The following is a 57,671-nucleotide window of genomic DNA, read 5'->3' as shown; positions in this document are numbered from 1 at the left end:
GGGAATTGGCTAAGGTGCCGAGGGAGGGGAAGAGGAAGGAAAAGATCACCCTCTCCCGTCAAGGGAGAAGGAGAAACGCACTTCAGCTTTCTAGCAATCAACAAAAGATTGTAGAGGAAATACAAAAATATCCAGGCTTTCAAACGCACCTCCTCCACGGGGTTACCGGCTCGGGCAAGACGGAGATTTATCTGGAACTGATCCGCCAAACCTTGGAGCAAGGCAGGCAGGCGCTTTGTCTGGTTCCAGAAATTGGACTGACTCCTCAATTATTGGAAAGATTTCAAAAAATATTTGGCGATGAAGTTCAGGCCTATCATTCGAATTTAAGCAACAGGCAGCGTTTGGAAATCTGGCAAAGGGCCAAAGACAGGCAATTCTCGGTGCTGTTGGGAACTCGTTCCTCTTTGTTTGTGCCTTTCCCCAACTTAGGTCTGATTGTGGTGGATGAAGAACAGGACAGTTCTTACAAGCAGGAAGAACGTGTGCGCTACCATGCGAGAGATCTGGCCATTGTACGGGCTAAGTTTGAGAATATTTGCGTGATTTTGGGATCTGCAACGCCCTCGGTGGAAACCTATTATAAGGCCAATAGCAAAAAATATATTTATCATGAACTCTTGGAACGCTTTGGGGAGGCGAAGTTGCCAGAGCTGGAGTTTGTGGATTTGAAAGCCTCGAATTCGCCCGAAGTGACGCTGAAATTTTTTCATCCCGACAAAGCCAAAGAAAAAAATAAGTACAGTAAAAACAAACTGCTCTCCCCCCAGCTTTTAAAAGCCATTGCAGAGCGATTAAAGCATAAAGAACAAAGTCTCATTTTTTTGAATCGTCGCGGCTTCGCCCATTTCCTGCTTTGCCAGGATTGTGCCTACAGCCCGCGTTGTCCCAACTGTGACATCACACTCACCTTTCATCAAAAACGAAAAAAACTCATTTGTCATTACTGCGATTTTATTCAGGCAGCGCCCGATCATTGTCCCCAATGCAAAGGCCTGTCTTGGCTGCCTATGGGCAGTGGAACAGAAAAAATAGAAGAGGAACTGAACAAATTATTTCCCGAGGCAAAAATCAGCCGCATGGATAGAGACAGCACGAGCAAAAAAGGAAGTTTGGAAAAAATATTAAAGGATCTGGCCGAAGGGAAAATTGATATTCTGGTGGGCACCCAGATGATTGCCAAAGGCCACGACTACCCTCAGGTAACTTTGGTGGGAATTCTACTCGCCGACGCCAGCCTGCATCATCCCGATTTCAGGGCCTCCGAGATCACTTTTCAAACACTCAGCCAGGTTTCAGGTCGGGCGGGTCGTGGAACTAAAGCCGGAAAAGTTCTGCTCCAATGTTTTGAAAGCGAGCATTACAGCCTGCAATATGCGGCAAAACATCAGACCCAGGAATTTTACGCGCAGGAATTGGAACAGCGAAAGGAGTTGTCTTATCCTCCTTTTTCACGATTATTGGTTTTGCGTTTTCAGGGCAATGTGCAGAAAAAGGTGGAACAAAGTGCTACACGTTTTGCGGCCTATCTGAACCAACAAAAAGAAAGTCAACATTGGAACTGGAGCATTCTAGGCCCGGCCCCCTGTTTATTGGAACGACTTAAAAACCAGTACCGCTGGCAGATTTTAATCAAGAATTGTGGGGCGCCAAGTTTTCAGAATGAATTTTTGAATCAGCAGGGCTTTTTTAAAAAAGAAATTTTAGAGGCAGGTGTACGCCTGATTTTAGATGTAGACCCTTTGCATGTGATGGGATGAAGCATACGTAGTGTTGACAAGTAATTACTAGCCCTTTAGTTTGAAATCTCAAATGGATACCACATTAAAAATCATTAGTGTTTCTCAATTTCGAACAAATATTTATAAATATTTAGATGAAGTAATAAGAGGGAAAATTATTTTTATTAAACATCGTGGAAAACTTATTAAAGTCATCGCTTCTCATAAAATATCTTCAAATAAAAACAAAAAAATCTCTCCCTAAAAAAACTCTTAAGTTATGCTACTCCCCATCCTCAAATATCCCGACAAAAAACTCCGTGAGAGATGTCTTCCTGTTCTTGATTTTGGCAGCATCTTCCAAAGGCAGATCGACGACATGTTTGAAACCATGTATGCCGCGCCTGGCGTAGGACTCGCCGCCATTCAGGTGGGAATATTCCAGCGCTTTCTGGTGATGGATGTCGGCATTCAAGAAGGCGAAGTCATTGTTCGTCAGCCGAAGGTAATCGTAAATCCCGAGCTTATTTCTTCCGAAGGAGAAATCGAATGGGAAGAAGGCTGCCTGTCTTGCCCTGAACTCGTGGTACCTACTGTACGTTTTAAAAAAGTGGAAGTAAAAGCACTAGATCGTTTCGGAAAACCCCAACATTTTTTTGCAGAAGATTTGATGAGCGTGTGCATTCAGCACGAAATGGATCACATGAATGGCATTCTGATTTTTGATAAACTGAGTCGATTGAAACAGGATTTGTATAAGCAGAAACTGAAAAAAATGGCGAAAGAGGCCTTGGAAACTGAGGCTAAAAAAACGGTGGTTCGCTAGATGGCTGCTAAACCTTCCTTGCTTTTCATGGGTTCTCCCGAACTCGCCGTCACACACCTTAATGCCTTGCTGCAAGCGGGTTTCCCCATTGTGGGTGTCGTCACCCAACCCGACAAGCCTGCCGGACGGGGGCAGAAGCTCACTCCACCACCAGTCAAGGTTTATGCCCAGGAAAAGGGCCTTCTGATTTTTCAGCCTGAAAGGCCCAAAAGCCCGGAATTTGTGGATGAGATAAAAAAACTGAATCCTGATTTTATGATTGTAGTCGCCTATGGGCGCATCCTTTCCGAGGCATTGATTCGCCTTCCAAAACTGGCCTGTCTCAATGTACATTTTTCCCTTCTCCCCAAATATCGGGGGGCCTCCTGCGTACTTTCGGCCATCCGAAATGGCGAAACCGAAACAGGGGTTACCGTCATGCAGGTAGTCGAAAAACTGGACGCGGGCCCCATCTACCTGCAAGAAAAAGTGGAGATCGCTGCGAATGAAACGACAGGTGAACTTCAGCAAAGGCTGGCTCAAAAAGGGGCCTTGCTTTTGCTTCAGAGCCTGGATGGCATTGCAACAGGAAAGCTCCAAGTCAGAGAGCAAGACGAATCCCAGGCAAGCTTTGCACCGCTTATTGCCAAAGAAGAAGGGAAAATTGATTGGACTAAAAGTGCCCAGGAAATCCACAATCACATTCGGGCGATGAATCCCTGGCCGGTGGCTTTTACAGCGTTTGAAGGGAAGAAAATCAAAATTTATGAATCTATTAATTTTTCTAACGCCCCCCAGCCCCCTCTTACTCTAAGAGGGGGAGAAGTAGGAAAAATTCTCAAGGTTTCAGCCCAAGGACTAGAAGTCGCTTGCGGAAGTGGATCAATTCTTTTAACGAGTGTGCAGCCCGAATCCAAAAAAAGAATGTCTGCACAAGATTTTTTTGACGGTTATCAATCGTGGATTTCAGCAGGAAAGGTCTTCTCATGAAACTCATTGCAGCCTCTATCTTGTCAGCCGATTTCTCGCGATTGAAAGATGAAATACAAGCCGTCGAGTCCGCTGGCGCAGACTGGTTGCACATGGATATCATGGACGGCCACTTTGTCCCCAATATCACTTTTGGGCCGCCGGTTCTGGAAAAACTCAAGAAGATTTCCACCAAACCTTTTGATGTACATCTGATGATTCAAAATGCCGATTGTTATTTGGAATCTTTTGTGAAGGCAGGGGCGGACCTGATTTCTGTGCAGGTGGAGGCCTGCCCGCATTTGCACCGGACCCTTGGTCAGATTAAAAAATTGGGCGCCAAAGCCGCAGCCGTGCTCAATCCACACACGCCTCTTTCCTGCCTGGAATATGTCTTGGCCGATTTGGACATGGTACTGCTCATGAGCGTCAACCCTGGTTTTGGCGGTCAAAGTTTTATTCCTTCGGCCTTGGAAAAAGCAAAAAAGTTGAAGGCGTGGCGTGAAGAAAAAAAACTTAATTTTCTCATCGAAATGGATGGAGGAATTAAAACTCAAAATATTGCGGAAATTTCCAAAGCAGGAGTCGATGTATTTGTGGTGGGAAGTGGTATTTTTGAAACGGCAAATTATTCTGCAACGATTTCTGAATTAAAGAAAAAAATATAAGCTCCCCACTTTGCTCAAAATAAAACCTGCAGATTTACAAAAATATGCCGTTCCTTCCCAGTGAGTGAAGAAATTTAAGGAAGGAAGAATTTATGGTCTTAGGAACTATCAATACAAAACATATCCTTCTGCATCCCCTTAGTCTTATTCGACAGTTTGGATTCAAGAGCTTTGTGCGCTTCTTCTTCAAGGCCTTGAGTCCTACTCAATATCAATTTTTGCCCCTAGTGTTTTACCACCCTATCCCCTCAAAAGTTTACCCCAAGGAATCCCTCCGTAGAGACGGATAGCCCCCCCCATCTCACCAAGCCCAAAAGATCTGCGGGGTAAACTTTTTATGACAATCTACTTCAATTCCGCCGGGGCGTCGCGGGGTTTAAACTACAAGGAGATCCTGCAAATTCGTGATCCACGAACCTTGCGTAATGTCCTGACAACCGAGGTCTTACTTCAGGATATAGCCCCCATTTTGAATACTCCAGGACTAGCTCCTCTCCCCAATGTTCAAGAAAATCTGCAGGCAAATGTTCAGGATAATATCCAGAACAATGCCCAGCCTAGCTCACAGCCTAGTTTACAACTTAGCCCCCAGGTTACTCCTCAAACGGGGATTCAAAGCAATGCTCAAACATCGAATCTTAGCCCTCTGTTTATCCCAGAATTTTATTCCAGCTTACTGACGAAAAGTGATCCCCTTCAAAATATTCTACAAATGCTGGAAAAGATCTTGCCTCAAGCCTTTCAAAAAGAAAGCGCCTCTTTACTGCTTAAAATCAATCAACAGCATCCCGACTTACTCCTTCCGAGCATCGATTTTTTGCAACAAGTTCCCGAGCAGGAAAAAATAAAGATTTACCCAAAGGCTTTACAAATATTACAAAAAATCTACGAGCAAGTTCAAAACCAATTGCTAAACAAGAGTCCTCCTGAAGGCCTGGGAATCAAGCAGGAGTTCGTTCAAGACTTGCGACAAATAAAATACCTGGCAGAGCTTTTGCAAAAAGATCCGGTGTTCAACAATCTAAAAACAGCACCTCTTTCTCTTGAAAACTTTTTAGACTTTGTCCTTTTATCCAAACAGGAACAGCAACAACACAGCACCGAAGAACTATTTGCCCTATCTGTTTTTCTAAAGGCAGGCTTCAAGTTGGAAGAATACATCCTTGCGGCCGAGCATGAAAACCCAGTCAAAATTGCACTGGTTTTAATTGAAGCCCAAAAGGAAGAAAACGCTAACCCCCAGCTGACACAGTTTGTTCAGAGTAAAGCATTTTTAAATTTGGTGAATGAGCTTAAAGGTAATCTTTTGGAAAAAGATATATTCCTGCAAAAGCTAGAAACCTTCATTCAAAAATTAAAACCCGAGTTACCTGAAATAATCCCGCGAAATACCCCCCCAAACATCACTCAGAACAGGGTTCAAAACAGCATTCCGGGCAACTCCAAAGTGAGAGTTTTACAGGAGGGATTTATTGAAAGTAGCAGTACTCAAGATGAAAAAATCCCTCTCCAGGCCCTGAGTACGGAGGATGGGCTCATTCCTCCTGCACAATGGAATATACAAACTTCTGCGAATCAGATAGCTCTTCAGGGTTCTTTTTTAGTACTTCGTCAATTCCCGCCGGGATTAAATCCTCTGAAGTTGGAAGTAAAAAATAGTCGCCGCAAGGAGAGATCAGACTTCAGTATCTTTGCTTTATTGACTCAATCTTTTTTGGGGGAAATGGATTCTGAACAAGAAAAAGAATCCACGACTAAAAATTCATTTTTGATTAATCATTACCAGCTTAATCCTTTGGAAAAAGAACCCAATAGTCTCTTGCTGGGAGCACTTGCCTTCTCTTTGAATGCGCCAGTTTTTTTAACCGAAGGATTTAGCGGAAAAAAAATTCCCGCCCCAGAATATTTCGAATTTTATTTTCTCATGGACTGGATTCATCCCGACAAGCGTTACTCCCGAAAAGACTTTCTCACTCTTGCGGAATCCCAGGAATCGAAAAAACTGAGGGAGAGTCTTACTCAATTGAACCAGGAAGGACTTTCTGCTTTTGAAGATTATCAGATTGCTTTGAAGAATTTCTTAAAAAAAATTAAAGAAAATATCCCAGAGGCCAAGGCCAGTTTAAAGGAAGCAGAAGTCTTTTTGACCCAGGAAGTAAAAAAATATTTGGAAAACAAGAACCCAGGCCCGGGAAAAAATCAACTTCTGGAAGCCATGCCCAAAGGGAATTTAATGGCGAGTGTTTTAAGAAAAACAGCTTCACTTTGTGAAGAAGGACAACAATTTGGTGAGGCGCTCATTCATTTTGCGGAGGCTAGCAAAAACAATTTTTCTGGGGTCAACAAAGAAGACAACCCTGTGGCAAAACTGGAGACCCTCCTCCATCAACTCCGGGTACGCTTTATTGAGAGGCAAAATTATGCCTCGGAAACCTGGATAAAGAAAATGGGAATGGCACAGCATTTTATTGAACGGTATCAAACACTCTGACCCAGCAGCACGTCTCGAGTCAGAGGGAGGAATTCTTCAAATTTAATTCCTATTTCATAGGTGGGGACCATAAAAGTCCCCAATTTGCGCATCCACACCGCTTCTCCTAATGCATTAAAATCTTCGCAGTAAACCTTAATTTTTCCATCGGGAGAAATCCGCTTGCGAGAAGATAAACGTAAGCCCGCAGGAGAAAAATCCACGACATTCGCTATACAGATACCCCTCTTTTCCTGCTGAAAGCGGACCTTTTTTTCTAAAGAAGAGCGTCTCGTTTTTCGTTCGCGAAAGGCTTCAATAGGAATCAAGCTCTGACAAAGCGCACAATGAATGGAAGCGGGTAGTACTTGTTTTGATTTTTCAAAACCCAAAATATGAATGGTTCCACAGACCGAGCAATTGATCTTGTTAAAATTTTCAAAAAAAACAGGCTTTTTTTGTAAAGTAATGTTTGTATTTTGCGAATCTGCATCAGAGAATGACAGGTACGCAAGTTTTGCCTTTTGAAAAGCAACAGGTTTAAAAGGAAGATTTTGGTTGGTCGCCATGACGAGAGATTTTAAAGGAAACTTTTTTATTTTCCTAGCTTAATATGCCATTATGAGCTCCCTCTATCAAAAAAACTTAAACTGCCTCAAAACCAAACATCCTCAGCTTGCTGAACTAGTTTCCAATTTAAATGAAATCCCCGCCTTAAAATTTAGGCCAAGTACCAGAGAATTAATCTGCCATTTTGCGGATGGATCCGAGCAGCCCTATTATCCTTCCCCCAATGCGGAGCAATATTCAAAAGAATTTGCCCAAACATTAAGCCTAAAAAATCCACGGATCTTAATCTTTTTTGGGGTAGGACTGGGCCATCATCTGCTGGAATACGCCAAAAAATCTCATCCTCTCAATCAGGTCATTTTAGTGATTGAAGCTATGCCCCATCTCTTTAAAAAAGCCCTGGAAGTGAATGATTTCACCCCCATGTTTGAAGTGCCTCAAGTGCATTGGTTTTTGGGCAATGATGTTGTTCAACTCGAACAATTTTTTAATCGTTTCTTTGAGGAAGGACCCTGGCTGCGCTTTGCAAATGCAGTGGAGTTTGTAGAATTTTCTCCCAGCCTGCATTGGAATGGTGATTTTTATAGCCAGGCCAAAGAAAGCTTTGCCAAGGCCACCGCCCATCATTTTAATCGTGTTTTTGCAGATCCTTACGATGCCTATCGCGGCACGGTGCACGTTTTGAAAAATTTAAAAGAGGTCTTGGCGATGCCGGCCCTGGCTCAAGCCCAAGATCAATTTAAAGGGAAAGATGGTATCCTCATTTCTTCAGGACCCTCGCTGGCCAAAAGTCTAAGCTACCTCAAGGAAGCCCAGCAATACGCCGTTGTGGTTGCTTGCCCTTCGGCCCTTCCCCTGTTGATTGAACACGGTATTCATCCCCATTTATGGCTGAATATTGAACGCGATGAAACCCAGGGAGATTTTTTTTGCAATCTCTCTGAAAAGCCACCCCATGTCTTTGTGGGGCCGCCCCATGTCCATCCCAAATGTTTTTCGGGAAACAAGGGTCTAAACAGTTATATTTTGGGGACCTCTCTTCAAAGTCGCTGGCTGCCCCTGGAGAAACCCATATTGGGCCTGGGGCATTCTTCGGCTAATGCGGCCTTTAAGATTTTGGAACTTTTGGGTTGTGGTCGCATTTTCTTGGTAGGTCAGGATTTGTGTTACGACAAAAACCTGGAAAGCCATGCCCCGGGGGTTTGGAAGGAATCCCAAACCGTAATGGCGAATTTAAGAAAAGAAGGGAATAAAGTTTTAGAGATAGAAGGAAATAACGGAAAGCCTGTTCGTAGCAACCTGTTCTGGTTTACCTTTCTCAAAACTTTCTCAGAACAACTGGTTCCTGCTTACGCAGGAAAGGTATTCAATGTCATTCCTCCCGAATACGGGGCCAAAATTCCTGGCTGCCCAAGAATAGACCCGGAGGCTTGGCTGCAACAGCTCTCTCCTGAAAAACTGGAGACTCTCTCCCTGCTGAAAGAAAAATTGACCCTTCCTTCGACAGCCGAACAGGAGATCAAAAGAAAAGTGATTCAACAAAAAATGTATACACTCAAACGGGCGCTCCAACGCCTGATTGGCGACAATCAAGCCTTCGCCATGAAATGCAGGGCCCTACAATTTTCAGCCTGGGTAGCCGCGCAAAATTGGGAAGAAGGCAAAATAAAATATGCCCAATTTTTAAAAGAAGCAGACGAATTCTCCTCGCGCTATACCGAGGATAAAAACTACGCAGAAGATCTGGACGCCTATCAGAATTTCTTTCATCCCATCATTCAGGGAACGCTTATCCAAGGCCAGATTCAATACTTCTCAAGCACAGAAGATACAGAAGGCAACTTCAATGAAATTGCCCGAAAAATAGAGATCCTTTTTCAGATGGCAAAAGAGGAGGCCTTTTGGGCCTCGGTGGTTTTGGATTTGGTGAATAAATTTTGAATTGCTTCTCCAGAAACTTCGGGTGACAATTCACTAAAGCAAACAGAATAAATGGAGAAGCAATCATGATTCAATACTGCAAGCGCTGCGTCATGCCTAACACCAAGCCCGATTTGTTTATCGATGATCAGGGGATTTGTAATGCCTGCCGAAACTATGAGAAACGCCAGGTTGTAGATTGGGATTCCCGTAAAAAGGAGCTCCATCAAGTTTTGGAGCGTTATCGTAACAAAAAGGGAAGCAACTGGGACTGTATTGTTCCGGGCAGTGGAGGGAAAGATAGTAGCTACCAAGCCTTAAAAATAAAGCAATTGGGGATGAATCCTCTCATCATAACTTCAACCACCTGTGATCTATCAGACTTGGGTCGAAAAAATATTGAAAACCTGAAACAACAGGGCTTTGATTATCTGGAGTTGAGTGCGAACCCTGTCACGCGTCGCAAGCTCAATCGTATCGGCCTTACTCAAGTAGGGGATATTTCCTGGCCTGAACATGTGGCCATTTTTACCAGCCCCGTACGCCTGGCGGTTCAGCTTAAAATCCCTTTATTGATTTGGGGTGAGAACTCTCAAAATGAATATGGAGGACCTGCGACAGCCGCCGAAAACAATGTGCTCAATCGCCGCTGGTTAGAGGAATTTGGAGGCTTGCTGGGCCTGCGGGTTTCCGACATGATTGGCCTGGAGGGTATTCAGGCAAAAGATCTCATCCCTTATACTTATCCGAGCGATGAAGAGCTGCAATCCGTGGGGGTCACTGGGCTTTTCTTGGGTTATTTCATCCCCTGGGATGGGTACAGCAACGTCCTCTATTCACAAGCCTTTGGATTGCAGACCTCTCCTACAGTCATCGAAGGTTCTGCGGTCAATTACGAAAACATGGACAACCATCAGATGGGGATCCACGATTATTTCAAATACCTCAAATTTGCCTTTGGACGTGCCTCCGATCTGGTTTCGCTGCATATCCGCCGCGGTCGACTCACCCGCGAAGATGGGATGGAGATGATTCGTAAACTGGATGGGAAATTCCCTTGGACTTATTTGGGTAAACCGATTGAAAAAATATTAGAGCCTTTAGAAATCAGTATCGAAGAATTCATCAAGATCTGTGATCGCTTTACCAACAAAAAACTTTTTGTGACGGACGCGAAGGGAAATTTGGTGAAGGATAAAAAGGGAAACCTCCAAAAAATTAATGAGGATAATATTTAAGAATGTCTATCCGCAAGGTCACGCTTATTGATTACGGTATGGGAAATCTCGGATCACTCCGCAGATCGCTGGAGGAGTGCGAGGCGGAAGTGACAACCCTCGAAGATCCTCGTGAATTAAAGACGGCTCCCAAAATCATTCTACCCGGGGTGGGGGCTTTTGGGGACGGAATGAAAAATTTGCGTGAGCGAGGATGGCTGGAAGCCATTGATTCCGCCGTGCGCGATTACAAAGTTCCCATGCTGGGGATTTGTTTGGGCATGCAGATGATGGCCTCCAAAGGTTTTGAAGGAGAAGAATGTTCCGGTTTGAATCTGATTCCCGGAGAAGTAAAACGGCTGCTTCCGCGAGCAACTGAGCGAATTCCTCACGTGGGTTGGAATGAAATGCAGCAAGCGGTTGCTCATCCACTTTTTGAAAAAATTCCCAATCATTCTGATTTTTATTTTGTGCACAGTTATCATTTTATTCCTGAAAATTCTGCCCACGTTTTAGCAAAGACACCCTATTGCGGTGAGTTTGTCTCTTGTGTCGGACATGAAAATGTACTGGGGGTACAGTTTCATCCCGAAAAGAGTTCTAAGGCAGGATTTCAATTGCTAAGAAATTTTCTAGCATTATGCTAAAAACTCGAATCATTCCCACCCTACTCTGGAAAGACGTCGGCCTCGTCAAAGGCATAGGTTTTGATAGTTGGCGCCGTGTGGGAACTGTAACACCTGCAATTAAAGTGTACAATACCCGGGATGTGGATGAACTTATTCTAGTGGATATTTCTGCTTACAAAGAAAACCGGGAACCCGATTATCAAGCCATCGAAGAGTTTTCCTCCGAATGTTTTGTCCCTTTTTGCGTGGGGGGCGGAATTCAAACCCTGGATCATATCCGCAAACTTTTGCTCGCGGGGGCCGACAAAGTTTGCATCAATTCTGCGGCTTACGAAAACCCAAAATTAATTCAGGAAGCCGCCAGGCGATTTGGCTCTCAGTGTATTGTGGTGAGCATTGATGCCAAAAAAGAAACAGATGGAAATTATCACTGCTACTCCCATTCTGCGTCAAAAGAAACGGGAAAAGAAGTACTGGCTTGGGCAAAAGAAGTGGAAGCCTGGGGGGCAGGAGAAATTTTACTCACTTCCATAGAACGCGATGGAGGCATGCAAGGTTATGATCTGGAATTGATTCGCAAAGTCTCTGCGGCTGTAAAAATTCCGGTGATCGCTTCCGGCGGGGCAGGAAATTATCAACACATGTTGGAAGCTTTAACCCAGGGCAAGGCTACTGCTGTAGCGGCGGCGGCCGTTTTTCACTATACGGAACAAACCCCGGCCGAAGCCAAGAAATATTTGGCGGGGCAGGGAATCGCTGTAAGAAATTCAGCGGTGAGGGGATAAATGAAATTTGTTATTCGTACAGATGCTTCCCGCAAAATTGGCTCCGGTCATGTGATGCGCTGCCTGACCCTGGCGCAAGAACTGAAAGAAAAGGGGGCCGAGGTTTGCTTTATCTGTCGTTTACATCCAGGCAATTTGAATGCCTTCATTTGCAAGCAAGGCTTTGTTTGTCTGGATCTTCCCAGTCCAGAGAAACATCCCCAAAGAATTAGCCATCCAAAAAATGAATATGAAGCCTGGTTGGAAGTGCCGCAAGAAGTAGATGCGAAGGAAACAATGGATTTGCTTGCGGAGGCTGGAGAAACGCTGATTGTTGACCATTATGGTCTGGATCAAAACTGGGAGAAAAGGCTTGCTCCTCATTTTCAAAGCATTGTCGTCATCGATGATCTTGCCAATCGTGCTCATCTTTGCGACCTCCTTCTCGATCAAAATCTTCAGCCTGCACTTCATCAAAAATATCCCTCACTCACTCCTCCTACCTGTAAATTATTACTGGGCCCCTCTTATGCCTTGCTTCGTGAAGAATTTAGTGCAGCGAGAAAAGATCTTAAAATTCGAGAAGGCAAAATTTCCAAGCTGTGTATTTTTTTTGGCGGGGTGGATACCAGCAACGAAAGTTTAAAAGCGATTAAGGCCTGCCTGAAGGTTTCCGCACCCTTGGAGTTGCAGGTCATTTTAGGCGCTGCAAATCCCCATCAGAAAATCTTGTCTGAATTCTGCACCCCCTATTCGCAAATCAAATTGTATCGTGAGGTAGAAAGGGTTTCTCAAATTCTGAAGCTCAGCGATTTGGCGATAGGCGCAGGGGGTGTCAGCACCTGGGAACGTGCAGCGCTGGGAGTGCCCACTCTAGCCTGGAGCATCTCCAATAACCAGGAGGCTCTGCTGCAATCGATGGCAGAGGAAGGCCGTTTGATTTATTTGGGCAAAAAAGAAGAAATCACAGAAGAAACAATAAGAGAAAAAATTGAATCTTTATTGGCTCATCCCGAGCAAGTACAAAGTTTATCCAAAAAAAGTTTGGAACTCGTGGATGCAAAGGGAGCTCCGCGTGTTGCTACATTTCTTCTTAACCTTCACTCCGAAAAAAAAATAACCCTGCGCCCTGCTACTTTTGAAGATTGCCAAAATATTTTTGAATGGAGAAATCATCCGGAGACACGCCAATCTTCATACAATTCCAAAAAAATTTCCTGGAAAGCACATAAAGTCTGGTTTGAAAAGAGTTTGTCGAATACTCATCGAAAAATCCTCATTGCAGAAAGAGAAGCCAAAAGTGTCGGGGTATTGCGTTATGATTATTCAGGTTCGGGTGAGGAAGCGCTCACTTCCATCTATTTGGTTCCCGGAAATAAAGGCCAGGGCTACGGAACACAAATTCTCATCCATGCTGCAGCTTGGTTGAAGAAAAATCATCCTAAGACCAAATTTTTAAAGGCAGAAATCCAGGAGAAGAATATCGTTTCGCAAAGGGCCTTTGCAAAAGCGGGATATCGATTAAAAAACAAAATTTGGGTAAAACCCCTATGATTCAAATTGGAAAATATTCCATTGGTGAAAACGAAGATCCTTTTGTCATCGCCGAGATGTCCGGGAATCATAATGGATCTTTAGCTCGTGCCCTTCAAATCGTGGAAGCCGCCGCTCAAGCAGGTGCACAGGCTTTGAAGCTTCAAACCTACACAGCGGATACCATGACTTTGAATCTGTCCGAAAATGAATTTGTTATTCAAGATAAAAATAGCCTTTGGAAAAACAGAACACTCTATGACCTCTATCACGAGGCCCACACGCCTTGGGAATGGCACGAACCCCTATTTAAACGCTGTGCTGAATTGGGTATGATTGGATTCAGTACTCCCTTTGATGAAACAGCGGTAGATTTTCTCGAAAAGTTGAATGTGCCTTGTTACAAAATTGCCAGCTTTGAAAATATCCACCTGCCTCTCATCAAAAAAGTGGCCGCGACAAAAAAACCACTCATTATCTCAACCGGCTTGGCAACGCTGGAAGAAATTTCTGAAGCCGTAGACGCAGCCCGATCTGCGGGTTGTAGGGATTTGATTTTGCTCAAGTGTACAAGTTCTTATCCTGCTCCTCCTGAAGAAAGCAATTTGTTGGCTATCGATTTACTTAAACAAAGATTTCAATGTGAAGTAGGGCTCTCAGATCACACAATGGGCATTGGAGTTTCACTGGCCTCTATTGCTCTGGGTGCACGAGTCATTGAACGACATTTCACCTTGAGTCGTAGCGATGGAGGAGTCGATTCTGCTTTCTCTCTAGAACCACAAGAGTTGAAAATGTTGAGGGAAGAATCTAAAAAAATTGTTCCGGCCTTAGGAAAAACAAAATTGGGCCCCTCTGAACAAGAAAAAAAATCACTTCAATTCCGTCGTTCACTCTACATTAGTGAAAATATGAAAGCAGGTGAAATACTCACCCCCAAAAATCTTCGAGCCATTCGACCTGGCTTGGGTTTGGCTCCTAAATATTATGAGGAATTATTGGGTAAAAAAGTGAAGCAAGATTTAAAGAAGGGAATGGCGATGAAATGGGAGTGGGTTGGAGAGTAAGAAAATGAACACCCCTATTAAAACAATTAATCTCGCAGGAGTTGAAATTGGAGAAAAGCCCTTTCTAATTGCAGAAGCGGGAATTAACCATAATGGCGAACTGAACACGGCATTCAAAATGATAGAAGTTGCCAAAGAATCGGGGGTAGATGCAGTAAAATTTCAGACCTTCAAAGCAGAAGAATTTGTGGCCAACCACACCCAAACTTTCACTTATAAAAGTCAGGGAAAACAAATTACAGAATCAATGATTGAGATGTTCAAGAGGTATGAGTTTTCTCGAGAAGAGTGGTTCAAAATCAAAAAGAAATGCGATGAAGTCGGAATTTTATTTTTATCCACCCCACAAAACATTTCAGATCTGGAATTGTTGTTAGAAGTAGGGATTCCTGCCATCAAGGTAGGATCGGATGATTTTAATAATTTGCCGCTTTTGAAGGAGTATAAAAAGACCAAGCTTCCGATTATTTTATCTTGCGGTATGGCCGATGAAGAAGAAATTCATCAGAGCTTAAATCTCTTCGAAAACTATCCTCTCATTTTACTTTTGTGTACCTCCGAATATCCTACGCCTCCTGCATCGGTAAATTTAAAAAAACTGGTGCCACTTCGCAAATTATATCCCTCCGTTTTACTAGGCTTTTCGGATCACACCCAAGGCCCCCTTGCTGCTTCGATAGCCACTGCTTATAACACCTGTGTCTTTGAAAAACATTTCACCTTAAATCAGCAGCTTGAAGGCCCTGACCATTGGTTTTCAGAAAATCCGGAAGGATTAAAAGAATGGGTTCTCTCGATACGCAAAGCCTACCTCCTGTTAGGAACAGAAAATTTAGAACCTAGTGCTGCTGAAAAAGAAATGAAAAAAATTGCACGCCGATCTATTGTTTCGTTACGAAAAATTTTGAAAGATGAATTATTCAGCCTAGAGAATATAGGCCTCAAAAGGCCTGGAACTGGCTTACCTCCTGGGCTTTATGAAAAAGTAATTGGTAAAAAGGCAGCTCGAAACATTGAAAAAAACGCCTTGATACAGGAGTCTGATTTCAAAAATGGAACTGAATCTCTTTAAAAATTTATTTGCAAAGATGATTGATTTTCTGCCCAACCCTTTTCATCCCTTGGTATTAATCAAAGGAACACCGAAGGTTGGAAAAGGGGTGTACATTGGGGCATTTTCAGAGGTGAATGCAAAGGGAACTCAAGTGAAAATAGGCAATTATTGCGATATCGCCTCTTTTGTCACAATCAATGCTGCAGATTCACACCTTTTATGTATCGGGAAAAAGAATAAAATTTTGAGAAAAAAAATTGAGTTAGGAAAAAATGTTTTCGTGGGTAGCCACTGTGCAATTTTAGGGGGGGCCAAAATTGGCCATCATAGCGTCATTGCAGCAGGAACGGTGGTCAGACAGGAAACCATTCCTCCCTATTCTCTGGTGATAGGCAATCCTGCAAAAGTTTATCCTGCTTATTACAAGAAAAAATGAATAAAACAATTATCCCACACAATCGACCGACTCTTGGAAAAATCGAAATAGAGACCTCTCGAAGAGTTTTAGAAAGTCAGCTGCTTTGCGGTGGAGAAGAAATTCCTCTATTTGAAAAAGAATTTTGTGAATTTTTAAAGCTCCCAGAAGGACACGCCCTAGCTGTTTCCAGCGGATCCGCAGCTCTTTATCTAGCTCTCTTGGTTCTAGAGGCAAAAGGTAAAAAAGTTTCTTTTCCCACTTATGTTTGTTCTTCTCTAAAACAGGCTGTGCGTCTCGCTAATGCTGAAGCTGTAATACTCGATACCGCTCCCAGCTCCCCTCATATTGACTTGGAGCAAGCTGAAAAATCGGCTGCTGAAATTGTAATTATCCCTCATTTATATGGGATCCCCTGTGACTTTCAGAAAGTGAGCTCCAAACTTATCATCGAAGATTGTGCTCAGGCATTGGGAGCATCTCTACAGGACAAGGCATTAGGCAGCATCGGCGAAATTGGAATTTTTTCTTTCTACGCCACCAAACTGATGACCAGTGGTGGCCAGGGAGGGATGATTGTTTCCAAGAATAAAAAGTACATCAACACCCTTCGAGATTACATTTATTTTGACAATAAAAATGACAATCAAGATCGCTTTAATTTCCAGATGACTGAATTGCAGGCCGCCATAGGAAGAGCTCAACTCGAAAGACTCCCAGATTTTCTTAAAAAAAGGGAAGAAATCTTTCAGAAATATTCAAGCTTAGGACTCGATTTAATTGGGAAAGAACTCCCTCAGTCTGGACAAAGTTCGGTAAGATACCGCGCTGTCTGGAAAACAAAGGATGCAATACAATGGAAAGAAAAACTATTTTCACTCGGAATAAAAACCATTATTCCTATTGAACAACAAGAATTGCTAGGCCCTGCACACTTATTTCCAAACGCAAATGAGCTGTGCCAAAATACTCTTTCTTTACCGCTCTACCCCTCTTTATCTGATCGGGAGCTTGAGCAAATTTTAGGAGCACTCCAATCATGAGGATCTCGGTGCACCAACCTGCTTATCTGCCTTGGCTGGGCTATCTGGAAAAAATTAAGCGTAGTGATGTCTTTGTTTTTTTAGATACCGTCCAATTTGAAAAAAACAGTTTCATCAATCGCAACAAAATCAAAACTCCTCAAGGGGCCTTGTGGCTAACGATTCCTGTACTTGTGAAAGGCCATACCCAATCTAATCTGAGCGAAACCCGTATTGATTCCACTCAAGCTTGGAAAGATAAACATTTAAAAACTATTCAGCAAAACTATCGCAAAGCTCCTTTTTTTGAAGCAAACTATCCAAAACTGCAACAGCTGTATCAAAGGAACTTCGATTTCCTTTCGGATTTATGTTTTGAACACTTGCTTTTTTGGCTTCAAGAGCTTCAAATTCAGTCTCACTTAGTGCGAAGCAGCAATATTTCGATTTCGGGAGATAAATCGGATCTGATTCTGAATCTTTGCCAACATTTTTCAGCCACGCATTACTTATCGGGGGCTTTGGGTAAGAATTATCTGGAAGAAAAAAAATTTAAAGAGCAAGGGATCCAAGTGGAATATCAAAATTTTTTACCTACGAAATACCCTCAACTCTACGGTAATTTTATACCTTGCTTGAGTATTTTAGATGCCTGGATGAATGTTTCAAACACTGAATTTTCATCTTTAAATTAAGGAACAAATATGACTTTTTCAAATGAATGGAATGAACGCTATCAAGAAAACACACACCTCAGTATTTTCCCTTGGTCCGATTTGGTATCCCTAGTAATGCGCAATGCTTCGTCTCTGAAAAAGAGTTTTAGAGTTTTGGAAATAGGTTGTGGGGCCGGGGCAAATATTCCATTATTCATGCATCTTGAAGCCGATTATTATGCAATTGAGGGGAGTTCACACATAGTAGAAAAATTAAAGCTGCAATACCCCCAACTCAAGGGGAAAATTTTAGCAGGAGATTTTACTCAACCGCTTCCTTTCGAGGGGCCGTTTCAACTCATTATTGACAGAGGGGCTCTGACTCACAACGCCACTGCAGCAATTTTATCTACCATAAAAAGATTATACGACTTGCTCGATGTTAACGGGAAGTTTATCGGGGTAGATTGGTTTTCAACCGAACACAGTGAATATCCCAAAGGGCTTCCAGAGGAAGATATTTATACACGAAGCCACTTCACAAAAGGTCAGTTTGCCAAATTGGGGCGCGTACACTTTTCTGATGTACAACACCTAAAAGATTTGTTTAAAATTTTTCACATTGAATACTTGGCTCACAAAATAAAAAAACAACTCATCCCCGATCAATCCTTCACTCTTGCCACTTGGGATTTGGTTGCGACAAAAATTTAATGAAATGGTGATTCATGACCCAAAAAGAAATAATACTTATTATTGCCTCCCATCCCGATGACGAAATACTCGGTTGTGGGGGAACGATTGCAAAATATTCACGGCAGGGAGCTGAAGTTTATCCTGTCATTTTAGCTGAGGGAGCAACCTCCAGAGGCTTAACCAAGGGGTTAAATAGAAACTCAAAAAAAAATCCCGAATTGAAAAATTTAAAAGAAGCAGCCAAAAATGCAGCTAAAATTTTGGGGACAGAGATTCCCATTTTTTTAAACTTTCCAGACAACCAACTTGATAAAATTCCTCTATTAAAAATTATTCAAAAAATTGAACCTATCATAAAAAAAATAAAACCTAATATTCTGTGGACCCACCATGGCTATGATATCAACATCGACCACCAAATTACTCATCAAGCTGCCATCACTGCGGCTCGTGCCTTGCCCGGATCATCCATTCAACAAATATTATTTTTTGAAACCCCTTCTAGTACAGACTACCAAATTCAAAGCACCCAAACTGCTTTTTTGGCCCAATGGTTTGAAGATATCACTTCTACTCTTGAGTTAAAAATGAAAGCACTGGAAGCCTACCACCTGGAGATGAGGGCCTGGCCTCATTTACGATCTTATGAAGCCATCGAGGCCTTGGCAAAATATCGGGGAGCTATGGCCGGATTTTGTGCAGCCGAAGCGTTTATGTTGGGAAGGAAAATGGTCGCCTGATTAGACTTCTTTCGTAACCTACTCAACTTTCAAAAAGTGTCTGATTTTCTTCCGACAAATTTTTAAGAATAAAATTCTCCATCCTTGCACAGGCATAATGCACCGTCTTCAGCCAAGTTCTCAGCATTTTGATTTGTTCCCGAATACGAAATGTCGACTGTTCTGGCAGTTTTAACGCAGCTTCTATCCCTTGATAAAAGGGAATTAGTTCGCCCTGAATTTGTGGAAAAAGAAAATTGCCAAAGAAATTATCCTCGAGATTTTCAGGAATATTTTCCAACTCATTGATCGTCTGCTCCAATCGAAGCAAAAGTGGGCGATAAGTTTCCAGACCAAAAAGTTGCAAATCAAAACGATGCTGGAAAATAGAAATGCTATCCAAAATATCCAAAGTGATTTCCTGAAAATTTCTTAGATACCCCAGGGCTGTCCGGAATTTCATTTTCATTTTTTCCAAAAACACTTCTTTCTCTTCTACAGGAGATTGTTCGATACTCTCTTTCAGAAGAGCAAATACATCTCTTTCTTCACTAAAAAATTCCAAGGCCTGATCAGGATCCAGCCACTTTGCATTTTTTAAACGAGCTCCGTATTCCTTCGGAATTACATTGTAACAATGGATCCCCACCCCCTCTTTTTTGAGAATACTTTCAAAAAAAAACCTGAAACTATTCCAAATTGGGCTACTTAAAATGAGTTTTTCATTATTACCTTCCACCCATACCTCTTTGCTTCCAGCGGAAACATAATGCTGTTGAATGTGTTGCAGCTCTTTTTTGTCACAGTCCTCCTGGAAGGAGGAAGCCCCTTGAGCGTGACCTGCGTGAGTGTAAGGATCGTAGGCCAAATCCTGACCCACAAGAAAAACGGAAGAACAACCCATATAACAAAGAACAAAAAAAAGTTCATGCGCCACCGAACTACCTGCGTTTCTTAAGATTTCTTTGGGGAAAAACCAGCCCTGTTGACCTAAGGGACGAAAAAAATTAATTTTGGGCCCGCTATACTTTTGATAGGTTTCGGGCCAGACGCTCAAATCGCTAAGTAAAAAAGTTCGCCTTAAATCGTTAAATTCTTCGAAATATTTTCTGGTACAACTGATTCGCTCTAAACAACCAACTAGATGTGGGGTAATCCCATGCTGGAGTAAGATGCGCAGGGCTGAATCTGCACAGGCAATCACAGCCTTGTTCTGTACCTTTTTCAACCATTCCAGCGAATGATTCAACGAGGGCCCTGTCGACACCACAATACCTGGAAAGTCCCGGAAACGTTCCAGTAAACAAGTGAAAGAAGGAACCTGGTGGGCATGAAAGACATTATTTACAACATTCATAAAACCTTGATAATTGTCTTCCCAATCTCCAACCATGAATTCAGAAACCTGTTCAATTTGTTCCTTCATACACTGGGCCACAGAGACATAATAATCTTCCTTCTTGTCCCAGACCAAAGAGACCTCCTCATAAATCAGGGGCATGTCCTTGATAAAGACAAGCATATTTCCATCTGCAAAAAAGGCTTGAAGCTTTTCCTGCAGCGCTTCAAGTTCCTCATCCACCAACAAAAGCAATTTTTGAGAAGTAAGGATCTCTGTCCAATCAGTTAGTTCCAGCGAATAGCGAAAGAGAGTAAGAGACCGTTCCAGCACAATCGCTGCTTCAAATTTCTGTGAGAATTTTTTGCAGAATTGCTGGAAAGAATACCCCAGACCCAGACCATAAAAAACCACAAACTTCGGAGAAATAAGATTTGTCTTTTTTAAATACTCTTCTGCTTTTAGCAGGGGCTGCCCTTGATAAAGAAGTTTCCCTTGGGCATCTTTGAGGTCAAAAATGCCTGGAGAAACTTCAACCAATTGCTCGGGAACGTATTTTATTTCCCTTATTTTTTGGGCTAGTTTGGGATGAGTGGTTTCAAGGACAGCAAAGTTTTTTTCGAAATAGTTCATATTTAGCTCAGATCTTCTCACTCAATCTCCTTTTGAGAAGATCACTCTTCTCTCACACTCCAATAAAGGGCCATATCAATTTTCCAAGAGCGTCTGATTTTCTTCCGACAAATTTTTAAGAATAAAATTCTCCATCCTTGCACAGGCATAATGCACCGTCTTCAGCCAAGTTCTCAGCATTTTGATTTGCTCCCGAATACGAAATATCGACTGCTCCGGCAGTTTCAGCGCAGCTTCTATCCCTTGATAAAAGGGAATTAATTCGCCCTGAATTTGTGGAAGAAGAAAGTTGCCAAAAAAATCATCTTCGAAACTCTCCGGGACCTTTTCCAACTCATTGATCGTCTGCTCCAATCGAAGTAAAAGTGGGCGATAAGTTTCCAAACCAAAAAGTTGCAAATCAAAACGATGCTGGAAAATAGAAATACTATCCAAAATATCCAAAGTGATTTCCTGAGAATTTTTTAGATACCCCAGGGCAACTTGAAATCTCATTTTTATCTTTTCAAGAAATACTTCTTTCTCTTCCACAGGAGATTGTTCAAGACTCTCTTTCAGAATAGCAAAGACATCCCTCTCTTCACTGAAAAATTCCAAGGCCTGATGAGGATCCAGCCATTTTGCATTCTTCAAGCGAGCCCCATATTCCTGGGGAATCACATTGTAGCAATCCACCCCCTCTTTTTTGAGAAGGGTTTCAAAAAAAAGCCTAAAACCATTCCAAGTGGGACTGCTCAGAATAGGTTTTCCACTATTCCCCTCCACCCACACCTCTTTCTTTCCAGTAGAGACATAATGAAATTGGATTCCTTCCAGCTCTTGTTTGTCATAGTCCTCCAGAAAAGAGGAAGCCCCCTGGGCATGACCTGCATGGTTATGAGGATCATAAGCTAAATCCTGCCCCACTAGAAAAATGGGAGAGCAACCCATATAATAAAGAGCCAAAAAAAGTTCGTGTGCCACCGAATTGCCTGCATTCCTTAATATTTCTTTTGGAAAAAACCAACGCTGCTGGCCTACGGTACGGAAAAAATTAATTTTGGGCCCGCTATACTTTTGATAGGTTTCAGGCCAGACACTCAAATCGCTAAGTAAAAAAGTTTGACTTAAATCGTTAAATTCTTCGAAATATTTTCTGGTGCAATAGATTCGTTCAAGAGAACCCACCAGATGCGGGGTAATCCCGTGTTTGAGTAAAATGCGCAGGGCTGAATCGGCGCAGGCAATCACAGCCTTATTCTGTACCTTTTTCAGCCATTCCAGCGAATAATTCAACGAAGGCCCTGTAGACACCACAATTCCTGGAAACTTCTGAAAACGTTCCAGCAAAGCAGTAAAAGAAGGAACCTGGTAGGCATGAAAAACATTATTCACAACATTCATAAAACCTTGAAAATTGTCCTCCCCCTCTCCAATGAAGAATCGAGAAACGTATTCAATTTGCTCCTTCATACACTGGGCCACAGAAACGTAATAATCCCCCTTGTTGCCCCAGACCAAAGAGACCTCCTCATGAATCGTGGTCATTGCCTTGACAAAGACAAGAAAACTTCCATCCCCAAGAATAGTCAGAATACTGTTCTTCAACTCCTCAAGTTCTGCGTCCACTAACAAAACTAATTTTTTCGAAGCGAGAATCTCTGTCCAATCGGTCACTTCCAGAGAATAGCGAAAAAGATCCAGAGATTTTTCTACCACAAAAGCTATTTTAAATTGTGTGCATTGTTTACAGAATTTCTGGAAAGAATAACCCAGACCCAAACCATAAAAAACAACAAACTCAGGAAAAGCGAGATTCACTTTTTTTAAATACTCTTCAGCCTTTATTAAAGGCTTCCCCTGATAAAAGAGCCTTCCTTGCTCATCTTTGAGATCAAAAACGCCTGGAGAAATTTCGACCAAGTTCTTGGACAAATATTTAATGCCACTTATTTTTTGAGCTAGTTTGGGATGAGTGGTTGCAAGGACAGCAAAGTTTTTTTCGAAGTAGCTCATATTTGATTCAGATATTCCCACTCAATCTTCTTTTGAGAAGATCATTCACTCTCATACCCCAATAGAGTAAATCTTTATAATGCCCAAACAATTTGTTTACAATTTGTTGAACCTTTTCCACATAAGGGATGGGTTCATTACGAACTTTTGAGATTTCAATGCACATGACTGGCATGAGGTATTGAAAGAAAGGAAGCATCAAACCGTTGACCACTAAAGAATCTTTTTTAAGCAGAAGATTTTCTGCTTTTTCCAACTCATTAAAGAGAGATTCGTACTTCTTTTCTAATTCCTCACCATTCACCATAGGAAAGTTGTATTGATAATAAAGCGAAAGGGCCTGGTTCATTTCTAAAATCGTGGGAACAAAAGTCTCATCAAAAAAAGAAATGGCCCTCTGCATCGTCTCTGTTGTCTCTGCTTCCTTTTTCTTTTTTTGTTCCAAGGGAATTTGAAGCAAGGGAACAATATCTTTGGCCCAGGCATCTTGAGAAAGGTCGAAATGCAACAAGGCCTCTTCAGGCTCAATTTGTGAAACACCCGGAATTTTAGCCCCATAGTCCCGTGGAATAATATTAAAGGTCTTGCAGGAATACTTTTGACCCAGACGTACAAAATCTTCTTTGAAACTCTTCCAACAATCCCGGCTTAAAATAGGCTGTCCATTGTTTCCTTCTATCCAATTGGGATTATTCTCAATTTTTTCCTGCTTTAACTTTTGATGAATACATTCGCCCTCTTCTCTCACCAAATTCCAAACTCCAGAGACGTGGGAAGCCTCTGAAAAGCGATCAAAGGCCAGGTCTTGTCCCATCAAATAAATGGAATCACAACCCAGCAAGGCCAGCGCCGCATAGGCCAAGGTGGCCGAGGAACGACCGATATCATTTCCCTTGTGTTCCGGGTAAAAAAATTCGTGCCCATTCCCTACACTAGGTAAAAACACTTGGGGGCCTTGAAAGGCCTCCAGACTTTCTGGTTGAAGGAGAGGCAGCGTAATTAAGCAACTTTGAGACTGGAGCGGAGTACCTTCAAAAAACTCACAGGTGGCCGCTCGTTCCATAGAAGTCACAAAATGAGGGATAATTCCTTGTGAGAGCAGAAGCTTATAGACAGCATCAACACAAACCACCAGGGCGTGTTTTTGAAGTTTTTTGAGAAGGGGCAAACAGAACTTTAAGGAAGGCCCCGCTGAAACGACAATACCAGACATCCCTCGGTAATAATCTTTAAACTCTTCTAGACGGGGAATGCTGGCAATTTTAGAAGTATTGCGCACATAATTCATCATCCCCCGATAGGCATCTTCCGGAAAGGCAGCTACATTCTGAATTTGCTGACTTCCTGCCTCAATAAAAAGATCCAAAAGCTGATCATAGAGATTGGACTCCAAGGCCTCATCCGGTAATTTTACAAAGGTGCAGGCCCCAATGGAATTCACCAACGAGATGTTAGAAAAGGCCTCTTGGAACTCTCTTGTATAAGAAGTTTTTTTTCCCAGAAACCAGAAAGTACGGGGATGTTCCAAAAATTCTGTCCAATCTCCCTCACTCCAAAGTTTGGCAAGCACCTCGAGCGATCGCTCAAAAATCACAAAAATAAAATTTTGATCTTTGAGGATGGGAAAAAGTCTCTTGAAACAAAGTGCATCCCCTAAACCTAGAAAAATAAGCATGCGACTCTTCTTGAGTTCAGCATCTAGAGAAAGATGAGCACTCGGATTCAAAACTTTTTGTGGATTGGGTGGCAAGGAACTCAAGAGTGAAGCCAGCTCTTTTTCTTGGGGGTAACGCTCAAGAAATTTTTGAATATTGTTTTGAATGAAGGTCATAATTTATACTCAGCACAGGAATAAATTTAACAAATCCATTACATGGTTCGAGGGCCTCACCATGTCCCAATTGGAACCAAGTGGGACATGGTGAGCCCAGTCGAATCCATGTAAATGACAAGACAAGTAGAGACGGGTTTAAAACCTGTCTCTATGTTACATCAAACTCTTAAAATTAAAGGCATTCAAATATTTGTTAAGTTCCTGTTGAATGATTTGTGGAGAGATTTCAATCTGCGCTGTTTTTTGATCCTCTCCCTTCACTGTCAGAAATTCTTGCTTGGGAAAAAACAAATCTGGCCTGGGGCTTTTATTTTTTTCTGGGTCTTGAAAAAAAAGATCAAAATCTTTTTCCCAAGCCTGAGCTAAAATTTCATAAGAAAACCGCCGGCTCTTTTCTAGAGCCTGTGCACTCAAAGGATTCCACAAAGATGGACTTTGAAGGACCTGGTTCATTTTTGAAATAAAATCTTCCTGGTAAGTTTCTTGAGAGGGATGTCCTGAAATCAAAAAACCTTCTTTCGCTTCTTCAATCCGTTCCTCCAAGGCAGCCAGGCGAGTGGTCACCACTGGCAATCCTGCGGCTTGCGCCTCTAACACAGCAATACAAAAGGTTTCTGCAAAGGTATTCGGGTAGGCCATCGCCAGACTTTGAGAAAAAATTGAATAGAGTTCCGATTTGGATACAGGGCCCAAAAGATGGACTCCTTCTTGTTTTGCTTTTTGATAAACCCCTGCATACTGCTGCTGATCTTGCTCTGCGCTGAGTCCATAGAGTTGCATTCCACTCATCACCCAACATTCCAACCCAGGATTCTCCCTGCGAAGAGTGGGAAAATAATCGAGCAAATATTCCAAACCTCGAGAAGGGGTAGAGGCATAAACAATTCTTTTTTTTCTTTCAGAAAAGGGAAGGGGTTTAAAAAGCTGAGGCCAAATGCCATTGCCCGTCACAAAAAATTTGGAAAGGGGAACTTGAAAGGCCTGAGCCAAGCTCTGGGCCTGCCACTGGCCTACACAATAAATTTTATCGACCCAGTGACTGACAAACTTCAAAGAGTAGAGCCCCACTTTCCAATTTTGACTATCCAAGCTGCAATCTACTTGTAAGGCCTGTTTAAAAAAGGGCTGATCGTAGGCGTCTGGAGTGAAATAAATTTGATAGGCTGCCCAACGCTTAACCAGCAGAGGAAGAAGCTGCCGGATTCCAATAAAAACATCCCAGTTTTTATTGAGAGAAAAAGATTCGAATGCTTCAAAAGAATGGTACTGTACTCCCTCGTAAGGGCCTACATCATCCAACAGGCTAAAGACATGCACTTCGTGCCCACGCTGAGCAAGCGCCTCTGCCATGTCAATCATCGCAGACTCAGTCCCCCCCAGGGGTTTTATTTTTTTGCTGCGACCGTGACAGGCAGCGCCTACATGAAAAAAGGCGATCTTATAAGGGGTCATAGAGTCCCTAGGATTTTCCGATTTTCTTCTGCTAAATTTTTAAGAATAAAATTTTCCATCCTTGAACAAGCATAATGCACCGTCTTCAACCAAAACCTCAGCATTTTAATTTGCTCCCGAATACGAAAGGTAGATTGTTCTGGCAATTTGAGTGCAGCTTCTATTCCTTGATAAAAAGGAATTAATTCCCCCTGAATTTGTGGATAAAGAAAATTGCCAAAAAAATCATCTTCAAGATTTTCAGGAATGTATTCCAACTCATTAATCATCTTTTCTAATCTAGTTAAAAGGGGGCGATAAGTTTCAAATCCGAAAAGCTGCAAATCAAAATGATGTTGAAAAATGGAAATACTATCCAAAACGTCCAAAGTAATCTCTTGAAAATTTCTTAAATACCCCAAGGCAGTCTGGAATTTCATTTTCATTTTCGTCAAAAAGACTTCTTTCTCTTCCACAGAAGATTGGTCTAGCCCCTCCTTCAGAAGGGCAAAGATATCCCTCTCTTCACTGAAAAATTCCAAGGCCTGACGAGGATCCAGCCATTTTGCATTCTTCAAGCGGGCCCCGTATTCTTGAGGAATTACATTGTAGCAATCCACGCCTTCTTTTTTGAAAATATTCTCAAAAAAATTCCTGAAATTATTCCAATAGGGGCTAGTCAAGATAGGTTTTCCATTATTACCTTCCACCCACACCTCATTTTTCCCAGCGGAGACATAATGATGTTTAATGTATTGCAACTCACTTTTGTCATAATCCTCCAAAAAGGAGGAAATCCCTTGAGCATGACCCGCATGAGTGTGAGGATCATAGGCTAAATCCTGACCCACCAAAAAAATAGGAGAACAGCCCATGTAATAAAGAGCCAAAAAAATCTCGTGCGCCACTGAAGTCCCTGCATTTCTCATTATTTCTTTTGGAAAGAACCAACGCTGCTGGCCTACAGGGCGAAAATAATTAATCTTGGGCCCGCTATACTTTTGATAAGTCTCGGGCCAAATACTCAAATCACTTAGTAAAAAAGTTCGATTTAAATCATTAAATTCTTCGAAATATTTTATGGTACATTGAGTTCTTTCAAGGCAGGCAACTATATGAGGCGTAATCCCATGCTTGAGTAAAATACGTAGAGCTGAATCGGCACAAGCGATCACGGCCTTGTTCTGTACCTTTTTCAACCATTCTAGTGAATGATTCAAGGAAGGCCCTGTGGATACCACAATGCCAGGAATTTTTTGAAACCGTTCCACTAGGGAAGTAAAAGAAGGAACCTGATAGGCATGAAAAACATTATTCACAACATTCGTGAAACCATGGTAATTGTCTTCCCAATCTCCAACCATGAATTCAGAAACGTATTCAATTTGCTCTTTTATACACTGAGCTACTGAAACGTAATAGTTCCCCTTGCCCTCCCAAACCAAGGATACCTCCTCATGAATTGGGGTCATTGCCTTAACAAAGGTCAAAAAAATTCCATCCGAAAAACAAGATTTAAGTTTTTCCTGTACCGCCTCGAGTTCTTCATCCACCAACAAAAGCAATTTTTGCGAAGTGAGAATCTCTGTCCAATCGGTTACTTCAAGCGAATGACGAAAAAGAGTAAGAGATTTTTCAACCACAATTGCTATTTCAAATTTTTGTGAAAATTGTTTTTGAAATTCCTGGAAAGAATAACCCAAACCCAAACCATAAAAGACGACAAACTTTGGGTAAGTGAGATTCACTTTTTTTAAATATTCTTCTGCTTTGAGTAGGGGTTGCCCTTGATAAAGAAGTTTTCCTTGGGCATCTTTGAAATCAAAAACGCCTGGAGAAACTTCAACCAGGTTCTCGGGTGAATATTTCATTTCCCTTACTTTTTGAGCCAGTTTGGGATGGGTGGTTTCGAGGACGGCAAAGTTTTTTTCGAAGAAATTCATTTTTTTGATCTACCTTTTTACTGCAAATGAGATTTGATATGTTCCAGTAAAAGCCGGGCCTCTTCTTCCTGAGGGTACTTGGCCAAAAAATTGTTGAGGATATCGATGGCCTTACCCGCTTGCCCCGAACGGTGATAAGAAAAAGCCAGGATGGGATAAAATTCCAGACACTCTGGATCCATTTCCAGAATTTTTTCGACTACTTTAATCATCCCATCAAAATTTTCCGTCTCCCTTCCGGCATCAAAAAAATTCAGCTGTGCCGCAACATTATAGGGATTGCGCAGCAGGGCCTCCACAAAAAGAACAAAGGCCTCCTTTTGCTGACCCAGTTGCCAGAGCAAGGTTCCCAAATTTGCGTAGGGCTCACTGTATTCGGGCAACAAGGCAAGGGCCTTCCCAAAGGCCTTACCTGCCTCCGAAATATTTCCTTTCAGGGTCAATAATTTCCCCTGCAGATTATTTAAAAAGGGATCGTCCGATTCGAAATTAAAATCTGTTCCCAGTGTGGGTGCCCCTGTAGTCGGATCCTTCCTGTTTTCCAGAATGCCCCGAATGCCCTCAAGGAGGCTTCTGCCCTCTTGGGGAAAGAGGAATGAATTCTCCGGAGTAATCAAAACATCCAGCTCTCCTTCGCCAAAATAATCCATGGCCTGCCAGATATTTTTAATGGCGTCTACCTGCAATACCCCTTTAAAAGGCTCCTCTTTTATCCATTTGGGAGGCCTCTGTTTCAGCATTTCGGGCAAGGCATAAATTTTGAAATTTTCATTCCATTCTCCGACAATCTTACCTTGTGCCACCAAATCTTGAATAGAATCACGGGCACTCACAGCAGGCCTCACTTGAAAACCATAACTTTTTCCTAAGACCTCACCTGTCGCTAAGGAATTTGAAGAAATCATAGAGTATTACTCCTTTCTAACGAGTGTAATGTTGTCTCTCCAACAAATTGGGGAGAGGGAATTAAGGATGAACATTTTTTAAGAAGGAGCTGCTGTGCGTGGCTCAGATCGGGCCGTTCCTGCAGTACTTCTATTTTTTCTACAAGCCCAGTCCATTGCTTCTGCTCCGTGAGCAACACGACTTCATTCACTAAAATTTCAGGGTGCTCAGACTGCTCCTCCTTGGCTTTTTTTAATGCCAGGGCAGCCTTTTCCAATTGGGCTGTTTTAAAATAAAGATGTACCAGACGTCTGTTGGCCTCAAAACGGGTTCCAGAATATTGTTCGGCCTTCTCAAAACTTTTTTCAGCTTGTGCAAAAAATCCCAGATAAAGCTCCGAGACTCCCTGATTTAACCAGGCAATACTTTCATCCGGATTCAAGGTCAGGGCCTTACTAAAAGACAAAAGCGCCTCTTTGTGTTTCCCTAAAGATTGTTTTACGCTTCCTTCGTTCAAATAAAAACCTGGATGATCGCCTATCTTTTGACGGCCCTCATTCAAAATCTCTTGGGCCAACACAAAATTTTTCATCTCAACCAGAATGGTGGGCAAATAAAGATAAGGGGTCGGATTACTCGGTTCCAATTCCATCACTTGGGCATAGGCCTTTGCCGCCTCAGCATATTTTTTTTCCTGATGCAGAATTCCACCCCAGACCAACCAGAGTCGCACATATTTGGGGTCAATCTTCAGTGCCTTTTGAAGAACTTCTTTGGCCTTTTCCACCTCTCCCATACGCCAATACTGAGCGGCCATTTCATAACACACATGGGCATTGTCCGAGGCTTTTCTATATTTCTCCTCGGTGATGCCCAAATACAATTCATCTTTTTTCCTTAAGACCTCCTGAGAATTATATTTTCCATAGTGATGAATCCGCAGGGGAACATTGATTTGAGGATACTCCTGTTTTTCATGTCGTGCATGTTCGTGGATTTCTCCCTGAAAACGGATTTGAGGATCTCTCGGAAAAAGTCGAGCCAGAGAAGAATCCATATAACCGGGATAGCCTTTTGCTTCCGGCACTTGAAGCTGGTTTGGCCTCCAACCACAGGTGTTCGAGTCGAGGCAATAGCTGGTCTGGATCAGTGTAATGATAGGCTTCTGAGGATGCAGAAGGAGTTGTCGGATTGGATCATGATCTTGCCTAGAAATGGCTTCATCGGCGTCGAGAACGAGGATCCAGTCGCTGCTCGCGTGCGCTAAAGAAACGTTGCGTGCCTCGGAAAAATCATTCTTCCAGACGTGAGAGATCATGCGCGCCCCAAAAGATTTCGCGATTTCTACCGTGGCATCGCTAGAGCCCGTATCGACAATGACCATTTCGTCGACGAGGCCCTGAACGCTTTGCAAACAAGCACGCAACCAGGCCTCTTCGTTTTTAACGATCATGCAAAGCGCCAGCGTGGGGCCTGTTTTTTTTACTGCAAGATTCATTTTTTCTCCAAAAATAATTTTGAATTTTCAATCCAAATCCAGACTCAATCGTAACCTCTTCAATAATTTTGCCAGGGCTGCCGCGTGAATTTGGGAAACCCTGGATTCCGTAATCGACAAGATGACTCCAATTTCCTTGAGCGTCATTTCTTCCAGATAATACAAGCTCACCACCTGCCGTTCTTTTTCTTCCAAATTTGCAATCTCCTCACCGAGCAGTTTTTTGACCTGTTCAATGTGCAACTGCGATTCCGGCGTACGAATGGCTACATCATCCAAAGTCTGCAGCAACATTTCTTCGATCGACTGAGGATTTTGACAAGAATCGTAAGGAATCTCTTTGCCAAAGGCCATCTCTGCCCTCATTTGATGGCAAGTCTCCAAATCGACTTTGAGTTCAGCACAAATCTCATATTCAGTGGGCTCCCGTTTGAGCTGTTGGCACAGGGTTTCAAAGGTTCTTTTAAATTTATTTACCTTTTCACGTGCAGAGCGCGGAAGGGCATCCATGCGTCGAAGCTCATCCATGATTTGACCCCGAATGCGGCATTCCGCATAGGCCTTGAATTCTTCTGGTTCGCGGGGCCTTCCCCAACTGAAACGCTTGACGGCATCAATCAAACCCAAAATTCCACTATGAATAAGATCATCGCCGTTGATATGTCTGGGCAGGCGATTGAGAATTCGGTTCACGATCCATTTCACGAGCCTAAGAAACTCAACCACCTTTTCTTGTTCAAAAGAAGAGAGGGCATCCGAGACCGGAGAATGTTGCCCATATTGTTGAGATTGTTGAGCCTGCACCGAATTCAAAATCTACTCCTTACAAAAAGGTTAAACCTTCCACACCTGCTCCCTCCGGCATCGTCCTCACAGATACAGCCATCCTTTCTCTCACCATCTTCTTTTCGGAAGAGAACTTCTTTGCTACTATCAACTTCTTTTCTTGGACTGGCGGCTTTTCCAGAACCAGGCTCATTTCGGGAACGGATTTTTTTTCTATGACGAACTTCTTTTCCAGGGGAAGTTCCGGCAGCAGAGAACCTCGCGCCGAAAAATTGAAAAAACAATCCATGATCCGCTCCAAAGTTGCTTCTTCAATATCCTCGGGAATTCGTTGCCCCATGGTAAAATAAGCCAGAGGCACCTGGCTATAGTAAGGCGCATGAAAGAGATTTCCAAAATTTTCTGTTTCATCCAATTTGGTAAGGATTAATCGATCAAAACGGGTGATACTAAAGCGCCTCATGATAGAGAAAAGATCTCCAAATCCCAGATGAGTGGGCAAAACCAGGGCGGTTTGAACAGACCCCAAATTTTCACAAGTCTTGGCCAAACGCGCCATTCTCTCATTGTCATAGGGAGAACATCCCTCGGTATCAAAAAGAACAACCTCATAATTTGCAAATTCAGTCAGATTTTGTACCAGTTCGGATTCATGAGTCACAAAGTAAAAAGGAATTTCATTCTCTTCTGCAAAGCGTCTCAAGGGCTCTTGTCGATGGAGAATGTCATAATCAATCGAAACAATAGCAATGGAACAGCCTTCTAGTTTGTATTTCAAAGCAAGCTTGGTTAAGGTGGTTGTTTTTCCGGAACCCGTAGGGCCTACAAAAGCCAATTGAGTAGACTCCAAACCTTCTCTTTTGAAGGGGAGGGGTTTTGGCATTTTTTTCATCAAATGATGCGCTGACATTTCCTCACATTTTTCCAGATCAAATTCTTCGCACTCGCTCAAAAGTTTCTCCGAAAGTTCATGAATCAGGGAAGATTGCAGTTCATGCTGGTTCAGCGTTCGACACACACTGAGAATGGCTCGTTCCATTTCCTCTATTTTTCTCTGATTCTGCTTTGCGAAATAGGCCTGAATGGGAGACAGCTCAGGGATCGCCCTCAGCTCAGGAGAACTTCTCAGTTCAGGGACAGGAACAACTGAACCCTGTTTGACTTTTGGCGCTTGGAGCACTGTTTCCTGAAAAGTTTCTTTCGGACTGGAAGTCTTTAAAGAGAAATCCTGGGTATCGACAGGATAAAGTGCCGCCGTCACTTCCAAACTGATCGAAGGATCTGCCAGGGGATGAGTCTTGGGCTCTACTTTTCGGGTAGAGAGAATCACCGCTTCAGGACCCATTTCCTTTTTGATTTTTTCAACCGCTTCGCTCAAAGAGCGGACAAGATAAGTTTTGATTTTCATGCGGCTTCTCCAATCATCCCTACCGGTTTAACCTTGGCGTGCCCTGCCACTTCAGCATGGGCGAGCACAGCCAGGTTCGGTATAAATTTTTCAATGAGGCGATAGAGATGGGGGCGCACTTGTTGGGAAGTGAGCACTACCGCCGGTTGATTATTCGCTAAATTCTTTTTGGCCTCCTGGCTAATCTGGGTCACAATGTTCTTCGCCAGATTGGGTTCTAAAGCCAGCTGAGGTCCTGAGCGACTTTGAGCCACAGATTGAATAATTTTCTCTTCAATCGCCCGGGAAAGGGTAATCGCATATAAACTCTGATCGTTCGCCACATGTCGTTGGGAAATGGTTCTTCCCAGGGCCATCCGAACTTGTTCAGTCAGCTCAAGCGGATCCTTGGTCATGGGAGCATATTCGGCCAGGGCCTCTAAAATGGTGGTGATGTCTCGAATGGAAACTTGCTCTCGCAACAAATTTTGTACCACCTTCAAAACCACGCCAAAGGAAAGAAGCTCGGGGAATAAATCGGCAATCAGTCGGGGATGCGTCGTCTTCACTTGTTCGATCAGTTTGGCCAGATCCTGCCATCCAAAAAGTTCATGAAGATTGTGACGAACCAGCTCAACCAGGTGAGTAGCAATGACACTGGAAAGATCCACCACCGTATAACCCGCCACTACCGCCGCTTCTTTTTGCTTTTCTGGAATCCAAAGTGCGTTTAATCCAAAAGTGGGGTCTTTAGTCGGAATTCCTTCTACAGGACGAGTAATCATTCCCGGATCCAGCGCCAGGACATGGCCTATCATCAGTTCTCCCTGGCCAATCACAGCTCCCTTCAGGAAGATACGGTATTCCCCGGGTCTTAATTTCAGATTATCCCGAATATGCACGGGAGAGAGCAACACACCCATCTCGGAAGCCAACTGTCTGCGGATTCCCACAATACGTTGAGGAAATTCTCCTCCTACCCTTTGATCGACAATGGGAACCAAATCGTAACCTACCTCGAGTTCCATCATGTCGAGGGGGGGAATAGCATCTACAGGTTGAGGCAAGGCCTCCTGGTCCCCACTCAGCCCCTCAGTGCCCAAGGCCTCTTTTTTGGCCTGAATATCACTTTGCTTCCAGATTTTAAAAGCCGCAAAACCCAGGAGGGAAGCCATCAGTAAAAAGGGAAGATGGGGTAAACTGGGAATTAAACCCAGGCCTCCGAGCAACATTCCGGCCATTCCCATAGGGCGCCACTGGCTAAGGGTTTGCTCCCCTATTTGCTGAGAAAGCCGGGTCTGAGAGGCCACTTTTGTAACGATGATACCTGCTGCCGTAGAAATGATGAGGGCAGGAATCTGTCCCACGAGACCATCTCCAATACTGAGGATGGTGTAGATCCGTGCTGCATCCGACAGATTCAAGCCTTGCTGAGCCATCCCAATCACAAAACCACCAATGATATTGACCAAGGTGATCACGATGGTCGCCACTGCATCTCCGCGAACAAACTTTGAAGCTCCGTCCATGGCTCCGTAGAAATCCGTCTGTTTTTCGAGCTCCTCACGACGTCTCTTGGCTTCCTTGTCGTCGATGGATCCGGCATTCAAGTCGGCATCGATGGCGAGCTGTTTTCCGGGCATCGCATCCAAGGTAAAACGGGCAGCCACTTCGGCAATACGACCCGCACCTTTGGTGATCACCACAAAGTTGATCACCACCAAAATGATAAAGACCACCATTCCAACCACCATGTTTCCGCCCGCTACAAAGTAGCCAAAGGCCTCAATGACACGACCAGCAGCGCCTTCCCCACTCGATCCATTGAGTAAAATCAAGCGGGTACTGGCAATATTCAGAGTGAGGCGCAATAAAGTGGCAAAGAGAATCAGGGTGGGAAAAACAGAAAAATCCAGCGGCTTATAGGCGTACAAGGCCACCAGGAAAATCAGAATAGAAAGTGAAATTGAAAAAACCAGAAAGATATCCATGAAAAAGGGAGGAATAGGAAGCACCATGAGTAGCACGATACCCATCACGGCAAGCACCAGGAACAGGTCTCCCCCTTCTCGAAGAATATTTCGAACTGGATTCTTTTCAGCCAACATACCAGTGAGCTCCTTTCATGAGATGACGCTTTCGGTACAGCTGATAGATATAAGCCAGAACCTGGGCCACACTTCGGTAAAATTCTGCAGGGACTATCTTTCCCACTTTTACTTTCTTGTAGAGGGCACGCGCGAGTTCGGGATACTCGTAAAGAGGCACATTGTGTTTCTCGGCCAGCTCACGGATAGTTTTTGCTAAAAGATCCTGCCCCTTTGCTACCACTCGGGGTGCCGGGTCTTCTCCCCGCTTGTAGCGAAGAGCAATGGCAAAATGGGTAGGATTGGTCACAATCACATCTGCCAAGGGAACTTCTTTCTTGATCTGGCGCTTTGCCCTCTCCAGAGCGACTTGTTTGACCTTGGCCTTCACATGGGGAGAAACTTGTTGTTCCTTCACTTCATCTTTTAATTCTTGGCGGGTCATCTTCATCTGTTTGGAAGTCTGGAACCACTGATAGATATAATCTAGACCGGAAAGGACTATTAGAAAAATACCGATTCGGAGAAGCAGACTTAAAACAACCTGAGCGCTCCAACTCAAACTTTCCATCATGTCCATTTTGGAAAGATAGACCATGTCACTAAACCTATCCTGGAACACCCCATAGGTAATCAAACCAATCACGCTCAGCTTCAAAAAATTCTTCAGGATCTGCACCATGCCATTGGAAGAGGCAAAAAGACGCTTGAAACCATTGGCAGGATTCAGGATAGAAAACCTGGGCTTCAGGGTCTTTACAGAAAAATGAAATCCGGTTTGTGCGAAGGAGGTGAGTAGGGCCACCGCAAAAATGCTTGCAAAAAGAATGACAAGAAAAGAGGCCGAATCCTGCAGATAGCGCTGCAACCAAGCGATAATCGTAATCCAGCCAAATTGGCTATCGAATTGCAGCGCACTCCGCACTGCATTGAGTAGAGTCGAGATCAGAGACTGGCCCTTGATGTAGAGGATAGAAAAAGCAACGCTCAAACCCATCAGGGTCCCCAGCTCCACACTACGTGGAATTCTTCCCTCTTCCCGAAACTCTTTCACCCTTTTTTCCGAGGGGTCTTCAGTTTTGTCCTGATCGTTATCGGCCATAGTTTCTTACCAAAGGTTATATCCCGTTTTCATCATCCGGTCGGAAAAGTGTTGAAATTGAGCAAAAATACCAGGCCAGCTCAGGTTAACCAGCAACAAGCCGCAGACAATATTAACCACAAAAGTAATGTTAAAAAACAAATTCATTTGGGGGGCCGCCTTTGCAATGATGGCCAACACCAGATGTACCGCAAACATCGCAAACACTACCGGAAAGGCCAGCTGAAAGGAGGCCTTAAAAACATCGTTTAGAGTTTGGGATAGGCCCCCCATCATGTGTCCCATCTGAAAATCAGGGACACCAATCGGTATTTTTTGAAAGCTCTGGGTCAGAACAAAAAACAGATTGTGATGAAAATTTACGGACAGTAGAAAAAGTAAAAGCAGGTTCACGCCAAAGGCGGCCAACATCGAAACCTGATCGCTTCCCTGGGGATTGATGATGTTGGCGATGGAAAATCCCATCTGAAGACCGGCAAATTCTAGGGTGAGAGTAACCAGTACAAATATAATCCGAACTCCAAATCCAATGAAGGCACCCAAGCCCACTTCCCGGGCCAAAACCACACCCAGCAATATGTTGTTGTGCAGAATGGCTTCCGGAAAAGGCCCCTGGAAAGACAGGGTCAGAAATGAAAGAGCCATGCTCATAAAAACTTTAATCTGGGGCGGAATAGGGGTTGAAGCAAACAGGGGCATTGCAGCCAGGAAGGCCCCGATTCGAAACGCCCCTAAAGTAACTTGTAGAAGTTCATTAACCACTGTCGCCTCATTGAATAAAACTGCTAAAGTCTCCCAGATAAGTCTTAAAATAATTCATCAAATGGGTGAGCATCCAGCTTCCAAAAATTAAAAGGGAAACCGCCATGGCGATCATCTTAGGAATCATGCCCACCGCAGGATCCTGTACCTGCAAGATCGCCTGCGCAAAACTCACAGTGATCCCCACTGCAAAGCCCATGACAAAAATAGGGGCGAGCACCATCATCGCCAGATAAATGGTTTCTCTCCCGATGTTCATGACCAGTCCTGGGCTCATCGAAAACTCCTCATTAGAGAACCAACAATCAGATCCCATCCATCGACCAACACGAAAAGCATCAGTTTAAAGGGCATCGAAATAACCACGGGGGGAAGCACCATCATCCCCATCACCAACAGCACCATAGAAATAACCAGATCGATGAGCACGAAGGGGAGATAAATCAAAAATCCAATCTGAAAAGCGGTTTTCAATTCACTCAACACAAAAGAAGGAATTAAAACCGCCATGGAAAGAGATTCCAGATTTTGTGGAACCTCTGTCTTTGACAAATTAATCAGCAACTCCAGATCGCTGCGTCGAGTTTGAGCAAACATGAATTTCTTGAGAGGTTCCGCCCCTTTCTTGAGAGCAGTTTCCTGATCAATCTTCCCTTCCATGAAGGGAGTAATAGAATCTTGATAAACCCGTTGAATCACAGGATTCATGATAAAAAAGGTAAGAAATAGGGAAAGGCCCACCAACACTTGGTTGGGAGGTGACTGTTGAACACCAATTGCCTGTCTCAAAAAAGAAAGAACAATGATGATGCGCGTAAAAGAAGTCATGGTAAGCAGCAGAGCAGGACCTATCGAAAGCAGGGTCATGAAGAGAAAGATCTTCATCGCACTTGCGACATCCGTTCCTCCCGCGGGATTGGATAAGGAAAAGTTGATTGGAGGAAGTGTCGAAGCCGCAAAAAGGGAAGAGGAGTTGAAACAGAAACCCAGCAAAAGCAGTCCCAGAGCTCCCCAAAATTTTTGTCTTGTAGACAAAATCATTTCCTTATTCTCCCTTAGGCGGTTGCAGACAAAGCTTTTTTGCCTTGTTCTTCCACAAGGCTTTCACTCTTTCGAAATCCCATCGAAGACATGGAGGGAAGAGGAGAAAGTTTTTGAACGACTTCCCGAACACGGTTTGAAAGTTTTTCCTTCGCTTCAAAGTGAAGTTGATTTTTAGAAAGTTGCAATTCTTCCAAAATTTGAAATTCTTTGTTTTGTTTTTCCTGGGCGGAAATAACCGGACGAGCTTCCTCTTCCACCTTATTCTGCAGAGATTGAAGTACCTGAACCTGCGAGGCTTGAACAGAAAGCAACAGGCGTGAGCCTTCCCAATCGAGCAAGACCACCTCTGTTTTTAGGCCCAGATTCAACTTTTGAAGGATCTTGAGGGGTTGATTTTTGGAAGCTTGAAAAACGCCGTTGGCCTTTCCTTTTGCGTTGAGGAACAAAAAGACAACCACAATCGAACTGCAAACAAAAAGAGTCCCCAAAACGGTTCGCATCCAGGGAAGACCTTCCTGATTTTTGGCCTGCGAAAGCACATTCACGCCTCGCTTTTCCTCGTTGTTTAAAAGATTATCTTCGGCTTGCAAGGTGGGAGAGAGAATAGGTTTCTCTCCTTTCCCAGTATTCGGATTCATTTTTTCCAACAGGTCTTGAACACTGGCTGTTTTTTCTACCGCCGGCTTTTCCGCTGCAGGAGCACTCAAGGGAGCAGCCTCAGTTGGTTTTGGACTCAGGGTTTCTGCATAAGCTCTCATATGGAAGGAAAAAAAGACTAAGAGAAAAAGGGTGAGTATTTTTGTTTTCATAAATTTTTCTGTCCTCTCTTTTAAAATAAAGACCTTTACACTATTTAATAGTTCTAACTGCTTGCTCCCATTTCTTTCGAATCTGCATTTTGTAAAACATTGGTAATTTTAATTCCCAAATTTTCTCCTGCTTCCACAACCTCCCCTTCCGCAATTGGCTTGTAGTGCAGAAGCAAAGTAAAAGGTTGCCCCACTTTTTGTTTCAAGGGAATGACCGAGCCCTTTCCAAATTTGAGTACATCTCCAAGACTCATCACGCTTTCCCCCAACAACACCTGCAAGGTGACTGGGACATCCTTCACCAAGGAAAGAGCTTCCTTGCTGAGAGATTCAAACTTTCCTACCGGGCTTTGTGCCTTGATTTCTTGTGTTTCCATATTTAATTTTCCTCAAAAAGTTAGGTCGAAAGATTTTCTATAATTTGAACTGCCCTGCTCTCTCCAATGGATCCCATTTTTCCCAAGAATGCAGTACTGCCGTTGATATAAATAGGGTGCCCTTTGTCATTGACCTTCAAGGGAAGCACTTGTCCCACCTGCAAACTAAGGGCTTCGCTCAAAAGAAGTGGCACTGTTCCCAACTCCGCATGAACCTTGGCGCTTACAGTCACCGAAACTGCGTGCAGGACAGAGGCTTCCCACTCCTCATCCCTCTGAAATTGCAGCGCCGCTCCTCCCTCTTGAACTTTGTTTTCATCAAATGCTGCGAGTAGATCCATGGGATAGAGCATCGAAAAACCATATTTACTTTCGCCGGAGGCCACCTCAAAACGAACGAGAATAAAATCATTGGGTGAATAAATTTTTGAAATGGATTCTGCCTCAACAAAAAACTTGTCCGGCTGAATAGAATATGCCCCCAGGCCCTTCCAAACATTGGTAGCAATCTCCAGAAGATCCTGTACAAATTGCCCAAAATAGTTTTTCTCTAACTTTGAAAGGGGAGTGCTCTTGCTCACGAAGCGATTTCCACCAAAAATGAAACTATAAAGAAAATAAAAGAAACTCCGCTCCACCACCAAATAGCCCCTAAGCGCCTCTGCCCCCGTCCCCCAGGAGACCACCAATAGATCTTCTACCTTTTGCCCCGAAAAAAAATCCTTGAACGAAAGCTGTTGAGCTGGAAAACTTTGCAAAACCTTGTCTTTTCCCCAAAGCAAATCCAGATGTTTTTGGAGCGCAGAAACAACTTTGCTTTGAAGTTCCTGGAGTTGTTCTACCTTTTTTGCAGAGCGGGCACTCGACTCCCCCAACCTATGAGGTTTTACTTCTCCCTCCCAAAGATGAAGAACCTGCTGCTGTTTTTCACCCCTGTATTCAGGATGTGCCTTCAATTGAGAAATCATACCCATTGGTTAAGCAAGGTCTGTACCAATTTTGTAATAAGTGTTTAACGGTGTTAAGTACTTGAAATAAGGTTTTTTTTAAAAGGCTGGGTTTAAGAAAATTTTAAAAGAGGAAAAGTTTTCCGGTGGGACTTAGAGATTTTTTCCTATTGAGAGGAGGAAAGGGTTTAACTTAATCGTATATTCCCCTCTCCCTTCAGGGGATGAGGAAAATGTGAGAACATTTTCGGGAGAGGGAACTGCAAGAAAACTCTTCTCACGTCTTACTCCTCACTTCTCACCTCTCCCCCCCTCACTGCACCGTAAATTCAGTATAATAAACTTTGGTGACCTTGCCTTTTTTCAACATCCGGTTAAATGCATCCTGAATATCTTCTTGCAGCAAGGCTTTGCCTCCAGACGTTAATACTTCACGCATTGAGACATCACTCAAAATAAAAAGAAGCTTGTCCTTGAGTTGAGGCTTTTTCGATTTCAGTTCGTCTATTACCTCCTGATTCGAGGCCCGGACTTGAACCCCCAACTTCAAATAATGGATAGAATTTTTGTCAAAAATATTGGCAACGATAGAATCCATTTGATAACTAAACTCTTCTTCTGCTCCTTTTTCTTCTTTACTGGGAAGCTCTTCTTTGTTCACTTCAGGGGCCGTGTTCTTTGCCTCTTTGGATTCTTCTTTCTTGTCTTCAGACTTGGCAGCCTCTTTTTTGTCGTCTTTGTTTCCCTCGTCCTTGGTGGCTTCACCCTCTTTTTTCTCCACCTTGGCCTCTTTCTTCACGTCCTTTTGATTTACAGAAGCTTTCTTTCCAGAGAGGAGAAAAAAGGCAGTGGCTCCACCTCCCAACACAACAACGACAGCAGCAATGATAATGATCATGAGTTTTTTATTCATAGTCTATTCTTCCTTTATCTTCTGACTTCTGACTTCTTACCTCTTACCTTCCTACCCACTTACCTACCCAACTGCACCAATTCTCCTAACATTTCATTGATGGCACTGATGGTTCTGGAGTTTGCCGAAAAACCTCTTTGAAAGACAACCATTTTGATCAACTCGGAAGCAATATCCACATTGGATTGCTCCAAACTGGAAGAGACGATGCCTCCTCTACCTCCCGCCGCGGGGGCATTGACAATGGCCGCACCCGAATCAGAAGTTGCCTGGAAGTTATTGCTTCCCACCCTTTTTAATCCTTCTTCATTCCCAAAGGTAGCCGTCGCAACCTGCGCCAGGGTGTGAGAGGCCCCGTTGGTAAAGGTTCCGGTAATGGTTCCATCCTTCGTAATGTCGATACTCTTGAGAGAGCCTGAGGCATAACCATCTTGGGTCAGATTAGTTAAAACAGAAGAAGATCCAAACTGTGTCACTCCATCGAGCCCAGTCCCCCCTGTACTTGTACTGCTTCCAAAATTAAAATTGATAACCTGGTTTTGAGTCGCCCCCAAAAAGTTAAATTGTGAACTGGAACCCGTCACAAAAGTGGTGGTACTCAAGGCCCCGGAGGTCCCATAAACCAGGGTGCCATGTTCTCCGATCTGATTGACCCCTGGGGTACCCGATGTCAGGTCTCCTCCATCCGCCAAGGCATACCATTCCCAATTATTGGTGGAAGCCTTACGGAAATAAACCGATACCAGGCGCGAATTGCCCAAAGAATCGTACACCGTGACCCCCGTCGAAAAATTGGAAGTCGCAGTAGGGTTCAAAGGATCAAAAGTAGCAGCGGCGGCATCATTGGAACTTAAATTGGAAACTACAGTCACTGAGGCTGTCTTGCTCGGTGGAACGGGGGTGGTTGCCACTTGAATATCCCCCACTTGCGCCGTTATTGCATTGCTGGAATTCGTCAGATAACCCTGCAGACGCTCCCCATTGGGATTCACCAGATAACCATCACTGTTGACGTTAAACTGGCCGGCTCGGCTGTAATAAGTAGAACCATCGGTGGCATTCTTCACCACGAAAAATCCGCTCCCATCAATAGCCAGATCCGTCGTAGAGCTTGTAGATTCAAATCCTCCCTGACCGAATTGCTGATTTACACCGGCAACCCGGGAACCTAAACCCCCTTGACTCCCTGCCAGGATGTCCTCAAAGCTGGCACGAGACGATTTGTATCCTACTGTGTTGACGTTGGCAATATTGTCACCCAGGGTAGAAATGGCGACACCATTGGCATTGATACCGTTTACACCGGCAAAAAGACCATTAAAAAGACTCATAAAATAATCCTCCTCATCGTGATGTGTGATGTGTCTGCGAATTCACGCAGAACCCATTACTGATCGCGTGTTAAATTCTAAGCTTGGTTAATTGAAAGCACATCTCCTATATTGATAGTTCTATTTCCCACACGAAGCATGGGAGTCCCCGAAGTGTAATCTACTCCACCGACTGTACTCTGCAGAATACCTTGAGCTGGAATAGTGGTTCCATTGGCACTTTGAGCACTGATTTGCAGGGTATACACCCCCGAAAGACCTGCACCCGTACTGTCTTTCCCGTCGAAATCGTAGTAGGCAGACCCCGCGCTTTGGTTGCTGTAATTGACGGTTCTCACCACTCTCCCCAAGGTATCAACTACATCCACCTTGACCGAGGCCGCCGGCTGCGGAAGAGAAATTCCAATTTGACTACTGACACCGCTTTGCACCTCGATTAGATTGCTCTTTGCCTCTATTCTTTTGCCAATCATGTTGACTGCATCGGAACTGGCTATATTCGATTGATTCGTTCCCATGGTTTTGAGGGTGTCATTCACATTGAACAATTGTTCCAGCTGACCAAATTGGGTCATTTGTTGGGTAAACTGATTGGGGTCTGCCGAGGGATTAAGAGGATCCTGGTTTTTGAGTTGAGCCAGAAGCAGATTCAAAAACTGATTCTTATTCAAGCTTGTCCGGTCGGTAGCCGCAGCAGCAACTGCGGTGCTCGCTGCCCCTGAAGTACTTCCTAATATTGAAGAGATATCTTGTGACATAATGTTTAAGTTATCAGTCAGCAGTTAGCAGTTAGCAGTATTTTAGCTGCCAACTCACAACTGATAACTAGTAACTGCCTTTAAACGATTTGATCCACCCCAGACGCCTGAGAATTAATCCAGCGATAGGCCGTGGGTGCTGAAACCTGTTTTTTCAAAATTTTGAAGGAAGGGTCTGACACAGACCCTTCCTCTCTATTCTTCCAGGTAGAAGAAGATTCACTTCCTACCCCTACATTAATATTGGCAAAGCCCAGACCACTTGAAGCCATGGCCTGTTTCAGTTCGACCGAATTTTGTTCCAATAATTGGCGAACATTTGGATTTTCTACAATCAGGTGAACTTTCAAGTCGTTCTTATTTTCCACATTCATTTGAATATTGATTCTTCCCCAGTCGGGTGGGGTCAGTTGAAGTTCAGCCCGACCTTCTTTCGCTTTCACAGTTACTTGAAAACTGTCTACCAGCTGACGGTGGATGGAACTTATGTCTTCGGGTTTAAAAAGAATGGGCGCCTGATTTTTTGCAAGGGCATCGCTGGCAACAGGGCCACCCAGTGCAGCAGGCCCTGCCAAAGTTTCTTTAGCAGGAGTTTGGGCCAAAGATTGAGAGAGCGTTATCTTATCGACGTCCAAATTTAAATTTTGTGCGGCCTTGCTTAGATCGACAGAAAAATTGTCCTCGGATAAAGTAGAATCTTCCAATTTCGCAAGCATCTCTTTCAGGGCCGGATTTGCCTTATCCAATGGATTCACCTGGCTCAGTTCTGCCAGCGCAGCCGCTTTCTTTTCTAAAACAGCCGCTGCCACTTTTTGATTTTGCTGTGGCTTGATTTCTTGCAACAAGTGGGAAGAAACTTCTTTTGCTTTTTCCAAGGCAGCCAAAGCGGGCGCTTTCACCTGGCCCAGCTGCAATTGTAATTTTGCTAAAACTTCTTCCTCGACAGCTGATTTTGTTTTTTGCGAATCTTTTAGTGCCTGAGAAAAAGGGCTTGGAGCACTCATTTTCTGCGCTGACAAATCTGCCGCGGTCTGAAGTGGCAGGACTGGGGCAAGCGTTGGCGCCAATTTTTCCGCTTCTATCTGAGCTGTCGGCTGACCGGTCTGGGTTTTAACATCCGTCTTTTCAGAGGCTGTTTTTTCTCCAGGAAGAACCGGAGTTTTTGTGTCCAGAGGAGCCATTTGAGTTTTAGATTGAAGCAGCTCTTGTACAAAAAGGGCCAAATAGCCTGGATCGGGCTGAAGAGCTGACGCGCCTTGCGCTTCAGCTTTTTGAACTTCTTTTGGGTTAACCGCTTCAACCTTGTCTGACTTTTGATCTCCACTTTTGTCTTCTTCTTTTTTTTCTTGCGTCTTGTTCCCTTGAGCTTTTGTATCTTTCTGCGCAGAAGAGGAAACAGCACTCTCACTCTCTTCTGTTTGTTTCTTGTCTTTCGCCGAAGCGTTCACTGAATCACTTTTCTTGCCTTCATTATTCGTCTTGGCAACATTTGTCTTGGCAACGCTCTTTTGTTCATCGCATTGTGAATTCAAAACACCCTCAAAACTATCGGGTTGATCTTCCGCCGTCGACCGCACACTCTCCGATTTAGAAAGAGGAGGATTACTGCTTCCCAAGCCCAAAATCTGATCTAAATTATTCATACTACTCCTTTATGGCTTTGCCGGATTCGCTGCATTCGCGGACTGAAGCAAACGTCTTCCAATTTCACTGGCATAGTGTTCATCCATGGCCGCCAGCACCTGACTTGAAATTTTTGGCTTCATGCGACGAATCATTTCCAAAGAGACGTTCAATGGCATTTGTTTCAAAAGTGATGCCACTTTATCGGGGCTCATGGTCTCATAAAGTTTTACCAAAAGGCTCAAACTGTCGTTGGTATCTGTTTTCTTTTTAACTTCCTTTGACAATTCTTCTCGCATTTTTCCCAACTCCAAAAGCCTGTCGCTCAACTCTTTTCTGATGCTGGTAAAATCTTGCCCGGTTTTTACCTCACGGGAAAATCTTTCCTTCTCTCGATCCAAATCAATCAAGGCCGCACCTCCGTCATTCACCAAAGAGGTTTTAGCGGGATTGTTTTGTGTGTTCTCAAAAAGAAAACTCAAATCAATGGGATAAGGCATCGATTCGGGGATGGGGCTTGCGAAACCGGGTTTGGGTATCAAGAGAAGCCCTAAGAGTAATAAGATTTTAATCTGCATTTTTTTCCCTCCATTCGTCCCGTTGTCGAATAAAACGAATTGTCGAGATCTCTCCGATCTCTTTTTGTTCCAGACGATTCATCTCCTGAAGATATTTTTGATGATCGCGTTCCTTCAAAATTTCAACTTGTCGCTTGGCTCGATAGGCGTCTTCGGTTTTTTTCAAACATTTAAAAACCTTTACCTGATGTCTGCACAAGGCCTCTTCTGTAGCCATCCGGGTCTGCTCCAGGGAAACCAGATAGGGTTCAATCCATAAACTCCATCTTTGTTCTTCGACACTCGTGCCACACTCGTTATACCGCCGTGCCCAGGTTTTTTGATTCTGTTTAATCTCTTCAATTTGGGTCTTCATTCCTGCTTCCACCTCACGCAACTGGGCAAGCTCCAGTTGAGCCTGTTTTTCTATTTCGCTGCGATAGCGAAAAAGAGACTCGAGTCTGAATTTAAATTTTTTCATGCGGCACCTTCCCAAGCCAGTTCTTTTAACCACTGCAGGGTCTTCTCATAAGGTGCGTCTTCGGATACATTTTGTTCCAGGAAATTTCGAATCTGGTCATTTTTTTGGATGGCCTTGTCTATTTCTGCATTTTTACCGGCACTATAAACTCCCATTTTGATGTAATCGGCCATCTCTTCATAAAAGGCGACGTAGCGTCGGATTTGAATCGTTTGCTTTTGATGCTCCGCACTGGTCACATGCGTCATGACACGAGAGAGACTTTGCAGGATATCGATGGGCGGATAAAATCCCTGGGTCGCAAGCTTTCGGGAAAGCACAATATGCCCATCCACAATCGAGCGTACGGAATCGGCCACGGGATCCTGAATATCATCGGCCTCCGTCAAGATGGTGTACAATCCGGTAATGCTGCCTCTTCCCTGGGTGGTTCCCACCCGTTCCAAAAGTTTGGGTAAGGTACTAAAAAGCGAGGGGGTATAACCCTTCACGGTGGGAGGCTCACCCAGGGCAAGGCCCACTTCACGAGAGGCCATTGCAAAACGGGTGAGAGAATCCATCATGAGTAAAACTTTTTTGCCTTTGTCGCGAAAAAACTCTGCGATGGTTGTGGCCACAAAGGCCGCTCTCATTCGGACAAGAGGAGGGGCATCTGAAGTGGCAATTACCACCACCGAACGGGCGAGGCCGGCTTCTCCCAGACTTTCTTCCAGAAATTCCCGCACTTCTCTTCCGCGTTCTCCAATGAGTCCAATGACATTGACATCCGCCTGTGCGCTCCGTGCCATCATCCCCATGAGGGTACTTTTTCCAACACCGGAGCCTGCCATCACCATCATGCGCATTCCCACACCACAGGTCAAAAAGGCATCGATGGCCTTTATTCCCAAACTCAAAGGTTCGTGCACGATCTGACGATTCACCGGCGAAAAGGGCGCCTTGTAAAGAGGTAAGGAAACCGTACTTAAAATAGGCCCTTTCCCATCCATCGGATAACCGCAACCATCCAGCACCCTTCCCAACAATTCCTCCGAAACCTGCACGGTGGCTTCCGAATTTAAAGGGACAATCGCATCCCCAATTTTAATTCCACTCGTAGAGCCAATCGGCATCAACACGGCATGATTCCCTTTGAGACCAATCACCTCTGCAAGAATCGATTTCCCCTCGTGCGATTGAATTTCACAGGCAGCGCCCACCGGCACATCCATTAGGGAACCCTCGATAATCAAACCCAGCACTTGTGTGACTTTGCCGGCCACAAAAGTTTCTGGCATTTGAGCCAGGCGCACCTCTAATTGTTCAAAAGGACTTTGAATCATGAGTTGTGGTAGAGCTCCTTTTTGAGCCATTCTATATTCAGAAAGGGATTTTCCTGATATTGGTGCAGAGAAGTTTCAAAAATAAATGAATTCTCTTGCACACTCTCTTCTTCTTTCACGACGATCTGATACTTGCTTTCGAGCTCCAAAACAAAATCAGGGAATTTTTCCTTCATCCACTGCAGATTGTTCGGATGAAGCAGCAATTTTTTTTCACTCTCTCCGTGAGTTTTTTGAACCAGATTCAGTATCAAGTCTTTCAAGCGTTCCGGCTTTAATTGTAATTCTTCTCTCAGCACCGCCTCTGCTATTTTAAAAACTACTTCCGAAAAATGCTGAACCGCTTCCTGTTTCCATTCTTCCATCTGCCCCTTTTGTGCTTGAAGCATTTTTTCAAAGGACTGAAGCTTCTCATGCAGCAGATTTTTTTCTTCCTCCAAAAGTTTTTTTGCCTGCTCCAAAGACTCCCTTTCTTTTTCCAGTGGATCTTTTTTTCCAAAAACGAGTCTCCGCTCTCCCTCTTTAAGTTCCGAAGAATTCAAGCTCTGCTGTTGGTAAAGCATCTCCTGCAGGGAAATCTCCTGATAGGAATCCCCCAGACTTGAAAGAGAAGGTTTTTTCGGAACTTCCAATCCCTGATTAATGAAATCCATATCCTAATCTTCCTTGATGGGGGTTAGACTCATTTTTTCCTGCTTGATGAGTTCCTTGGCCTCTTTCAAAACCGTTTCCTGGGCGCTTTCAATGGCCTCCACTTTTTGGGGAGGCATAACGTCCATGTCTTCCTTTAAGATCGTTGAGGCCTTCTGAGACATATTGCTAAAAATTTTATTTTTGAGGGCTTCTGGGGCATCTTTTAAAGCCACTTTGAGGTCATCCATTTTCACCGTCTTCAACAACTCCCGAATACCCGCGTCATCAGACCTTTCCAGGTCTTCCAGCGTAAACATTTTTTTATTAATCGCGAGACCCAAGTAAGCATCTTTTTTTGAAATCTCTTCCAGAATTTGAGTGGATTTTTCCTCCTTTAAAGTTTTGAGAAGGAGGATCGTATCTTGCAATCCGCTTAAATTAATCTCCTCTTCCGTTTTTTCTTTTTCCCCCTCGGCTGAAAGAGGCTTCTTCTCCCTGAGCAAAACTTTGATATCCTCCACAGCCTTCGAAGAAATCTTCTCCAGCTGGGCCATTCGGATATAGACCTCGATTTGAATGCTTCCCTCCAACTCTGCCAAAACCTTCTTTGCCACCGAACGCTTCGAATAATTCATGATGAGGGCAATCACTTGAGGATGTTCCTCCTTCACAGCCTCGAGAAGAGCCTCAAATGAAAATTCGTTGATCAACTTTTTTAAACCCGTTTTTTCTTCTTCCGATGCAGGAGTAAAAAAGGCGCCTAACAGACTCCCACTGCGCTCGGGAGGCAGGGTTTGATGAAGCATTTTCTCCAGGGCATGTTTGCCGTCAATGTTGAGGACCTCGGAGGCATCGTCGGAGGAGTCGACACCATCCGAGAATTCATCCAGTACTTGTTGAATGAGATTGGAAGGAACATTTTGAATTCCCAGCAAGGCATTGCCTATTTTTCGGATATCCTCATCGGAGAGTTCCTTCATCAAACTCCCCGCGGCCTCTTCACCCATGGACAAAACCAGCAGGGCTGCCTTTTCGTGATTCTTAATAGTACTCGCGGGAGCCGGAGTCGCTGTCGCTAAATTTGCCATAGTATATCCATCCCTATTCTAACCATTTCCGAATAGCCGCTGTCGCAGCCACAGGATTGACACGGACCAGTTGATTCACATCAGAACCCGATTGCAGTGCGGCCCTTTTTGCCCGGGGCCCTAAAATCCTTTGAGAGGCCCCATTCCAGCTGGCAATTAAAGGCCGGACCACCAGCAAGAAGACCAACAGCAGCGCTACTACAATCAACACATTGGCAATCACCGATATAATAAAGCCATTGCTATTCTTTTGTTTGTACCAGGCTTCGCTGCTCGCATCGAGTTGCGCATCTACAGCCTGGAAGGCAAGATTGGTAATTTTCACCTGATCTCCGCGTGCCTGAGTAAAGCCGATGGCGCCCTTCACCAGTTCATCGATGCGGGTCAATTCTTCAGCCGCACGAGGCGTGTATTGTTTCTTGCCTGCCTTATCGGCGACATAATTTCCATCGACCAGGATCGCCACGGAAAGACTCTTGATCGCCCCAATAGGTGTGATGAGTTTCTTCACCGTTTTACTCACTTCGTAACTGGTCTGTTCTACGTTCTCATCGGCCTGAGAATTTGCACCATTCGCATTTCCACTCCCTGCTGCACTATTGGCATTGTCCGCTTCACTCTTCTTATTTTTGGTTTTTGACTCCTGCAACACCGCGGTTCGGTTTGGATCCACAGTTTCCTCGGTCGTTTCAGAGCGAGTAAAGTCGATGTCCGCTGTAACGCGTGCCATGACTTTACCCACTCCAACGACAGGAGAGAGAAGATCGACAATTCGATGTTCCAAATTCTTTTCGATTTGATTTTTCTGATTGTAGGCCTGTCCTCCCGCGACACTGCTGGCATCTCCTGCGGGAGAAGAAAGCAGGCGACCTTCACTATCGACAACAGTCACATTTGAGGAATCCAGGCCTTCAACCGCGCTGGCCACCAAATGAGTAATGGATTGAACCGTGTTTTCTGGAAGGGCACCACTTCTTCCCAATTTCAAAATAACCGAAGCAGAAGCCGCTTGCTGACTTTGAGAAAAGATGGATTTCTCTGGAAGCACCAGATGCACCCTGGCCTTTTCCACTTCTCTCAAACTTAAAATGGTACGCGTCAGCTCTCCTTCAAGGGCCCGCTGAAAATTGATGTGTTGTTCAAAATCGGATTTTCCAAAACCCGCCTTATCGAAAATCTCAAAACCCACTCCTCCAAAACGCGGCAGGCCTTCTTCTGCCATTTTCATTCTGATTTTTAAAACGTCTGCCCCAGGAACCATGACAGTTCTCTGGGTTTGATCCACCTGATAAGCGGTGCCCTGTTTATCCAGACGGGCGACGATGGCACCCAGGTCTTCCGAATTCATGTTAGTAAACAGGGGTTCATAGCTCACCTTTCCCGACAAACTCACCAGGTAACTAATCGCCGAGATGGCAACAATCAGGGTAGCCAAGATAGTAATTTTTCGAACCAGGGTTAAAGAGGTTAAAAATTCGCGCAGCTGTTCAAAGAAATTTGACATTTTTGTCCCCCAAAGAATTCCACCCTCTTAAGCTAAGAGGGGGCAGGGGGAGTTATGGCAATTGGCATCCAATTGAAACATAACCCCTCCCAACCTCCCCTTAGCTTAAGGGGAGGAGCGTACCATCCATCAAACCTGCATTCTCATAATCTCGTTGTAGGCCTCTAAAACCTTGTTGCGCACCTGGGTCATGAACCTAAAATGAAGATCGGCTGTTTCCATTTGGATCATCACTTCATGAAGATCATGCTTCCCATTCGCCAGGTGTTCTTGAGCCATGTTTGAGGACTTCAATAAATCCGCATTCACTTTTTCAATTCCCTTCATTAAAAGGTCTTTGAAGCTTTCACCTTGAAGACCTTCTTCTCCCAACAGATTATTTTTGGGAGCCTCCAGAAATTGACCTATCCCCAGCTCGGTATTCAGGTTTGTTAGATTTTCTATCTTCATAATCGCCTCCTCCTTTTACAGTTACGTCGTCAAATCTATACCGAACCCATATCCAGGGTTCTCATAAACATCGTTTTTGCTTCACTAAACACACTCATGTTCGCTTCGTAAGCACTTGAAGCGGCCATCATATTCACCATTTCTTGCGTGGTACTTATGTTCGGCATCTTCACAAAGCCTTTTGTATCGGCGTCCGGATTTTGGGGATCGTACATAGAAATAAAATCCTCACCCGATTTCTGAACACTTGAAACTTGGGGAGCCTTCACATCGGCCTTTTTGAGATAGGCCTCAAAGCTTTCCTGCATGCCCACAGGAATGCTTCCTATCATTAAGCTTTTCTTTCGATAGGGCCCCCCTTCCGGTGTACGCGTGGTGCTCACGTTGGCCAAATTTTCTGCAGCAACATTCAATCTGTCCTTTTGAACACTCATTCCTGCAGAACTTAAATTAAAACTGGTTAATAAACTCATGTGAATAAGTTGCCAGTCGCCAGTTCTCAGTTCTCAGTGAGTCTCGCCCAACTGTTAACTGATAACTGCTATCTGATAACTACCTCTAAGCCCCCGTGCTCGCATAACGCTGCAGGGCTAATTGTTTCGAAATAATTTTAACCGTGGCCAGGTACTGCATGGCATTTTGAGTCATATCCGAAAGCTCCTGGTCCAGCTTCACATTATTTCCTCGAGAGTTGAGTTCCGCGTTTGAATTCTTGATCTTGACATCCAGTTTCCAAGGATTATCGTTTTCCATGGAATTGAAAATCTCTTCCCCTTTTTTTAAGGCCTTATCCAATTCTGCCTTAAAGGAAATTTCCTTGGCCTTAAAATTCGACGTGGCCAGATTTGCAATATTGGAAGCATGCAAAGACTGGTTCGCCACTCGAAAGCCCAACAACTTCTGCCCAAGCCCCATTAGGGATTCAAAATCATTTGCCATAAAAACCTCCTGTTTCAGACCTCACCCTGTGCTACAGTGCAAAGCGCGTACCTAAATCTGCTAGTGTTTAAGAATATAGTGATATCAATAAATTAGGAGTGTTGTCGGATGAAATATGAAATTGGTAAGGAATAGTAAGAGAGGAAAAAATTTCCTGCGTTGCAAGGAAAGGAATGAAAAAAAATATTATTCTAAGCCTCTACGTGAAACAGCGATTTGATTTCCTGAATTTCTTCAGGGCTAGGAACGGCTTCATCTGGTCTGAAAAACACACTGCCATCTGAAGCAAGTCTCCAGCCTTTCAACTGAAAGGCCTCAGTTGCCGTTTTATGGAAAGCCACCACTTCTTCTCCAGTCCATTGATCAGTTGAGATAACCCCCACGCGTTTTTCGTTATAATCTTCGTAACGATAATCTTTATTAATCCAACCCTTTTCTTCGCACATATCGTGAAAACGTGTTCCTGGCCAAGGCGTGAGAATATTGAATTCAATACTATTGGCTGGTAAATTCAAGGCAAAGGCTAAGGTCTCTTGCATGTTTTTTAAACTCTCTCCGGGAATTCCTACCATGAAATAGGCATGGGTTTTAATGCCATACAAATCCGCCATTGCAAAATTCTCACGCGTTTTTTCTAAGTTGATTCTTTTATGGAGCACCTCGTCGACGATGTACTGATTGCCCGATTCTACGCCAATTGCCAGTCGTGTGATGTTCATATCTTTATAAGCCCTTAAGATATCTTCATCGATCAGCTTTGAAAAAGCATTGCAGTGAAACTGAAAATCAAGATCCGCCTTTTTCACTAAATCATGATATTCCAAAAACCATTTCTTATTGAAAGGAAATTCGGAATCCACAAAACCAAAATAATTCTGCCCATATTCCCGATTGAGCAGAATCATTTCATCGACAACATTTTGAGGGCTTCTCATGCGGAATGAAAAAAGATTTCTCAAATAAGGTTGGCAATTGAAACAAGCAAAAGGACAACCTCGAGAGGCAGAAATGGAACGAAATGGATTTTGTTTTTCCAAATTGCCGTGGTCAAAAATACGTTGATTAGGAAAAGGCAATTCGTCGAGATGAAATTTTGTATTTGCCGGCAGACCCTTCACTTCACCCTTCTCCAGAAAGTAAACACCGGGAATAGCCACCGAATAAGGATTTTCAGATTCCACCAATTCTGAAAAAGGTCTTTCACCCTCTCCCACAACAACAAAATCAATTTTGTCCGAGATAAATAGAGAATCTTTTACCTTCATCGAAGGATGAGGGCCCCCTACAACCACCTTAATCTTTGGATTTTTTTCTTTTACCCATTCTACTAGAACACGCACTTGGGAAATGAAGGCCGTTAGACAAGTAATTCCTACATAATCAAAACGATCGAAATCAATGTTTCCCACTGGGTCCACTACTAAATTGTAGGCTTCCACATAATGTCCGCGAGACTGTAGCATAGAAGCGATGTAGGCGAGTCCCAAGGGAACTTTTCCCATCACAAAACCTTCTTCAAATTTGGGAAAGAGTAAGAGAATATTTTTAGTCTTATGCACAGCCATATAAACCACCCCTCAGATAGAGAACAACCCGGGTTACAACGGAGCAATATCCATACCCTTATTTTTAACGATTATTAATTAATTGAATTCAAAAACTTTTTCTTTGTGAAATTGAAAAAATCTTTTTTTTAGCTCAGGAATTTTTTACCCCAACCAAAACTCTTCCCCCTGTTCCCAGGTAATCTCCAATGGAGAATAAGTTCTCAGCTGATTATAAAGGTCAGGATCTTTGGTTTCTACCGAGCCCACATAACCCTCTCCACTTGCCTGCCAACGCGTTTGAGTAAGTTCCATTTTCTGGACACTCTCCAATTCCTTTTCAGGGGCTGAAGCAGTTTCTGCAGATTTTGATGTGTTTTTTTTCAATTGTTTACCCATTCTGTAGAATGAAACGGCGCTTTGTTAGAAAAAATAAAGGGAAATATTTTCCGATTAACAGTCTTTATCAAATCAAAACAATTCAAAACAATTTTAAAAAAGTATAGAGATGTCTTAGGGTTAATCCTGTATTATTTTACTAGGCACGCATGGCATTGAACTTGCTGAATTAATATTTGAGAAGCAGTTCCCATTGTGGGGGCAATTCATGAATTGCCCCTACGCGTATCACTTAAAAGGAAACAAATTTATGGGCCTCTTAAAAGGCAAGACAATACTCATCACCGGCGGGACAGGTTCCTTTGGTCAGAAGTGCGTGGAAATCCTATTAAAAGAACATCAGCCCGAAAAAATCATCATCTACAGCCGTGATGAACTCAAACAAATGCTCATGCAGGAAAAATTTGAACATCCTTCCATGAGATACTTTATTGGCGATGTACGTGACAAAGAAAGAATTCGACGCGCGTTGGATGGCGTGGATTATGTCATTCATGCCGCAGCCCTCAAACAGGTTCCGGCCATTGAATACAATCCTTTTGAAGCCATACGCACCAATGTCATCGGCGCCTACAATGTAATCTCTTCGGCCATCGATGCGGGGGTTCGAAAGATTATTGCGATGTCTACCGATAAAGCCGCGAACCCTATCAATCTCTACGGGGCCACGAAACTATGCTCCGATAAAATTTTCATCTCGGCCAATAATCTTTCTGGTAAACACCCTGCCCGTTTTTCGGTAGTGCGTTATGGAAATGTCGCCGGCAGTCGCGGAAGCGTGATCCCTCTTTTCCTCCGAAAAAAATCGACGGGGGTATTGCCGGTTACCGATGCTCGCATGACACGTTTTGTCATTACCCTCGACCAAGGCGTGCGCTTTGTGTTGCGCAGTTTTGAGATGATGCAGGGCGGAGAAATTTTTGTGCCCAAAATTCCAAGCGTCTACATTACCGATGTCGCCAAGGCGGTAGCCCCCGAGTGTGATATTAAAATTACAGGGATTAGGCCTGGTGAAAAATTGCACGAAGTGATGATTACCGAAGACGACTCCCGGCAAACCTTGGAGTTTCCTGATTTCTATCTGATTCAGCCCCAGTTTCACTGGTGGAATGCGGGCTATTATGTCTCCATCGGTGGCTACCAAACTCAAGTCTGCGAAGAGGGATTTTCCTATGCCAGCAACACAAACAAACATTGGCTTTCAGTCCAGGACATCCAAAATCTTCTCCAAAAAAACCCCGTTGAATCTGAGTTGCTTGAAGGGAAAAAATGAAGATCAAGCGATGAAAAAAATTCCTTATTCCCGTCAACACCTCGATGAGGAAGACATTCAAGCAGTCTGCGAAGTACTGCGCTCAGACACCCTCACTCAAGGCCCCAAGGTATTGGAATTTGAAAAGGCCTTGGCCAAAACTTGTGAGGCCAAATATGCTGTGGCCTTTGCAAACGGCACCGCTGCCCTGCATGCCGCTTGTGCCGCTTTGGGCGTGAAAGAAGGCGATGAAGGCATTGTTCCTCCCCTCTCTTTTGCGGCTACAGCCAATTGTCTTTTATATGTGGGCGCTCAGCCCTTGTTTACTGATGTGAGTGCAGGTCTACCACAAATAAACGTAGCTTCTATTCAAAAACAAATCTCGCCTAAAACAAAAATTATCATTCCTGTGCATTTTGCAGGCTCCACGGCTCCCGTGCCTGAAATTCATCAACTGGCCAAAAAAGAAAATTTATTAATTTTAGAAGATGCCTGTCATGCCCTGGGAGCCAGCTATTGGAGCGAAAACGAAAAACGTTACATCAAGGTAGGCTCCTGTACCCATAGCCATGCCACGGCTTTCAGTTTTCACCCCGTTAAAAATATCACCACTGGAGAAGGGGGAGCGGTAACGACGAACGATGAAGAGCTGTATCAAAAATTAAAAAGTTTCAGACAACATGGAATCGTTCTTTCAGACCCTGAACAGCAAAAGCCGGGCTGGTACTATGAAATGCAAGACCTGGGCTACAATTATCGACTCACAGAGATTCAAGCGGCCTTGGGCCTTTCACAACTGAAAAAACTTGAAAAATTTTGCAACCTCCGCGAAGAAAAATTTGAATACTACCGCACTGCCTTCGAAAATTTTTCGCCAGCAGAATTATTAATCCCTCCCGATGGCGTAAAGAGTGCCTTTCACCTGGCCATACTCAAACTGCGCGATGCCAAAAAACGAGACGGTCTTTTCAGTTATCTGAGAGGAAAACAAATCTTCTGCCAATTGCATTACATCCCCATCTATCGACATCCCTATTACCGCCAACACGCCCATTTTCGGCCCAAAGACTTCCCGCAAAGCGAAGACTATTTTGAAAAGGCAATTTCGATTCCGCTTTATCCTTACTTGAAAAGAGAAGAACAAGATTATGTGATCGAGTGCATTCACCATTTTTTTAACAGGACTATCTGTGAATAACGAAGAGGATATCTGTAAAATTGAATTGTCTCTAAATGCCCCTCGCCAGAGCTTAAATTTGCGTATTCTTTGGCCCAACAAAATGGAAGAGCAGCAAGAGTTTCTGATTAAAAATGGCGAAGTTGATCTCAATAGCCTTTACCTGTGGATATTATCCCACTGCAAAAAAATATTTGAATGGGAAGAAATCCCCCACGACATACAATTCACCATAGACCACCAATTCAATAAGATCCCTGAAATACTTCAGGTTTGCCAAAAAATAATGAATGTTTTGGCAGCCACCTTAAATAAAATTAAGGAAAATCGTTTTTTGAAAGAGGAATTTAGGACATTTGAAGGAAAGTTGTTTTATAACATCGATGATCATGCTCCCTTAAAAGATCTCTACGAAAAAATTAAAGAGAAACACCCTGATCAGGCATTTTACCTAAATGCAAAATCGGGTTGGAATAAATTAAAACGCTGCTGGGAAACCTCAGAGCATTACAGTAGCGAACAACTCATTCATTTAATTCGTGAGAAGAGAATTAAAACACTCTACTCGGTAAATTGTCATTACCTGGAAAACATTTTGAGTAAAGAAAAGCTGCTCCTGTGCCCACTCCTCAAACATCTAGGACTCGAGTTTACCACCTTGGATTATGACACCTATGAACTCCTTCCCGATGGTTTCTGGACCAAGGCCCTTTTTAATACCCCTGGATTTAGGCGTTTCTCGACCATGCCTAATATCTCCAAATTTTTTGATCAACATTTGAATCACAAGGAACTTCGCTATTTTTCTTTTTCCAGCATTCAAAATCCTAAAGAGCTGATCCAAAACCCTCAAGAAGATTGCGAAATCCTGTTTACTGCCCACGCACGAGCTCCGGATCTCTTGAGTAAACTGCCACAAGTGCTGCATTATCTTCACTTTGTCGATTCTGAGAAACCCTTCGAAGATTATCAACTCCTCTACTATGCCATCTGTCATCTTTTGCTCCATTCGCATAAATTAAATTTAGAAGAGAAAATAAAGCATTTTTATTTTTTTTCACACCTCTACCTCAATACCTTGAGCTTGCTAAAATATGAAGTGATCTCCGGAATCCAGTCCAAAAAAGTTTCTCTTCACGGAGATGCTGCCTGGAAGCATCTTTTCCCAGAATATTATTGTGAGAAGTATTTGAATAAAGAGGAAATAAAGGAAAAACTGGAAGGCGGAAAGGCCCTCTATCTCCTGATGAATCAAAACTATTCCTATTTTGAAAACAATCCGGTTTTCTTACAGGCTATCAATTGTGCAGGCCCCTATCTATGTTTCCCAGCGGTAACCGTAACTCCCGAGTTAGAGGGTTTACGTTTACCGGAATACAAAAACATCAATGAACTCAACCAAAAACTCAATCACCTTTCGGATATTTTTGGTAGTGTGGAATATCAAACTTCACTGTTAAGGCTTAAAACGTATATCCATAGCTGCTCTGAAAATTTCTATGAGCAAATCGATTCAAAAAAACCAATTCTTAATCTCTACCAGAGTTTTTGCGACGAACACGAAAAGTTATATTTGAATTCCGTGGACATATATCTGAAGAAAAATTTTTATAAGGTGACTCAATGCATGGACGAACTGATGAACAAAAAACGCGAGGAATTTCAAATTCATCAGTATAGCTATTTTCATAAGCCCTATATTCAAAATCTGTTAAGCAACTTTGGCCGGAACGCTTCATGAAAATACTTTTTCTAATCCAACCATTTGAAAGAGTGAAATTATATGACCGAAAATATGAATAAAGATTTTAATGTATGCAAAATTGAATTGTCTCTAAATGCCCCTCGCCAGAGCTTAAATTTGCGTATTCTTTGGCCAAACAAAATGGAAGAGCAGCAAGAGTTTCTGATTAAAAATGGTGAAGTTGCTCTCAATAGCCTTTACC

55 protein-coding genes (1 of these 55 running past the window's edge) are annotated in these 57,671 nt (G+C 43.5%); 22 read left to right on the top strand and 33 right to left on the bottom strand.

Annotated elements, in window-relative coordinates:
- From priA to HQM15_04965, 6 genes are all read left to right on the top strand, one after another.
- Window positions 1–1,760, top strand: partial view of a primosomal protein N' gene (priA, locus tag HQM15_04990; protein MBF0492115.1) — the 3' portion only. Its footprint begins 307 nt before the window's first position; only the last 1,760 of its 2,067 coding nucleotides appear in the window; its start codon lies off the left edge, out of view; its stop codon occupies window positions 1,758–1,760.
- 52 nt (window positions 1,761–1,812) lie between these two features.
- Complete coding sequence (locus HQM15_04985; protein MBF0492114.1) at window positions 1,813–1,986, top strand: hypothetical protein; 174 nt, start codon at window positions 1,813–1,815, stop codon at window positions 1,984–1,986.
- Between the two features lie 15 nt (window positions 1,987–2,001).
- The gene (def, locus tag HQM15_04980) at window positions 2,002–2,547 is read left to right on the top strand and encodes a peptide deformylase (protein MBF0492113.1); all 546 of its coding nucleotides are present in this window, start codon (window positions 2,002–2,004) and stop codon (window positions 2,545–2,547) included.
- The gene (locus HQM15_04975) at window positions 2,548–3,516 is read left to right on the top strand and encodes a methionyl-tRNA formyltransferase (protein MBF0492112.1); all 969 of its coding nucleotides are present in this window, start codon (window positions 2,548–2,550) and stop codon (window positions 3,514–3,516) included.
- Window positions 3,513–4,163 (top strand): ribulose-phosphate 3-epimerase, encoded by a 651-nt coding sequence (locus HQM15_04970; protein MBF0492111.1) that lies wholly within the window; start codon window positions 3,513–3,515, stop codon window positions 4,161–4,163. The genes HQM15_04975 and HQM15_04970 overlap by 4 nt, the downstream gene beginning before the upstream one ends.
- Before the next feature lie 337 nt (window positions 4,164–4,500).
- Window positions 4,501–6,654 carry a hypothetical protein gene (locus HQM15_04965; GenBank protein MBF0492110.1) on the top strand — a complete coding sequence of 718 codons (2,154 nt, stop codon included), beginning with the start codon at window positions 4,501–4,503 and terminating at the stop codon, window positions 6,652–6,654.
- Here HQM15_04965 and HQM15_04960 read toward each other — a convergent pair.
- Complete coding sequence (locus HQM15_04960; GenBank protein MBF0492109.1) at window positions 6,642–7,202, bottom strand: hypothetical protein; 561 nt, start codon at window positions 7,200–7,202, stop codon at window positions 6,642–6,644. The two genes, HQM15_04965 and HQM15_04960, sit on opposite strands and share 13 nt — an antisense overlap.
- 52 nt (window positions 7,203–7,254) lie before the next feature.
- Between HQM15_04960 and HQM15_04955 the strand changes: the two genes are divergently transcribed.
- The 12 genes from HQM15_04955 to HQM15_04900 all read left to right on the top strand — a co-directional run bounded on the left by HQM15_04955 (window position 7,255) and on the right by HQM15_04900 (window position 18,916).
- Window positions 7,255–9,144 carry a motility associated factor glycosyltransferase family protein gene (locus tag HQM15_04955; protein MBF0492108.1) on the top strand — a complete coding sequence of 630 codons (1,890 nt, stop codon included), beginning with the start codon at window positions 7,255–7,257 and terminating at the stop codon, window positions 9,142–9,144.
- Between the two features lie 65 nt (window positions 9,145–9,209).
- On the top strand, window positions 9,210–10,361 hold the full coding sequence (locus tag HQM15_04950) for an N-acetyl sugar amidotransferase (GenBank protein ID MBF0492107.1): 1,152 nt from the start codon (window positions 9,210–9,212) through the stop codon (window positions 10,359–10,361).
- Window positions 10,362–10,363: 2 nt separating this feature from the next.
- Window positions 10,364–10,987: an imidazole glycerol phosphate synthase subunit HisH gene (gene hisH, locus HQM15_04945; GenBank protein ID MBF0492106.1), complete on the top strand. Its 624-nt coding sequence runs from the start codon at window positions 10,364–10,366 to the stop codon at window positions 10,985–10,987.
- Window positions 10,981–11,754: an imidazole glycerol phosphate synthase subunit HisF gene (gene hisF, locus HQM15_04940; protein ID MBF0492105.1), complete on the top strand. Its 774-nt coding sequence runs from the start codon at window positions 10,981–10,983 to the stop codon at window positions 11,752–11,754. Before hisH ends, hisF begins: the two co-directional genes overlap by 7 nt.
- Window positions 11,755–13,287: a UDP-2,4-diacetamido-2,4,6-trideoxy-beta-L-altropyranose hydrolase gene (gene pseG, locus HQM15_04935; GenBank protein ID MBF0492104.1), complete on the top strand. Its 1,533-nt coding sequence runs from the start codon at window positions 11,755–11,757 to the stop codon at window positions 13,285–13,287.
- The gene (pseI, locus tag HQM15_04930) at window positions 13,284–14,333 is read left to right on the top strand and encodes a pseudaminic acid synthase (GenBank protein ID MBF0492103.1); all 1,050 of its coding nucleotides are present in this window, start codon (window positions 13,284–13,286) and stop codon (window positions 14,331–14,333) included. Before pseG ends, pseI begins: the two co-directional genes overlap by 4 nt.
- 4 nt (window positions 14,334–14,337) lie before the next feature.
- Entirely contained in the window at window positions 14,338–15,405 is a 1,068-nt protein-coding gene (locus HQM15_04925; protein MBF0492102.1) for an N-acetylneuraminate synthase family protein, read from the top strand.
- Complete coding sequence (locus HQM15_04920; GenBank protein ID MBF0492101.1) at window positions 15,386–15,823, top strand: acyltransferase; 438 nt, start codon at window positions 15,386–15,388, stop codon at window positions 15,821–15,823. Before HQM15_04925 ends, HQM15_04920 begins: the two co-directional genes overlap by 20 nt.
- Complete coding sequence (locus tag HQM15_04915) at window positions 15,820–16,845, top strand: DegT/DnrJ/EryC1/StrS aminotransferase family protein (protein ID MBF0492100.1); 1,026 nt, start codon at window positions 15,820–15,822, stop codon at window positions 16,843–16,845. Before HQM15_04920 ends, HQM15_04915 begins: the two co-directional genes overlap by 4 nt.
- On the top strand, window positions 16,842–17,519 hold the full coding sequence (locus HQM15_04910; protein ID MBF0492099.1) for a WbqC family protein: 678 nt from the start codon (window positions 16,842–16,844) through the stop codon (window positions 17,517–17,519). The genes HQM15_04915 and HQM15_04910 overlap by 4 nt, the downstream gene beginning before the upstream one ends.
- 9 nt (window positions 17,520–17,528) lie before the next feature.
- Window positions 17,529–18,194, top strand: a complete 666-nt coding sequence (locus tag HQM15_04905; GenBank protein MBF0492098.1) for a class I SAM-dependent methyltransferase — start codon at window positions 17,529–17,531, stop codon at window positions 18,192–18,194.
- A gap of 14 nt (window positions 18,195–18,208) precedes the next feature.
- A complete protein-coding gene (locus HQM15_04900; GenBank protein MBF0492097.1) occupies window positions 18,209–18,916 on the top strand; it encodes a PIG-L family deacetylase in 708 nt (235 codons plus the stop codon).
- 22 nt (window positions 18,917–18,938) lie between these two features.
- On the opposite strand, the gene HQM15_04895 is transcribed toward HQM15_04900, so the two are convergent.
- From HQM15_04895 to HQM15_04740, 32 genes are all read right to left on the bottom strand, one after another.
- A complete protein-coding gene (locus HQM15_04895; GenBank protein MBF0492096.1) occupies window positions 18,939–20,867 on the bottom strand; it encodes a motility associated factor glycosyltransferase family protein in 1,929 nt (642 codons plus the stop codon).
- Window positions 20,868–20,942: 75 nt separating this feature from the next.
- Window positions 20,943–22,862, bottom strand: coding sequence for a motility associated factor glycosyltransferase family protein (locus HQM15_04890; GenBank protein MBF0492095.1), 1,920 nt, complete (start codon window positions 22,860–22,862; stop codon window positions 20,943–20,945).
- 7 nt (window positions 22,863–22,869) lie between these two features.
- Window positions 22,870–24,693 carry a motility associated factor glycosyltransferase family protein gene (locus HQM15_04885; protein ID MBF0492094.1) on the bottom strand — a complete coding sequence of 608 codons (1,824 nt, stop codon included), beginning with the start codon at window positions 24,691–24,693 and terminating at the stop codon, window positions 22,870–22,872.
- 156 nt (window positions 24,694–24,849) lie between these two features.
- Window positions 24,850–26,148, bottom strand: a complete 1,299-nt coding sequence (locus tag HQM15_04880) for a glycosyltransferase family 4 protein (protein MBF0492093.1) — start codon at window positions 26,146–26,148, stop codon at window positions 24,850–24,852.
- Window positions 26,145–28,070: a motility associated factor glycosyltransferase family protein gene (locus HQM15_04875; protein MBF0492092.1), complete on the bottom strand. Its 1,926-nt coding sequence runs from the start codon at window positions 28,068–28,070 to the stop codon at window positions 26,145–26,147. Before HQM15_04875 ends, HQM15_04880 begins: the two co-directional genes overlap by 4 nt.
- Window positions 28,071–28,087: 17 nt before the next feature.
- Window positions 28,088–28,975: a hypothetical protein gene (locus HQM15_04870; protein MBF0492091.1), complete on the bottom strand. Its 888-nt coding sequence runs from the start codon at window positions 28,973–28,975 to the stop codon at window positions 28,088–28,090.
- Window positions 28,972–30,453: a tetratricopeptide repeat protein gene (locus HQM15_04865; protein MBF0492090.1), complete on the bottom strand. Its 1,482-nt coding sequence runs from the start codon at window positions 30,451–30,453 to the stop codon at window positions 28,972–28,974. The genes HQM15_04870 and HQM15_04865 overlap by 4 nt, the downstream gene beginning before the upstream one ends.
- Before the next feature lie 27 nt (window positions 30,454–30,480).
- Window positions 30,481–31,266 carry a FliA/WhiG family RNA polymerase sigma factor gene (locus tag HQM15_04860; protein MBF0492089.1) on the bottom strand — a complete coding sequence of 262 codons (786 nt, stop codon included), beginning with the start codon at window positions 31,264–31,266 and terminating at the stop codon, window positions 30,481–30,483.
- Between the two features lie 10 nt (window positions 31,267–31,276).
- Entirely contained in the window at window positions 31,277–32,647 is a 1,371-nt protein-coding gene (locus HQM15_04855) for a hypothetical protein (protein ID MBF0492088.1), read from the bottom strand.
- Window positions 32,644–34,734 (bottom strand): flagellar biosynthesis protein FlhA, encoded by a 2,091-nt coding sequence (flhA, locus tag HQM15_04850; protein ID MBF0492087.1) that lies wholly within the window; start codon window positions 34,732–34,734, stop codon window positions 32,644–32,646. Before flhA ends, HQM15_04855 begins: the two co-directional genes overlap by 4 nt.
- Window positions 34,724–35,815, bottom strand: a complete 1,092-nt coding sequence (gene flhB, locus HQM15_04845; protein ID MBF0492086.1) for a flagellar biosynthesis protein FlhB — start codon at window positions 35,813–35,815, stop codon at window positions 34,724–34,726. The genes flhA and flhB overlap by 11 nt, the downstream gene beginning before the upstream one ends.
- Before the next feature lie 6 nt (window positions 35,816–35,821).
- Window positions 35,822–36,577, bottom strand: a complete 756-nt coding sequence (locus HQM15_04840) for a flagellar biosynthetic protein FliR (protein MBF0492085.1) — start codon at window positions 36,575–36,577, stop codon at window positions 35,822–35,824.
- A gap of 7 nt (window positions 36,578–36,584) precedes the next feature.
- Window positions 36,585–36,854, bottom strand: coding sequence for a flagellar biosynthetic protein FliQ (locus tag HQM15_04835; protein MBF0492084.1), 270 nt, complete (start codon window positions 36,852–36,854; stop codon window positions 36,585–36,587).
- Entirely contained in the window at window positions 36,851–37,618 is a 768-nt protein-coding gene (fliP, locus tag HQM15_04830; protein ID MBF0492083.1) for a flagellar type III secretion system pore protein FliP, read from the bottom strand. Before fliP ends, HQM15_04835 begins: the two co-directional genes overlap by 4 nt.
- Before the next feature lie 14 nt (window positions 37,619–37,632).
- Entirely contained in the window at window positions 37,633–38,430 is a 798-nt protein-coding gene (locus HQM15_04825; protein MBF0492082.1) for a flagellar biosynthetic protein FliO, read from the bottom strand.
- 53 nt (window positions 38,431–38,483) lie between these two features.
- Window positions 38,484–38,807: a FliM/FliN family flagellar motor switch protein gene (locus HQM15_04820; protein MBF0492081.1), complete on the bottom strand. Its 324-nt coding sequence runs from the start codon at window positions 38,805–38,807 to the stop codon at window positions 38,484–38,486.
- A 20-nt stretch (window positions 38,808–38,827) separates the two neighbouring features.
- Window positions 38,828–39,775, bottom strand: a complete 948-nt coding sequence (locus HQM15_04815) for a FliM/FliN family flagellar motor switch protein (GenBank protein ID MBF0492080.1) — start codon at window positions 39,773–39,775, stop codon at window positions 38,828–38,830.
- A 292-nt stretch (window positions 39,776–40,067) separates the two neighbouring features.
- Window positions 40,068–40,667, bottom strand: coding sequence for a flagellar basal body-associated FliL family protein (locus HQM15_04810; GenBank protein ID MBF0492079.1), 600 nt, complete (start codon window positions 40,665–40,667; stop codon window positions 40,068–40,070).
- A 59-nt stretch (window positions 40,668–40,726) separates the two neighbouring features.
- Window positions 40,727–41,998, bottom strand: coding sequence for a flagellar hook protein FlgE (locus tag HQM15_04805; GenBank protein MBF0492078.1), 1,272 nt, complete (start codon window positions 41,996–41,998; stop codon window positions 40,727–40,729).
- 77 nt (window positions 41,999–42,075) lie between these two features.
- Window positions 42,076–42,756 carry a flagellar hook assembly protein FlgD gene (locus HQM15_04800; protein ID MBF0492077.1) on the bottom strand — a complete coding sequence of 227 codons (681 nt, stop codon included), beginning with the start codon at window positions 42,754–42,756 and terminating at the stop codon, window positions 42,076–42,078.
- 80 nt (window positions 42,757–42,836) lie between these two features.
- Entirely contained in the window at window positions 42,837–44,399 is a 1,563-nt protein-coding gene (locus HQM15_04795) for a flagellar hook-length control protein FliK (protein MBF0492076.1), read from the bottom strand.
- Window positions 44,400–44,408: 9 nt separating this feature from the next.
- Complete coding sequence (locus HQM15_04790) at window positions 44,409–44,957, bottom strand: hypothetical protein (protein MBF0492075.1); 549 nt, start codon at window positions 44,955–44,957, stop codon at window positions 44,409–44,411.
- Entirely contained in the window at window positions 44,947–45,417 is a 471-nt protein-coding gene (locus tag HQM15_04785; protein ID MBF0492074.1) for a hypothetical protein, read from the bottom strand. Before HQM15_04785 ends, HQM15_04790 begins: the two co-directional genes overlap by 11 nt.
- Window positions 45,414–46,739 (bottom strand): FliI/YscN family ATPase, encoded by a 1,326-nt coding sequence (locus tag HQM15_04780; GenBank protein MBF0492073.1) that lies wholly within the window; start codon window positions 46,737–46,739, stop codon window positions 45,414–45,416. Before HQM15_04780 ends, HQM15_04785 begins: the two co-directional genes overlap by 4 nt.
- Window positions 46,736–47,392, bottom strand: a complete 657-nt coding sequence (locus tag HQM15_04775) for a hypothetical protein (protein ID MBF0492072.1) — start codon at window positions 47,390–47,392, stop codon at window positions 46,736–46,738. Before HQM15_04775 ends, HQM15_04780 begins: the two co-directional genes overlap by 4 nt.
- A gap of 3 nt (window positions 47,393–47,395) precedes the next feature.
- On the bottom strand, window positions 47,396–48,460 hold the full coding sequence (locus tag HQM15_04770) for a hypothetical protein (protein MBF0492071.1): 1,065 nt from the start codon (window positions 48,458–48,460) through the stop codon (window positions 47,396–47,398).
- A 13-nt stretch (window positions 48,461–48,473) separates the two neighbouring features.
- Window positions 48,474–49,964, bottom strand: a complete 1,491-nt coding sequence (fliF, locus tag HQM15_04765; GenBank protein ID MBF0492070.1) for a flagellar M-ring protein FliF — start codon at window positions 49,962–49,964, stop codon at window positions 48,474–48,476.
- Window positions 49,965–50,093: 129 nt separating this feature from the next.
- Entirely contained in the window at window positions 50,094–50,414 is a 321-nt protein-coding gene (gene fliE / locus HQM15_04760) for a flagellar hook-basal body complex protein FliE (GenBank protein MBF0492069.1), read from the bottom strand.
- 35 nt (window positions 50,415–50,449) lie between these two features.
- Window positions 50,450–50,887 carry a flagellar basal body rod protein FlgC gene (gene flgC, locus HQM15_04755; protein MBF0492068.1) on the bottom strand — a complete coding sequence of 146 codons (438 nt, stop codon included), beginning with the start codon at window positions 50,885–50,887 and terminating at the stop codon, window positions 50,450–50,452.
- Window positions 50,888–50,972: 85 nt separating this feature from the next.
- Window positions 50,973–51,353, bottom strand: a complete 381-nt coding sequence (gene flgB / locus HQM15_04750) for a flagellar basal body rod protein FlgB (GenBank protein ID MBF0492067.1) — start codon at window positions 51,351–51,353, stop codon at window positions 50,973–50,975.
- Between the two features lie 191 nt (window positions 51,354–51,544).
- A complete protein-coding gene (locus HQM15_04745; protein ID MBF0492066.1) occupies window positions 51,545–52,918 on the bottom strand; it encodes a B12-binding domain-containing radical SAM protein in 1,374 nt (457 codons plus the stop codon).
- Window positions 52,919–53,062: 144 nt separating this feature from the next.
- Window positions 53,063–53,284, bottom strand: coding sequence for a hypothetical protein (locus HQM15_04740; protein ID MBF0492065.1), 222 nt, complete (start codon window positions 53,282–53,284; stop codon window positions 53,063–53,065).
- 262 nt (window positions 53,285–53,546) lie between these two features.
- Here HQM15_04740 and pseB point away from each other — a divergent pair, with 262 nt between their 5' ends.
- The 4 genes from pseB to HQM15_04720 form a co-directional block, all read left to right on the top strand.
- Window positions 53,547–54,569: a UDP-N-acetylglucosamine 4,6-dehydratase (inverting) gene (gene pseB, locus HQM15_04735; GenBank protein MBF0492064.1), complete on the top strand. Its 1,023-nt coding sequence runs from the start codon at window positions 53,547–53,549 to the stop codon at window positions 54,567–54,569.
- 10 nt (window positions 54,570–54,579) lie between these two features.
- The gene (pseC, locus tag HQM15_04730; GenBank protein MBF0492063.1) at window positions 54,580–55,746 is read left to right on the top strand and encodes a UDP-4-amino-4,6-dideoxy-N-acetyl-beta-L-altrosamine transaminase; all 1,167 of its coding nucleotides are present in this window, start codon (window positions 54,580–54,582) and stop codon (window positions 55,744–55,746) included.
- Complete coding sequence (locus tag HQM15_04725) at window positions 55,739–57,466, top strand: hypothetical protein (GenBank protein MBF0492062.1); 1,728 nt, start codon at window positions 55,739–55,741, stop codon at window positions 57,464–57,466. The genes pseC and HQM15_04725 overlap by 8 nt, the downstream gene beginning before the upstream one ends.
- A gap of 42 nt (window positions 57,467–57,508) precedes the next feature.
- Window positions 57,509–57,671: hypothetical protein (locus HQM15_04720; GenBank protein ID MBF0492061.1), on the top strand; the 163-nt coding region annotated here is incomplete at its 3' end.

Source organism: Deltaproteobacteria bacterium (genome assembly GCA_015233135.1).
In the GTDB taxonomy this organism is placed as follows: Bacteria; UBA10199; UBA10199; order JADFYH01; family JADFYH01; genus JADFYH01.
This window is presented reverse-complemented; position numbering and strand designations above follow the sequence as displayed.

Excerpts from the sequence above, each read along its gene's own strand:
- HQM15_04985 (MBF0492114.1), top strand. The coding sequence starts at position 1,813 with ATGGATACCACATTAAAAATCATTAGTGTTTCTCAATTTCGAACAAAT.
- def (MBF0492113.1), top strand. The coding sequence starts at position 2,002 with ATGCTACTCCCCATCCTCAAATATCCCGACAAAAAACTCCGTGAGAGA.
- HQM15_04975 (MBF0492112.1), top strand. The coding sequence starts at position 2,548 with ATGGCTGCTAAACCTTCCTTGCTTTTCATGGGTTCTCCCGAACTCGCC.
- HQM15_04970 (MBF0492111.1), top strand. The coding sequence starts at position 3,513 with ATGAAACTCATTGCAGCCTCTATCTTGTCAGCCGATTTCTCGCGATTG.
- HQM15_04965 (MBF0492110.1), top strand. The coding sequence starts at position 4,501 with ATGACAATCTACTTCAATTCCGCCGGGGCGTCGCGGGGTTTAAACTAC.
- HQM15_04960 (MBF0492109.1), bottom strand. The coding sequence starts at position 7,202 with ATGGCGACCAACCAAAATCTTCCTTTTAAACCTGTTGCTTTTCAAAAG.
- HQM15_04955 (MBF0492108.1), top strand. The coding sequence starts at position 7,255 with ATGAGCTCCCTCTATCAAAAAAACTTAAACTGCCTCAAAACCAAACAT.
- HQM15_04950 (MBF0492107.1), top strand. The coding sequence starts at position 9,210 with ATGATTCAATACTGCAAGCGCTGCGTCATGCCTAACACCAAGCCCGAT.
- hisH (MBF0492106.1), top strand. The coding sequence starts at position 10,364 with ATGTCTATCCGCAAGGTCACGCTTATTGATTACGGTATGGGAAATCTC.
- hisF (MBF0492105.1), top strand. The coding sequence starts at position 10,981 with ATGCTAAAAACTCGAATCATTCCCACCCTACTCTGGAAAGACGTCGGC.
- pseG (MBF0492104.1), top strand. The coding sequence starts at position 11,755 with ATGAAATTTGTTATTCGTACAGATGCTTCCCGCAAAATTGGCTCCGGT.
- pseI (MBF0492103.1), top strand. The coding sequence starts at position 13,284 with ATGATTCAAATTGGAAAATATTCCATTGGTGAAAACGAAGATCCTTTT.
- HQM15_04925 (MBF0492102.1), top strand. The coding sequence starts at position 14,338 with ATGAACACCCCTATTAAAACAATTAATCTCGCAGGAGTTGAAATTGGA.
- HQM15_04920 (MBF0492101.1), top strand. The coding sequence starts at position 15,386 with ATGGAACTGAATCTCTTTAAAAATTTATTTGCAAAGATGATTGATTTT.
- HQM15_04915 (MBF0492100.1), top strand. The coding sequence starts at position 15,820 with ATGAATAAAACAATTATCCCACACAATCGACCGACTCTTGGAAAAATC.
- HQM15_04910 (MBF0492099.1), top strand. The coding sequence starts at position 16,842 with ATGAGGATCTCGGTGCACCAACCTGCTTATCTGCCTTGGCTGGGCTAT.
- HQM15_04905 (MBF0492098.1), top strand. The coding sequence starts at position 17,529 with ATGACTTTTTCAAATGAATGGAATGAACGCTATCAAGAAAACACACAC.
- HQM15_04900 (MBF0492097.1), top strand. The coding sequence starts at position 18,209 with ATGACCCAAAAAGAAATAATACTTATTATTGCCTCCCATCCCGATGAC.
- HQM15_04895 (MBF0492096.1), bottom strand. The coding sequence starts at position 20,867 with ATGAACTATTTCGAAAAAAACTTTGCTGTCCTTGAAACCACTCATCCC.
- HQM15_04890 (MBF0492095.1), bottom strand. The coding sequence starts at position 22,862 with ATGAGCTACTTCGAAAAAAACTTTGCTGTCCTTGCAACCACTCATCCC.
- HQM15_04885 (MBF0492094.1), bottom strand. The coding sequence starts at position 24,693 with ATGACCTTCATTCAAAACAATATTCAAAAATTTCTTGAGCGTTACCCC.
- HQM15_04880 (MBF0492093.1), bottom strand. The coding sequence starts at position 26,148 with ATGACCCCTTATAAGATCGCCTTTTTTCATGTAGGCGCTGCCTGTCAC.
- HQM15_04875 (MBF0492092.1), bottom strand. The coding sequence starts at position 28,070 with ATGAATTTCTTCGAAAAAAACTTTGCCGTCCTCGAAACCACCCATCCC.
- HQM15_04870 (MBF0492091.1), bottom strand. The coding sequence starts at position 28,975 with ATGATTTCTTCAAATTCCTTAGCGACAGGTGAGGTCTTAGGAAAAAGT.
- HQM15_04865 (MBF0492090.1), bottom strand. The coding sequence starts at position 30,453 with ATGAATCTTGCAGTAAAAAAAACAGGCCCCACGCTGGCGCTTTGCATG.
- HQM15_04855 (MBF0492088.1), bottom strand. The coding sequence starts at position 32,647 with ATGAAAATCAAAACTTATCTTGTCCGCTCTTTGAGCGAAGCGGTTGAA.
- flhA (MBF0492087.1), bottom strand. The coding sequence starts at position 34,734 with ATGTTGGCTGAAAAGAATCCAGTTCGAAATATTCTTCGAGAAGGGGGA.
- flhB (MBF0492086.1), bottom strand. The coding sequence starts at position 35,815 with ATGGCCGATAACGATCAGGACAAAACTGAAGACCCCTCGGAAAAAAGG.
- HQM15_04835 (MBF0492084.1), bottom strand. The coding sequence starts at position 36,854 with ATGAGCCCAGGACTGGTCATGAACATCGGGAGAGAAACCATTTATCTG.
- fliP (MBF0492083.1), bottom strand. The coding sequence starts at position 37,618 with ATGATTTTGTCTACAAGACAAAAATTTTGGGGAGCTCTGGGACTGCTT.
- HQM15_04825 (MBF0492082.1), bottom strand. The coding sequence starts at position 38,430 with ATGAAAACAAAAATACTCACCCTTTTTCTCTTAGTCTTTTTTTCCTTC.
- HQM15_04820 (MBF0492081.1), bottom strand. The coding sequence starts at position 38,807 with ATGGAAACACAAGAAATCAAGGCACAAAGCCCGGTAGGAAAGTTTGAA.
- HQM15_04815 (MBF0492080.1), bottom strand. The coding sequence starts at position 39,775 with ATGATTTCTCAATTGAAGGCACATCCTGAATACAGGGGTGAAAAACAG.
- HQM15_04810 (MBF0492079.1), bottom strand. The coding sequence starts at position 40,667 with ATGAATAAAAAACTCATGATCATTATCATTGCTGCTGTCGTTGTTGTG.
- HQM15_04805 (MBF0492078.1), bottom strand. The coding sequence starts at position 41,998 with ATGAGTCTTTTTAATGGTCTTTTTGCCGGTGTAAACGGTATCAATGCC.
- HQM15_04800 (MBF0492077.1), bottom strand. The coding sequence starts at position 42,756 with ATGTCACAAGATATCTCTTCAATATTAGGAAGTACTTCAGGGGCAGCG.
- HQM15_04795 (MBF0492076.1), bottom strand. The coding sequence starts at position 44,399 with ATGAATAATTTAGATCAGATTTTGGGCTTGGGAAGCAGTAATCCTCCT.
- HQM15_04790 (MBF0492075.1), bottom strand. The coding sequence starts at position 44,957 with ATGCAGATTAAAATCTTATTACTCTTAGGGCTTCTCTTGATACCCAAA.
- HQM15_04785 (MBF0492074.1), bottom strand. The coding sequence starts at position 45,417 with ATGAAAAAATTTAAATTCAGACTCGAGTCTCTTTTTCGCTATCGCAGC.
- HQM15_04780 (MBF0492073.1), bottom strand. The coding sequence starts at position 46,739 with ATGATTCAAAGTCCTTTTGAACAATTAGAGGTGCGCCTGGCTCAAATG.
- HQM15_04775 (MBF0492072.1), bottom strand. The coding sequence starts at position 47,392 with ATGGATTTCATTAATCAGGGATTGGAAGTTCCGAAAAAACCTTCTCTT.
- HQM15_04770 (MBF0492071.1), bottom strand. The coding sequence starts at position 48,460 with ATGGCAAATTTAGCGACAGCGACTCCGGCTCCCGCGAGTACTATTAAG.
- fliF (MBF0492070.1), bottom strand. The coding sequence starts at position 49,964 with ATGTCAAATTTCTTTGAACAGCTGCGCGAATTTTTAACCTCTTTAACC.
- fliE (MBF0492069.1), bottom strand. The coding sequence starts at position 50,414 with ATGAAGATAGAAAATCTAACAAACCTGAATACCGAGCTGGGGATAGGT.
- flgC (MBF0492068.1), bottom strand. The coding sequence starts at position 50,887 with ATGAGTTTATTAACCAGTTTTAATTTAAGTTCTGCAGGAATGAGTGTT.
- flgB (MBF0492067.1), bottom strand. The coding sequence starts at position 51,353 with ATGGCAAATGATTTTGAATCCCTAATGGGGCTTGGGCAGAAGTTGTTG.
- HQM15_04745 (MBF0492066.1), bottom strand. The coding sequence starts at position 52,918 with ATGGCTGTGCATAAGACTAAAAATATTCTCTTACTCTTTCCCAAATTT.
- pseB (MBF0492064.1), top strand. The coding sequence starts at position 53,547 with ATGGGCCTCTTAAAAGGCAAGACAATACTCATCACCGGCGGGACAGGT.
- pseC (MBF0492063.1), top strand. The coding sequence starts at position 54,580 with ATGAAAAAAATTCCTTATTCCCGTCAACACCTCGATGAGGAAGACATT.